The following is a 56,876-nucleotide window of genomic DNA, read 5'->3' as shown; positions in this document are numbered from 1 at the left end:
CCACGGTGGTCACGGCCCATGGCACCTCCTCCCGCTTGACCGAGCACATGCTCTCGATGGATTCCACCATGATGGTGCCAGGCTCCGCCGCGCTGTACTTGGAAAAGGCTCTGGCGGATAAGCACCGCACGGTGGCTGGATATACCGTCCACGTGCCGCATTATTTGGCCGCTTCGCCTTATCCGCAGGCCACGTACCAGTTGTTGGATTCGGTGGCTCGGGCGGCGCGCCTCAATATTCCTTTAGGCAGCATTGAGGCCGATATTTCTCGCGTGGAAAACCAGCTGGAGGAGCAAGTTGGTGGCTCGGATGAGATTGAAAGCGTAGTCCAACAACTCGAGCAGCAGTATGACGCTTATATGGAGCGCTACCGCAAGGAGCATCCACAGGCGATCATGCCCGGCGAGGAGCCCATGCCTACCGGTGAGGAAATCAGCGAGGAGTTCCAGGCATTTTTGGCTTCCTTGGATGAAGAAGAAAGCCAGCAGATCATCAATACCGAGATCGATGACCGCGAAGATTCCGCCGAGGAGGAAGGCCCGCAGTCCGATGATGGCAAGGACGGCCCTGATTCTGCTTCGGGCGAGGGCGACTTAGGCGACGATATCTAACTAACCCGCCCCCATCGCCGCTAAGGTGGTGGGGGTGAACTTATCTCAGCTGCTGCCAGATTTAACGGAAGTACCCGAGTCCCTCGTAGACGAGGCAATTTGGGATACCTTTACCTCGTGGACTACCGGCCGGGGTATCAATTTGTACCCGGCGCAGGAAGAAGCCTCGCTCGGTATTTTGGCCGGCGATAATGTTATCCTCGCTACTCCTACGGGCTCGGGAAAGTCCATGGTGGCTAATGCTGCACACTTCATTGCCCTAGCTCGTGGCCATCGCAGTTTCTATACCGCGCCGATTAAGGCCCTTGTGAGCGAGAAGTTCTTTGCCCTGTGCGATATCTTCGGCGCCGAGAATGTGGGCATGATGACTGGCGACGCCACCGTTAATGGCAACGCCCCCATCATCGCCGCCACCGCCGAGATTGTGGCTAATATCGCGCTGCGCGACGGCGCCGAGGCCAATATAGACCAGGTAGTGATGGACGAGTTCCACTACTACTCCGAGCCGGACCGCGGTTGGGCCTGGCAGGTTCCGTTGCTGGAATTGCCCAAGGCGCAGTTCCTGCTCATGTCCGCCACTCTGGGCGATACTCAGTGGCTAGAAGAGGATCTCACCCGCCGCACCGGCCGCGCCACCAACCTCGTCGCCGGCACCACGCGGCCTGTACCGCTGGACTTTTCCTATGTCTTTAGCGCGGTGCACGAGACCATCGAGGAGCTCTTGGCCGATAAGAAAGCACCCATCTACGTGGTGCACTTCTCGCAGCGTGAAGCGGCCGAGCGCGCCCAGGCGCTTACCTCTCTTTCGGGGATCATAACCAAGGAAGAAAAGGAAGCGATTGCTCAAGAAATAGGTGGGTTCCGCTTCACCACTGCCTTTGGCAAGGATCTGTCCAAGCTCTTGCGCAAGGGCATCGGCATCCACCACGCGGGTATGCTGCCCAAATACCGCCGATTGGTAGAGCGCCTGGCACAAAAGGGCTTGCTCAAGGTCATTTGCGGCACCGATACCTTGGGTGTGGGTATTAACGTGCCCATCCGCACCGTGCTGATGACTGGGCTTGCCAAGTTCGACGGCCAGCGCCAACGCATCCTCAAATCGCGCGAATTCCACCAGATTGCCGGCCGCGCCGGCCGCGCCGGCTATGACACCGAGGGCACTGTGGTGGTCGAGGCCCCCGAGCACGAGATTGAAAATGCCAAGGAACGCCGCCGCATCGGCGATGACCCCAAACGCTTGAAGAAGCTCAAGAAGAAATCCGCCCGAGAAGGTGAGGTGTCCTGGTCCGAGAAGACCTTCGCGCGCCTTACTGAGGCTGAACCGGAGCAACTGACCTCTCAGTTCCGCGTATCTAATTCCATGCTGCTCAACGTCTTGGCACGCCATGGCAATGGCTATGACCACATGCGCCACCTGCTGCGGGACAATCACGATAACCGCAGCAAGCAGAATAAAGACATCCTCACCGCACTCGATCTCTTCCGCGGGCTAGTAGATTCCGGCGTGGTGCAAAAATCGACCAAGGGATTAGATATCTACGGTCGCCCCTACCATTTGGTGCGAGAGCTGCCGCGAGACTTTGCGCTCAATCAGCCGCTGGGCCCATTCGCGCTGGCGGCGCTCTCGCTGCTGGATCCGGAGGCAGAAACCTATAACCTGGACGTCATTTCCGTGTTCGAGGCCATCCTGGATGACCCGCGCCAGGTGCTCATTGCCCAGCAGAAGCAGCGCCGCGGCGAAGAGATCGCCGCGCTGAAGGCGGACGGGGTGGACTACACCGACCGCATGAATATCGTAGAAGACATCACCTGGCCAAAGCCGCTCGAGGAGCTATTGGAGCAGGCCTACGATACTTTCGCTGAAACCAATGCGTGGGTCAAGGAATTCGATCTGCGGCCTAAGTCCGTGGTGCGCGACATGCTCGAGAACGCCATGACCTTCTCGGATCTGGTCGCCACCTACGGCTTGGCCCGCTCCGAGGGGGTGATTTTGCGCTACCTGACCGACGCCTGGCGCACCCTTAAGCAATCCATTCCGGACGAATACAACACGCCAGAACTCGAAGACATCGTTGTCTGGCTAGGTGAGCTTATCCGCCAGGTGGATTCCTCGCTTGTCGACGAATGGGCGCAAATGGCCGGCGAAGACTCCCCCATCGACCAAGACACGGTGGACCGTGAGCTGGCCTTTGGCGTGGAGGACCCCACCGCGCTCACGGCCAATCGCCGCGCCTTTACCATCATGGTGCGCAATTACATGTTCCGCTTGGTGCAACTCTTTGCTTTGGAAAAGGAAGACCGCTTGGCGGAGCTGCTCGATTACTTGGACGAGGTGCCGGACTTCGGGGCTATCCTGGATGATTACTTCGATGAGTATGATGACATCGATTCCGGCCCCGAGGCCCGCGGCCCAGAGTACTTCCGCCTCGAAAATACTGACTCGCGAGCCTGGTCGGTGCGCCAGATCATCAAGGATCCAGACGGCGACCACGCCTACCAGTTCGTCGCTACAGTAGATCTAGACGCTTCCGATGAGGCCGGCGAAGTTCGCCTATCAGACCTGCGCGTGGAGTACTAGCCAGCGAAAACGACAAAGCCGCCCTGGCAGCCGCGCCCGGGGTAAGGGGGGCGTCGGCAAGCGCGAGGGCGGCTTTAGGCCGGCTACTTTAGCGTGCGGCCTCGATCTGGACAGCCTGTGCCACAGCCTGGACAACGGCCGCTACCTTGACGGCCTCCCAGACCTGATCCTTGCTCAGGCCGGCCTCATTGAGCTCGTGCGCGTGGGCACCCAGGCAGTGCTCGCAGCCATTGATAGCGGAGACTGCGGTATTCCACAGCTCGAAGTTGGCCTTGTCCACGCCCGGCTTGGAGATGATGTTCATGCGCAGGCCGAACTTAACCTGTGCATAGTCATCGCCCAACCAGCCCTTGGCGCGGTAGGCAACATTGTTCATAGCCATAACGGTGGCTGCGCCGTAGGCTGCCTCGATAGCTTCCTCAGACAGGTGCTCTTTTGCTTCCTCCGCAATCTCAGACAGCACGGTCTCATTGCGGGTTGCGGCGGCCGATGCCAGCAGGCAGCCCCAGAGCTGCTCCTCGTCCAAGTCCTTGGAACGGGTCAGGGCGCCCAGGTTGAGCTTCTGGTCCTTGGCGTACTCCGGCAGGGAAGACTTCAGATTATCAATAGACATAGCTTTTCTCCTTTGGGATTTTGATAGGAATTTGCTGTGCTGGATTTAAAAGGAAACCCCGCCACGAAAGCGGGGTAAACCTGCATCTCAGTGAGATTTAGAGCGCGGACTGAACGACGTCCATCTTGTTGATGTTCTTGGTTGGGTCGTTCTTCTCCCAGTTGCAAGCGCAGACCTCTTCGGACTGCAGGGCGTCGAGCACGCGCAGAACCTCGTCTACGTTGCGGCCGACAGCATCCGGGGTAACGGAGACGAACTGGATAACACCATCCGGGTCGATGATGAAGGTAGCGCGGTCAGCAACGCCATCAGCGTTTTCTACACCCAGTGCGCGGATGAGGTCGTGGCGCACGTCAGAGAACATCGGGAAAGGAACTTCCTTCAGCTCTGGGTGGGTTGCGCGCCAGTTGAAGTGAGCGAACTCGTTATCGGTGGAGCCACCGAGGATCTGGGTATCGCGGTCCTGGAACTCCTCGTCCAGCTTGCCGAAGGCAGCGATCTCGGTCGGGCAGACGAAAGTGAAGTCCTTCGGGTAGAAGAAGACGACCTTCCACTTGCCCTCGTACTTGTCCAGGGATACCTGCTCGAAGTAGTCCTCCGGCTGGTTAGCGTTAACGTCGTGTAGGTCGCCACCGGTCAGGGCGGTGAGGTTGAACTCTGGGAACTTCTCGCCGACGGTCAAAATAGGCATAGTCTTCAACTCCTTTAGCAAAGGCTTTTCCTCTAAGTGTCCTGCCGCTTGACGTACAAGCAGCAGGGCCGGACCGTGTCCGGCCCAACACGATCAGTTATACCATCTTTTCCGCTCGCGTCAATAGCAAATCCTATAGGTAAGTGTTAGAGTAATAGGCATGCATAATAAAGAGTATCGCCCTACACTTGCTCAGCTGCGTACCTTCGTCACCGTTGCGGAAAACAAGCACTTTGGTACCGCAGCCGCCAAACTCGAAATTTCCCAGCCCTCCCTCTCCCAGGGCCTCGTTGCTCTCGAGCAGGGCTTGGGCTTGCAGCTTATTGAGCGCTCGACCCGCAAGGTCATCGTCACCTCGGCTGGCGAGACCCTCCTCCCCTACGCCAAGGCAACGCTTGAAGCAGCCGATACCTTCCTCGCCCACGCTCGCGGCGCCAACGGCACCCTTGCCGGCCCACTGACGATCGGCGTTATCCCCACCATCGCCCCCTACATCCTCCCCGATCTGCTCTCCATGCTTGCCGAGGCCTACCCGGATCTCCAGCCGCGCTTCGTCGAAGAGCAAACTCAGCACCTCATTACCCGCCTGCGCAATGGCAACTTGGATCTTGCCATCATGGCCCTCCCGTCCGAGGCCACCGGCATGGTCGATAGCCCGCTGTACACGGAGAAATTCTCCATTGTCTGCCCGCCGGATCACCCCATCGCCGGCCGTGAGGATGTCGAGCTTGCGGAGCTCAAGGACCTGGATTTGCTGCTGCTTGACGACGGCCACTGCTTGCGCGACCAAGTAGTCGACCTCTGCCGCCATGCCAATATCAACCCGGCCGAGGCCACCAATTCCGTCACCCGCGCCTCTTCCCTGACCACCATCATGCAGCTGGTCATGGGCGGACTGGGCTGCACCCTCGTCCCCGAATCCGCCCTGGCCACGGAATGCCACGGCAAGGACGTCGCCATCGCCCACTTTGCCTCCGATGTCACCGCCGAACGCGAGGTGGGCCTCGTGTTCCGTTCCTCCGCCGCCCGCGCCGAGGAATTCCGCGAATTCGGCACGCTCATCACCTCCGCCTATAACAAGGCGATTGAGCGCTCCCGGCAGTAGTCTCACCCGGCGGCCCCACACGGGGCGTCGCCAAGCACGCCAAAGGCCACCGCCCCCAATTGGAACGGTGGCCTTTAACTATGGTGCGCTAGACCTGCGGGAGAGTATTGCGCCCCGCGCACTGGCGGTACATATGCGCCTGTGCCAAGAGGGTAACCGGATACGCCACGATGAGGCCGATACCCAATAGCAGGAAGCCACCGATGGCGATAAAAAAGTTCAAAATTGCCAGTAGCAACATTTGACCGTAGTTGTTCTTACCTGCCTGAAAGCCCTTCTTCACGGCGTCACCAACGCTATCGCCGTCGGCCGCGAACCATTGCATCAGCGAGAAGAATGGTTGGATAAAGAAGCTAATCAGCGAAATCACGGCCAAGACACCGAGCATGCCCATGACGGCGGTGAACGCTTCTTCATCGGAAAGCTGCTCGGTATTGCCGGCTAGCTCCTCCGCCGCACCACGCAGAGCGATGAACGAGAAAAGGCCCGCTACAACACCGATGACAATACCGATGACAATCATAATGACTAGTGGCTGCTGCCAGCGCACATTCTTAAACAGGTAGCCCCACCCGGTGCGAGAATCATCAATCTGGAAAAGCGCCAGGCGCATAAGCGCTAGAGTTAACACGATGCCAATCACCCACGAAATGGGCTGCATGATCGTGTAACTAGCGGAGAGATCACCATCGGCACTCGCCGTCGCAGCGCCCACTCCGCCAGAAATGGCGAAAAAGACTACGCCGAGGAAGCCTGCAAGCAACGTTCCCAAAATCCATAGCTTCCAGTTGCTAAAGACAGTCCGAAAAGCCCAAGAAACGGCATCTATGGCCGAAACCTTTCCGGTGTGCTGTGGCTGACCCGCGTGGTAGCCGGCGTAGCCTTGGGCATTGTCCTCGTGGCTCCCACCATACGATGGAAGCTGGCCGTAGTCCGGCCGATCCTCAGGATGGTTGGTCGGCTCATAGCGAGGAAAATCGTCATTTCCACCCGAATACGGGTTCGTCATAGGCGGTGCTCCTCCTTCAGGAATGCACATAGAAAAATGGATAAGTATTTTCACTTTAACAACTTTTCCTCATTTCAGGTGGGCGGGTAAACTCGTTGCCTAGTCATGACTAAGAACGAATCCCCTTCTCGCGACGAGCTCTTCGCCGCACTCGAAAATGTCACTTTGGCCGAGGCCCGCTCCTTCCGCCGCCGCCTCAAGAAGGCTCGCGCCCCTAAGGCGCTGCAAGAAATCGGCGCTGAAATCCATGCCGCGGCCGATCGCGTCGCACTTACCGACGCCGCCGTTCCCACCATCTCTTACCCCGACGCCCTCCCCGTCACCGCCCGCAAGGACGATATCGCCGAGGCAATTCGGGACAACCAGGTCGTCATCATCGCTGGTGAGACCGGTTCTGGTAAGACCACCCAGATCCCGAAGATCTGTCTCGAGCTGGGCCGCGGCCGGCGCGGGTTCATCGGCCATACCCAGCCGCGCCGTATTGCAGCGCGCACCGTGGCTGAACGCATTGCTTCGGAATTGGACCAGAAGATCGGCGAGTCCGTTGGTTACGCCATCCGCTTCGATGACCGCGTCTCTGAGACCACGGCCGTCAAGCTCATGACCGACGGCATCCTGCTCGCCGAGATGCAGCGCGATCGTTTCCTCAATAAGTACGACACCATCATTATCGACGAGGCCCACGAACGCTCGCTCAATATCGACTTCCTCTTGGGCTACTTAAAGCGCCTATTGCCCAAGCGCCCAGACCTCAAGGTGATCATCACCTCCGCTACCATCGACCCAGAAAGCTTTGCCGCCCACTTTGCCGACGCCGACGGCAACCCCGCCCCCATCATCGAGGTCTCCGGGCGCACCTACCCCGTAGAAATCCGCTACCGGCCACTCGAGTTCGAGGCCGGCGGAAAAGTCGTGGACCAAGACCCGCTCGACGGCTTGACCGAGGCCATCGAAGAGCTCATGCGCGAAGGCGACGGCGATATCCTGTGCTTCTTCCCTGGCGAGCGCGATATCCGCGATGCCATGGAAGCCATCGAAGGCAAGAAATGGAAAAACGTCGAGGTCACTCCTCTCTTTGGCCGCCTATCTAACCAAGAGCAGCACCGCGTGTTTAGCGAGCACCGCGGCCGCCGCATCGTCTTGGCCACCAATATCGCCGAAACCTCGCTTACCGTGCCCGGCATCCGCTATGTCGTCGATACCGGCACCGCCCGCATCTCGCGGTACTCCACACGCACCAAGGTCCAGCGGCTGCCCATCGAGCCTATCTCGCAGGCCTCCGCCAACCAGCGCTCCGGCCGCTGCGGCCGTGTTGCCGACGGCATCGCCATCCGCCTCTATAGCGAACAGGACTTTGAAAGCCGTCCCGAATTCACCGACCCAGAGATTCTGCGCACCAACCTCGCCAGCGTCATCTTGCAGATGGTCTCGCTCAAGCTAGGCGACATCGAACAATTCCCCTTCATCCAGCCGCCCGAGCACAAGGCCATCCGCGATGGTCTCACGCTTCTCCACGAGCTCGGCGCCCTCCACGACAAGCAGGACAAGCCCTCGCTGACCACCATCGGCCGCGATCTTGCGCGCATCCCACTGGATCCGCGCATGGCCCGCATGCTCATTGAGGCCAATACCAACGGCTGCCTCGATGATGTCATGGTCATCGTTGCCGCTATGACCATCCAAGATGTGCGCGAGCGCCCCCTCGACTTCCAAGCCCAGGCCGACCAAGCCCACGCCCGCTTCAAGGACAAGACCTCGGATTTCTTGTCCATGCTCAAGCTATGGGATTACATCAAGCAAACCCGCAATGAGCAATCCGGCAATAAGTTCCGCAAGCGCATGAAGCAGGAATTCCTCCACTACATGCGCATCCGCGAGTGGTTTGACTTGGTGCGCCAGCTCAAGGACGTCGCCAAGCAGCTGGGCTGGACCTACCAGGAAGGCACAGAGCGCCGCTCCGATGACATCCACATGTCCCTCCTTTCGGGCCTGCTCTCCAATATCGGCGCCCGCGATGGCAATTCCAAGGAGTTCCAGGGCGCGCGCAACACCCGCTTCCTGGTATTCCCCGGCTCCGCCCTGGCTAAAAAGCCTCCCGAGTTCCTCATGGCTGCCGAGCTGGTGGAAACTTCCCGCCTCTGGGCGCGCGATGTCGCCGCCATCGATCCCGCCTGGGTAGAAAAGCTCGGCGCGGACCTGCTCAAGCACAACTACTCCGAGCCCACCTGGTCCCGCAAGCGCGCCGCCGCCATCGCGCACCAAAAATCCACGCTCTACGGCGTGCCCATCGTGGCCGACCGCACCGTGCCCTACCACCGCGTCGATCCCGCCGCTGCCCGCGATATGTTCATCCGCAACGCCCTTATCGCCGGAGACTGGAACACCCACCACGCCTTCTTCAAGGCCAACGCCCAAGCGCTTGACGACGCCGCCGCATACGAAGAAAAGGCCCGCCGACGCGGCCTCATCGTGGATGAAGACACGCTCTTCGATTTCTATGACCAGCGCATTCCGGCAAAGGTAACCACCGGCCGCCACTTTGACTCGTGGTGGAAAAAGCAGCGCCGCCGCACCCCGGACCTGCTGGATTTCGATCCCGCTAAGCTCATCGATGACTCCCATGATGTCACCGAGGAATCCTTCCCCGACCACTGGCGCAAGGGCTCTATCGATTACGAACTGACCTATAAGTTCGAGCCCGGCGAGCCTCTCGACGGCGTCACCGTAATGGTTCCCATTCCTATGCTCGCCGGCTTGGATTCCGAAGGCTTCGATTGGCTCGTTCCGGGTCTGCGCCTCGAGCTCGTCACCGAGCTCATCCGCAGCCTGCCCAAGGCCCTGCGCCGCACTGTCGTACCCGCGCCCGAATTTGCCGAGCGCGCCATCGACCGCCTCATCCCTTATGAAGGCCCCATCACCCAGCAGCTTGCCGAAATCCTCCGCGAACTCGGCGGCCAAGGAATCAACGCCACCGATTTCCAGCCCAACAAGCTACCCGCCCACCTGCGGATGAACTACGGCGCCATCGATAAGCGCGGCAAAATCGTCGACTCCGACCGCGACCTCGCGGCGCTCGTCCGGAGGCAGGCTGGCCACATCAAGTCCTCCGTATCCCGCGTCTCGCGCACCTCCGAGTCCACCGCCGTCAGCGAATGGACCGACGATACCCTTGGCACGATTGATGACACGGTAACGACCACCGTCGACGGCCACGAAGTCACCGCCTACCCCGCCCTAGTCGCCACAAAGGACGGCGTCGAGCTCAAGGTCCATCCCACCAAGGCCGCCGCAGATGCCGCCATGGTCACGACCACACTCACCCTCCTCATGCGTGAGATATCCGTTAATGCTCCACAAATGGTCAAGGGCTTGCCGTTGCAACAGCGCGTCGCTGTCGATTCCTATCCGCACGGCGGCGCCGACGGCTTGGTTAACGACGCCCGCGTAGCCGCCATCCGCGACTTGATGCTCGAAGCCGGCGGCCCGGTCCGCACCCCCTCGGCGTTCCAGCAGCTCAAGGACACCGTCAAACCCCAGGTCCCAGGACGCGTACGCCAGGCAGTGGTAGCTATTGCCCCCGGACTTGCCGAATACTCCAATCTGCGAGCCGAACTCGCGCATTGGGACGGTCCAGCAATCGATGACATGCGCGCACAATTGGATTTCCTCCTCCCCCGAAATGCCATCACTGTCCATGGAATGTCCCATCTGCGTCATCTCCCGCGATATATCCAAGCCATGCGCATTCGTCTAGAGGACATGAACCTTGACCCGGACCGCGATGCAGACCGCCAAGCCGAGGTAGATAACGCCAAGGCCTACCTATCCAACCGCCTTCGCAACCTCCCGGCCGGCCGCGAAAAGACCCGCGAGGTCAAGGACGTACGCTGGATGATTGAAGAACTTCGAGTATCTCTTTTCGCCCAGCGCCTTGGCACAGCCCACGCCGTTTCACTCCGCCGTATCCAAAAGGCGGTGGACAAACTGCGCTAAAAGTCCTCGCGATCGCGCCTTCGCATCAGCCGAATCTCGGATTCAAAGTCATCTGCGCTTTCAAAGGATTTATACACGGAGGCGAAGCGCAGATAAGCCACTTCATCAAGGTCACGCAGTGGCTCTAGGATGGCCAAACCAATCTCGTTCGCGTTGACCTGCGAGGAGCCATGACTACGCACCGTCTCCTCAACTTCTTGCGCAAGCTTCTTCAGGGCATCGTCGCTTACGTCTCGTCCCTGGCAGGCACGACGGACACCGCGGATCAATTTATCTCTACTGAAGGGCTCGGCCAGACCGTTTCTCTTCACGACAAGCAGCACGGCCTTTTCAACCGTGGTAAAGCGACCCTTGCACGAAGCGCACTCGCGCCGGCGACGAATCGACGCTCCAGCATCGACCACACGCGAGTCAATGACGCGGGATTGCTCATTGTGACAAAAGGGGCAATACACAGTGGTCCTTTCACTGACGTTGATACGCCAGTAGTTTACTCATCTCCAATTCCGTGCGGCCACTGGGCTTCACCCCGCTGTAGCCCCTAGTGCGCTACTGCAGCTTCAACTTGCTGCACACCAGAAGCCGGGGGTTGAGGAGCACTATTTCCTTCAGCGCCCGCAAGTCCCCCTAGCAATGTGCCCACAAAGACCGCGACACCAAACACTGCACCCAATGCGTAGTTACCTGTGTTCGACTCACCCACACTGTTTCGTCCCCTATTCGATCTGTTCCCAGAGCCTCCGGCCGACGTACGGTTCGAACGATAGGTCGTGCGATCTTCCACACGTAGGGTTCGAACATACCGAGAGCTTTCGGTGCCGCGGGCCGCAGAACCGTAGCCGCGCTCCACATCCCACACGGACGCAGAAGGCACCACTACAGGTTCGGAAGCTTTGCGAGTTACCAGGTTATTGCGAGAATTGATCAGCAGAGACATAACTTTCCTTTCGACGACTGAACCCACCGTAGGCGCCTCATGCGACACGTCATGACACCCAGTCGCCATAATGTTCGATTTAGTTGGTACGTTCGATTTATAGCATCGCTTCGAATACTTGTCCACCCCAACACGTAAATCTCGAACATCTGTACTTTTCGTGCTACAAATGACGTGTGGCAACTTTTCAGCGCCGCCAGCTAACAGACCACCGATAAATCCAGCCGATCCCCTCCGAGGAGCCAGCAATGGGCCGCAAGCCAAAGAAGACCACCGAGAAGACCGACTACGCTTCCCTGTCTGACCGCCAGCGACGAATTCTTAACGTCATTAGTGACGCCGTCATGCTGCGTGGTTACCCACCAAGCATCCGCGAAATTGGTGACGCAGCAGGCTTGCAGTCCACCTCCTCTGTTGCCTACCAGCTAAAGCAATTGGAAGAAAAGGGCTTCTTGCGCCGTGACCCAAATAAGCCGCGAGCCGTAGATGTTCGACACCTAAATACCGACGATGGCGCCAAGAAGCCGGGCCGCAAACCGGCTAAGCCCGAACAGCAGGTTCCCGCAGAGGCAGGTGCGGTTTCCTACATTCCTGTGGTTGGCCGAATCGCAGCGGGTGCGCCCATTACCGCGGAAGAAAACGTAGACACTTACTTTCCGATGCCCGATGAGGTAGTCGGTGGCGGCGACCTTTATATGCTGCAAGTGGTCGGCGACTCGATGCAGGATGCCGGCATTCTTGACGGCGACTGGGTAATCATTCGCTCCCAGTCAGTTGCAGAAGAGGGCGAGTTCGTTGCAGCGCTGCTCGATGGTGCTGAAGCTACCGTTAAGGAATTCCACCGCGATTCCTCTGGCGTGTGGTTGCTCCCCCACAACGATGCCTACGCTCCCATCAACGGCGATGATGCGGAGATCATGGGCAAGGTTGTATCCGTATTCCGTAAGCTTTAGTCACCAGCCTGACACAGATTCTATAGCCCCGCGAGGTCCTCGATTGGCCCTTGCGGGGTCTATCTATGTACACCCTTCGTTGAAGCGGCCCGTTTCCTGCCACCCCCATTTGGCTCCATTTCGGACCCGGACACCAAAAGAGACGAAAATCCCACTTTCCCACTTTTCCCTCTGACCAGGTACTTCAGCGCACCGGATATAGAATGCAGCCGTGCAAATTTTTGCTTTAGTCCGTTTATTCCCGATTTTTGAGACAATGGACTAAGCAAAACAACATCGCCGGATTTTCACTTCCGCATAAAGTGGCAACTTTTACCCCCACTACATGACGCGATGTCTCTAGATTCAAGGAGGAATCATGTACGCAGAAGAGCGGCGTCGCCAAATTGCTTCCCTCACCGCCGTTGAAGGCCGCGTCAACGTCACTGAGCTCTCGGAACGCTTCGAAGTTACGGCCGAGACCATCCGCCGCGACCTTGCGGTGCTTGACCGTGAGGGCGTCGTCCATCGCGTGCATGGCGGCGCAGTAGCCTCCCAATCCTTCCAGACCGCGGAGCTTACCCTGGATACCCGCCAGCGGTCCGCCTCCGGCGCAAAAGCGGCTATCGCCCGCGCGGCCCTAGATTTTCTTCCCCAGGGCGGCGGCAGCATTTTCTTGGACGCAGGCACCACCATTAACGCGTTCGCAGAGCTCATTGGACAGCAATACCCACAGGCGCAGTTTAATATTGTCTCCAATAGCCTGCCTATTGCGCTGTCTCTTGCAGGCAATGGCGTGCCTGACGTACAGCTACTTGGCGGTACGGTCCGCGCGATTACCCAAGCCGTCGTTGGCGATACCGCGCTGCGCACCCTGGCTATGATGCGTGCCGACGTCGCCTTTATCGGTACCAATGCCCTTACCCTGGACCATGGCTTGTCGACGGCCGACTCCCAAGAGGCAGCCATCAAATCCGCCTTCGTCACCAATGCCCACAAAGTAGTGGTCATGTGTGACTCCAGCAAGCTGGGCAATGATTACTTGGTAAGTTTCGCCTCTGCCGCCGATATCGACGTCGTCATTACTGACGCTGCTGCCCCCGATTCCTTCGTGGAGGCGCTGCGCGAGCGCGAAATTGAGGTCGTGCTCGCCAGCGAATAATCCCCCGATCCTTCGCCTACTTTAGGCGAAGGACTCCATGCGTTCTACCACTGCGGTACGGGCAGCGTCAGGGCTTTCCGCATCCAGCGCCACCTCGGAAAGCTGCTGGCACTGTTCCAGGGTAACCTCTGCCAGCTGCGCACCGACGCCCGCAACTGCGGTCGACGCTGCGGATAGCGAATTCACACCCAAGCCGGTAAGTACGCAGGCCAGCATCGGGTCGGCTGCCGCCTCACCGCACACGCCTACCGCAACGTTATTGGCCTGGCCCACGATGCAGGTGTGCTGAATGAGCCGCAGCACAGCCGGCTGCCACGGGTCGGTCAGGTAGGCCAGCTGAGGCGACAGGCGGTCCGCGGCCATAGTGTACTGAGTCAGGTCATTAGTGCCGATGGACACGAAATCAAGGTGCGGCATGATTTTATCCGCCATGAGCGCTGCGGCCGGAACCTCAATCATGGCGCCGGCAGTCAGGCCGCGCTCGCGGCACAGGCTAGCAAACCACTGGGCCTCGGTAGAGGTGGCAACCATAGGAGCCATCACCCAAGTAGAGGCTTTGTCATCGCGAGCCTCAGCCGCCTGCGCAATCGCATCCAGCTGGCGGGTCAGCAAAGCCTCATTATCGCGTGCAATACGCAGGCCACGAACACCCAATGCTGGGTTTTCCTCGGAACTTAGCGTGGCATAAGAGATAGGCTTATCGGATCCGGCATCTAGCGTACGCACGACAACCTTTGATTCAGGAAAGGCATTAAAGACCTTGCCGTAAATCTTTGCCTGCTCGTCAACGCTGGGCTCTTCACTGGCCGAGAGGAACGACAGCTCCGTGCGGTACAGACCAATGCCCTCTGCCTGAGAATCCGAAGCAATGCGGGCGGCGTTGCCATCAGCGACGTTGGCAAGCAGCTGCACGCGGTGGCCATCTTTGGTTTCCGCCGGGCCGCGCCACTGAGCAACGCGTGCCGCCCGCTCGCGATACTCGGCCACAGCCTTTCTGGAAGCCTCTTCGTCGGCCCCAAGGGTGACGGCGCCCACTGCGCCATCGACAAATACCAGCGTGCCGCTTTCAATATCGCTCAGCGCGGCACCTACAGCAACGATGCACGGAATATCCAACTGACGGGCGATGATGGCCGTATGGCTGGTAGGTCCACCAAGTTCGGTAACAAGGGCCTTGATGTGCTTGGTATCCAGCGTCGCGGTATCGGCCGGGGCCAAATCGTCCGCGAACAGCACGGCCTCGCCGTCTACGAGCGGCAGGCCCGGCTCGTCCTCGCCGCGCAGCTCTGCGATTACGCGGTCGCGCACGTCCTTCAAGTCAGTGGTGCGCTCGGCCATCACGCCGCCGGCGGCCTCGAACATGGTGACAAACTTATCGGTGGCACCGACAGTAGCGAATTCCGCGTCCCGGCCAGTGCGGATATTCTTGCGCACCGCCTTATGCCAACCACGGTCCTTAACCATGCCGGCCGTTGCCGTCAGAACTTCAGCTGCCTGGCCTTCCGCGGCAGCAGCCCGCTGCTCCAAGCGGCCAGCGACAGTATCTACGGCCGCAAGGAAGCGGTCATATTCAGAATCGCTCGCTTGCTCTGGGTCAATGCTTCCCTCGGTAGGCAGGGCCGGGCGAGGGCGGACCCACACGGCTTCGGCGTAGGCGACTCCGGCAACGACACCGGTTCCTTTGATCGTGGACTCAGACGCGTTTTCCATGAGCGTACTTCCTTCGAAGATAGCGGTTTATTAACTTCCAGAACACCACAAATCGGATAGAAAAGCAATGTATACCACAGAAATTCTGTTGACTTTCGGACACAATCGGACAAGAATCAACATTAAGGGCGGGCCATGCCCGCGAGGTTCTCTCCAACGGCGTTCGGCCCCCAATATACAACCTGCGAAAGGGACAACTTGATTCTCACGCTGACCCCCAATCCCAGTATTGACGCCACCCTTGTGCTCAGCGAGCCATTGACCTCCGGTGATGTCCACCGGGCCAGCGAGGTCACACAGGTTGCTGGCGGCAAGGGTGTAAACGTCACCCATGCCGTGCACTTGGCCGGCGAGCAATCCTTGGCTCTTTTCCCGGCCCACGACTCCGATTCTTTCCTAAATCTCATCCACTCGGCCGGGCTGCCTTCCTCTGCAATCCCCATGGACGGCACGGTTCGCGTCAATACCACCATCACAGAGCCTGATGGCACTACCACCAAGGTCAACGGTCCAGGCCCTGCGCTTTCCGACGCCGATTCCCAAGCCATTACCTCCGAGCTCACCGCCCGCGCCCTTGCCTCCGACTGGGTAGTTCTAGCCGGCTCCCTGCCGCGTGGCGTGGATACCGATTGGTACTGCGACCTCATCTCCGCGGTCCGCGCGGCCGCACCACAGGCTCGCATTGCCGTCGATACGTCAGATGCCCCAATGCAGGCCATTGGCGAGAACCTCAATTCTGCTGCGCCGGATCTCATTAAGCCGAATGGTCTAGAGCTCGGCCAGCTCACCGGAACCGACGGCCGCGAACTGGAAGACCAGGCCGCACGCGGCGAGTACTCGGGGGTTGTTCGGGCGGCCCGGGACGTCGTCAAGCAGGGCATCGCAGAAGTACTCGTCACTCTTGGCGGTGCCGGCGCGGTGCTGGTTACCGCGGATGGCGCTTGGGCTGCAACTCCACCGCCAGCAACGCTGAAATCCACCGTAGGCGCCGGTGACGCCGCGCTCGCCGGATACCTCCTCGGCCGCACCGCCGGCAAGTCGCCGGCCGATAGTCTCGCGCAGTCGGTGGCCTACGGAACTGCGGCTGCATCCAAACAAGGCACCCAATTCCCTCGCCCAGAAGAACTCGATATCGCACATACCCCCGTAAACTCGCTAGCCTAAGGAGTGCCTAATCATGGCTTCCGACCTCATCACTACCGACCTAGTCGCGCTCGACGCCGACTTCGGCGACAGCGTTGACTCCGTCATCACTAACCTGGCCACGCTAGTCCATGACACCGGCCGAGCCACCGACATCGCCGGTTTGGCACAGCCCGCCATCGACCGCGAGGCCAAGGCCGGTACCGGCGTCCCTGGCGGAGTCGCCATTCCGCACTGCCGCTCCGAGGCCGTGACCGAACCTACCCTCGCATTCGCCCGCCTGAGCCGCGGCGTGGATTTTTCCGGCCCCGACGGCGACGCTCAGCTCGTCTTCCTCATCGCGGCCCCGGCCGGCGGCGGCAAAGCCCACTTGAAGATTTTGTCCAAGTTGGCCCGCGCTCTAGTACGCAAGGACTTCCTCGAGTCCCTGCGCAACGCCCCCACCAAGGAGGAAATCGTTCGGCTTGTGCTGGACGTTGTCAATGCCGAAAAGCCGAAGAAGAAGCCAGTCGAAGACCCAGCCGCCCAGGGCGCTGCTGCCGGCACTGCCGCAACCGGTGCCGGTGCCGCCGGCTCCTCCGCCGCCGCGCCCTCGGCCGCAACCCCTGCCAGCGCAGAGCCTTTGGCCGATGTCACCCGCATCGTGGCCATCACCGCCTGCCCCACCGGCATCGCCCACACCTACATGGCGGCCGACGCCCTCACCCAAACCGCGGCCGAGCGTGACGACGTATCTCTGACCGTTGAGACGCAGGGCTCGTCTAATAATGAGTCTGTCTCCCAATCCACAATCGACGCGGCCGATGCAGTCATCTTCGCCACGGACGTCGGCGTGCGCGACCGCGAACGCTTCGCCGGCAAGCCGGTAATCGAATCCGGCGTCAAACGCGCCATCAATGAGCCCGGCACCATGCTCGACGAGGCCATCGCTGCTGCTCGCAACCCGCACGCCCACAAGGTCTCTGGCACCGCTACCCGCGCCGACGCGGAAGAAGAAGGTCAGTCGCTCGGTTGGGGCAAGCGCATCCAACAGGCCATTATGACCGGCGTGTCCTATATGGTCCCGTTCGTTGCGGCCGGCGGCCTGCTGCTCGCCCTCGGCTTCCTTTTCGGTGGTGCCGATATGGCAAATGGGTGGCAGGCACTATCGACGGACTATTCGTTGGGCAATCTCCCCGGCCATGACGTGACTGTTGACGGCGAACTCATGCACTTCGAGCGCTCCGGGTTCTTGCTCTATCTCGGCGCTGTTCTCTTCGCCGTCGGCCAAGCGGCTATGGGCTTTATTGTAGCCGCGCTGTCGGGCTATATCGCCTACGCGCTCGCCGGCCGTCCGGGCATCGCCCCGGGCTTCGCGGGCGGCGCGATCGCGGTCACCTTGGGCGCTGGCTTCATCGGTGGTCTGGTTACCGGTCTGCTGGCAGGCTTCATCGCGATGTGGATTGGCAACTGGAAGGTACCGCGTTGGCTAGGCTCGCTCATGCCGGTTGTTATTATCCCGCTGCTGACCTCTCTAATCGTCGGCCTCGCAATGTACCTGCTGCTGGGTGCACCGTTGGCAGCCATCATGGAGGGCCTGCAAAATTGGCTATCGTCCATGTCCGGTTCTTCGGCTGTATTGCTGGGCATCATTCTCGGCCTGATGATGTGCTTCGACTTGGGCGGCCCAGTCAATAAGGCGGCCTACCTCTTCGCCACGGCCGGGCTGTCTACCGGTGACGAGTCCTCCATGCAGATCATGGCCGCCGTCATGGCGTCCGGCATGGTCGCACCAATTGCGCTGTCGCTGGCTACGTTTATCCGCAAGTCGCTGTTTACCCCGGCCGAGCAGGAGAACGGCAAGTCTGCCTGGCTGCTGGGTCTGTCCTTCGTCTCGGAGGGCGCCATCCCGTTTGCGGCGGCCGATCCGTTCCGCGTCATTCCTTCGATGATGGCCGGCGGCGCGGTGACGGGCGCGATTTCGATGGCTTTGTCGGTCGGTTCCCGTGCCCCGCACGGCGGCGTGTTCGTCTTCTTCGCCATCGACCCGTTCTGGGGCTACCTCGTGGCCATTGCGGCCGGCGTGGTTGTCTCCACTGCGGCGGTGCTGGCGATGAAGCAGTTCTGGCCTAACAAGGCCGCCGAAGAAGCCGCCCAGAACGTGGCAGCATAAACCAAACACTCGTACACTGGATTCTAAAAATCCCCGTAAGAAAGGATATTTTCGATGGCTTCCAAGACTGTAAAGGTTGGCTCCTCTGTAGGCCTGCACGCACGTCCTGCATCTATTATCGCGGACGCTGCCGGCGAGTTCGATGAGGATATCTTCCTCAACCTGGTCGGCGACGATGATGAGGACGAGACCGATGCGGCCTCTTCCCTGATGATCATGGCTCTTGGCGCAGAACAGGGCGATGAGGTTACCGTTACTTCTGAAAACGAAGAAGCAGTGGAAAAGATTGCTGCTCTCATCGAGAAGGACCTGGACGCTTCCTAAGCCCTAAAACGGTTCCACTTTAGGCTCCCCACCCTTGCGGTGGGGAGCTTTTCGCTTTCCGACGCCACCTATCCCCACGGTGGCACCCACCTCACCTGCCCGCGCACCCGGGCTAGCCGGCCTCGGCGCGGCGGGGCGTTGGGGTCATCGTCATTTACGCCGTTGTGATAGGGACAGCAGGTCGCAAGGTTCGCAGCGTTGGTCTCGCCGCCGTGCTTCCAGGCTTTGAGGTGGTGAATCTGACACTTGTCGGCGGGATAATTGCAGCTCTCCCACGGGCATACCGGGTTGACAGCAGCCGCCATCAGCCGCTGCTTGTCGTTGGCCACGCGCGAGGTCCGGTAGAGGTTCACCGGCCCCTCGTGGGGATGGACGAGCGTGACATAGCCGTGATCGCTCAGTGTCCGCGTGACAAGCTCCGCTCCGGTGATTCGAGCGCCATTGGTGAGTTGGAGGGTGATTTCCTCGCCGCCGCCGTCGACTATTCGGTCGAGCTCGTCAAGGGTGAGAACCACCTGCGTCGTCACCGTCGCACGCGTCGCATCCGCCTTGCCAAAGAAGAGGTCTTTGGCAGATTCCAGGGGCTTATTGGCATCCAATGCAGCGTGCATATCCGCCACATCGGCCGAATCCCCGGTAATGGTCAGTGACCATGGGCCGCCGGAGCGGCGGGTAATGCGCACTCCCTTTTCGGGCGCGCGGCGCGGTCGCAGCTCGCGTACCAAAGCGCGGGCACGCTTTTCCAAGGCGGTGGCGCTGCCGCGAAAGGAACACAGTTGGGTGCGTAGGGTCCAGGCATCGCGCTGCGTCGGCAAGCGCAAGGCGTATTTTTCAATCAGCAGTAGCACGTCGAGGGAATGCCTAGTCTGCCGCGCCGCTCGCTGTTTGGCAGCAAAGCCGCACCGGCCGAAATAGGTATCGCATAGACGCAGCAGGTCGCGCGCGGCGATGTCGGAGGCGCCCCGCGCGATGAGCTCGCGATCGCTAAGCCCTTGAACGGCGGCGACAATGTCCATGCCGGCGTTCACTGCGTTTAAGTATGCGTCCAATGCGGTCATGCCGCTAAGTTAAATAGCCCCCACACGCCCACGCGAGCCGCATATCGGCCCGCTGTGGATAACCCGCGTTGGCCCGTCAACAACACTGCCCGCCGCGGGCGCGCGACGGGCAGTTATCCACAGGTGGAAATTTAGTACTTGGCGCCGTGACCCTCGCCGACGGAATCGTAAAGCTTCTTCATAATCGGATAGGCCACGATGATGCCTACCGAGCCCCACGCAATGCCCTCGAGGGAGACCCCGCCCACGGTGAGGGTCAGGTTGCCGATGCCCGCGATAAGCGCCACTGCGGCCGCAGTCAGGTTGACCGGGTTATTGAAATTAACCTTATTATCCATCCAGATGCGCACACCCAGCATGCCGATGAGTCCATACAGCACGATGCAGGCACCGCCCAGGACGCCGGTCGGGATGGTGAAAATCAGCGCACCAAACTTCGGCACGAAGGCCAAAAGGATGGCGGTAAAGGCTGCTACCCAGTAGGCGGCGGTGGAATACACGCGCGTTGCGGCCATCACGCCGATATTTTCGGCGTAGGTCGTGGTGCCGGAGCCGCCAAAGCCGCCGGCAAGGGTAGACGCGAGGCCATCGGCAATGAGGGCGTCACCGGCTAGGTCATCGAGATCGCGCTTTGTCATCTCGGAGACGGCCTTGACGTGGCCGACGTTTTCCGCGATGAGAACTACCAGTACGGGAAGTGCCACGGCAATGGCGGAGACGTTGAAGGAAGGCGCGTGGAATTCCGGCAGGCCCACCCACGGGGCAGCATCGATGGCCGCGACGGCGTCATCGCCAAGGTTGCCGGTCAGCGCAGCGAAAACCCAGCCGACGACCACGCCGAGCAGGATGGACAGACGCGAGACCATACCGCGGCCGGCGACGGTGGCCAGCAGGATGACGAGCAGTGTCACGGCGGCCACGAGCGGCTGGGAGGCGAAGTTCTCGGCCGCATTCGGCGCCAGGTTCAGCCCGATGAGGGCCACGATTGCACCAGTGACGGCCGGCGGCATGACGGCGTCGAGCACGCGGCGGCCGGCGATTTTGACTGCCACACCCACCGCGGCCAAGACGAGGCCGGTGACCAAAATGGAGCCGGCTTGCGCGGCGATGCCGTACTGCTGCGACGCCGAAAGAGGCGCAATGAACGCGAACGAAGAGCCTAGGTAGGACGGCAACCGGTTGCGCGTGATAAGCAGGAACAAAATGGTTCCGAGGCCGGAAAAGAGCAGCGTCGTATTGACGGGGAATCCGGTCAAGGTGGGAACCAATAGCGTGGCGCCGAACATGGCCACCACGTGCTGCATTCCGATGCCGATGGTTCGGCCCCAGCTGAGTCGTTCTTCCGGCGCCACGACCGCGCCCGGTGCAATCCTTTTACCGTCTCCGTGGACGGTCCAACCTTTTAAGCTCACGAGCCTTAATTATGGATCACCCGGGGTGGTTTTAGGAAACTTCCTCCACGATGAATTCGGCGAGTTCGCGGGCGGTGGGTGCGGGAAGGCGGACGTCGACAAGCGTGCCTTCGGCCGTGTACTCCTCGTGGCGCACCGTGCCCTCGGCGTGAACGCGGGCGACCACATCGCCGCGGGTAAAGGGAACCTGCAGCTTAACGTGGCTATCGCGGGGGTTGAGGAAAAGCTCCACGCGCGCGGTAAGTTCGTCGATTCCCTCGCCCGTGCGCGCGGATACGTAGACGACGTCTTCGTGGTCGAGTACGTGACGCAGCTCGGCGAGCACTAGCGGGTCGGCCTGGTCGATCTTATTGATCACGATGATCTCGGGCGGGGCCTGTTCCCCGGTTTCCGCGACAATGTCATAAATGACCTGGTTGACGGCCTCAATCTGCTTGAGCGGGAATGGGTCAGAGCCATCGACCACGTGCAACATAATATCAGCGGCCAGCACCTCTTCCAGGGTGGATTTGAACGCCTCGACCAGCTGCGTGGGCAGGTGGCGGACAAAGCCGACGGTGTCGGTGAAGACGACTTGGCGGCCGTCGGCAAGCGTGGCACGGCGAGTCGTGGGGTCCAACGTGGCAAAGAGTGCGTCCTCCACCAGCACGCCGGCGCCGGTCATGGCGTTAATGAGCGAGGACTTTCCAGCATTGGTGTAGCCGGCAATGGCTATCTGCGCGATGGTTGAGCGCTGGCGCTTGGAACGCTTGACCTCACGGGCGGTCTTCATAGCGCGCAGCTCCTTGCGCAGCCGGGCCATCTCCGTGCGAATGCGGCGGCGGTCCGTCTCAATCTTGGTCTCACCGGGACCACGCAGTCCGACGCCGCCGTTGGAGCCGGCGCGGCCGCCCGCCTGGCGCGAAAGATTGCCGCCCCAACCACGGGTATGGGTGTAGAGGTATTCCAGCTGCGCCAAGGAGACCTGTGCCTTGCCCTCTTTGGACTTGGCGTGCTGGGCAAAGATGTCAAGGATGAGCATCGTGCGGTCAATGACCTTGGTGTTAAGCGCACGCTCGAGTGCGGTGAGCTGGCCGGGGTTAAGCTCACCATCGCAGACCACGGTATCGGCGCCGGTGGCCTCGACGATGTCGCGCAATTCCTTGACTTTGCCGGAGCCGATGTAGGTGCCGGAGTCCGGCTTATCGCGTTTTTGGTAAATCATCTCTACTACTTCGGCGCCGGCGGTCTCGGTCAGCGCCGCGAGCTCATCCATGGTGGCTTCGACTTCGGCCACGGTGCCTTCGGTCCACACGCCAACCAGGATGACGCGCTCGAGGCGCAGCTTACGGTACTCCACCTCATAGCCATCGGTGGTGTCCTCAGCGCGGATGGTGGTCTCACGGGTAACGCGACGGAAAGCGTTACGCTCTGCCAGGTCAAGGTCACCGGTAGTGGGCGTCGCCTCTGGTGCGGCCGGGGCGTCGTTATCGCGGAACGCGCGAGCGAGGAGATCGTCGTTATTGTGCTGGGAAAATTCGGTCATACTACCTTTCATTTTGGCACGTTGCGGCCGAAAGCGGGAATTGCGGATTCTTAGCTGGCTGCACAAGGCGATACAATGGCGGGCATGAACGTTAAGGACACTGGGGTGAAGCAGAATACCGAGATGCAGGCCATTGGCCTCAATTTCGAACGCTGGCAGGATGCCGTCGAGGCCGCTATTGCTAGCGATCGCTTGACCGTTACCGGTGAGGTACGCGGTGGTCAGCTGATCCAGTTCACCGATCCATCGGGCGCGCAGCTCAATATTCTCGCGGTGGAACCTTTTGCTACCTACATTGGCTTCAATGCGGTTACGCAAGGGTTCGCCCACGTAGAGATGGTCAACGATGTTCTCGCGCTGCTGGAGATTATCGATCCTTTCGGTACCACCATCGCCCAGGCCACCGCGAACTTGGCGCAGGGGCCTTTGCTTGCCGACGAACCCTTGCAGCAATGGCAGCAAATCTCCCTCACCGCCATGGGCCTTGATGTCCGCACCTACGAGTCGGCCGATGCCTATGAGGCGGCCGAGGGCGAATTCCCGGCGCTCTTTGAGTCCGCGGGCGCGAAGGTTATTTCCTCCGGTTCTGGCGCGGAGGTTCCTACCCCGGCCGCTACCTTTGCGGCCCGCGTCATGGAATCCGAGTGGCGTACCAATGAGCTAACCGGTGAGAAATTCGCCCACCTCGTCATGGATGGTCTCTTCCCCTTCGATCTCTGCCTGCCTGCGGGTAGCGACGAGTTGCCTGCCAAGGACACCATCGTGGCCGGCACCGCCCTGCTGACGGCTTCTATTGAAATGCCTAGCGGTGGCTGCGGCGACGGCGCTGGCTGCGGTTGTGGCTCTGGTGGCTGCGGCTGCGGCGGCCACTAAGAGCTGACGCAAAGGTCTGGTGAAATAGCTGTGTGGATGCCCTTCCCGGAAAATGCGAGAAACCGGCGTGTGCTGGTTCTCGCGCTGATCCTGGTGGGATCAGTGGCGGTTGTGGCAACCCTAAAACTTCCCGGGGTTTTCATCGCGGCACTACTTATCGCGGCGGCGCTGCTTATGCTCCACACCCGGCCGGACGCCTCGGAGCAGGCGGCGCTGCGCAGCTCTATTCGGCTCTCGGCCGAAGATATTGAGGACGTCTTGGCGGAGTACGAAGACTTCCGGTCCTCCGAGGCAGCCGAGAAGATAGCGGACCGCACGCTCTACCGGCCGGCGCTTTTAGATCTGGATTGCTCCGACCCCACCATCGAAGCCTTCCACTATGAGATTTCCGGCGCTCGGCGATTCCTGCGCCGGTTGCACCTGCGCGTCAACGCAGAAGAGGTCAGCACCAACGAGCTGGAATCCTTGCTCAAGGTGACCGATGAACGAGCCCGCGAGCTCAAGGAAACCTGGCTATCGGCCCGCCGCGCCGCCTTTGCGCTCGGGCCGAAGTACGAAAAGAACGAAGTAAAAAATCGCGCCCTGCGCCGCCAAGCCCTCGAAGAGCAAGCGTTCGAGGAAGAGGAAAACGAAGGGCGCAGCGCCTAAGCACTCACTGCGCGCGCCGCGCGCTACGCGATCTAAAGGGAGGTCTCGCCGGTGGCGACGATGGCGGACGGGCCGGTCAAGCGGGAGCCGCCCTCATAGATTTCCACGGTGACTTCCCCGCCGGGGACGTGTACGTGCACGGTGCCGTGAGGGGTGGTGGTGTGGTCAACGGCGGCGTCGGCAAGCGCGGCGGTCGCGGCCGCCACGGTGCCGGTGCCGCAAGAGCGGGTCTCTCCTACCCCGCGCTCAAAGACGCGCATGTGCACGTGGCCATCGCGCAGCGGGGTCACAACCTCAACATTCACGCCGGCCGGGAAGAAGGCTTCATCGATGACGGGCTGCCCGAAAGTCTTGGCCGCAAGTCCCTCGGCGTCCAGCCCCGGCACCACGGCCGCGAGGTGCGGGTTGCCCATGTCGACGCCTAGACCGGCATAACTCTCCCCGGCCATAGACGCGGTGGATACACCCGTTACTTCGGCCGGTCCCATATCCACGGTGACCTCAGCCGCATGCTCATCATACGAGTGCACCGTCACGCGCTTGGCGCCGGCGCGGGTGCCGATGGTGAACTCGTCTTCTTCCACGAGGCCGCGCGAGCGCAGCCAGTGGGCGAAAACGCGGGTGCCGTTGCCGCACATTTCGGCCACGGAGCCGTCGGCGTTGCGATAGTCCATGAACCAGTCAGTGGGCGCGATGCCCTCGGCCAGCGCCTCGACTTCCCCGGCCGCGAGCAACGCCTCAGCGCGCACGACGCGCAGCAATCCGTCGCCGCCAATACCGGCGCGGCGACCGCACAGCGCCGCTACGCGCTCGGGGGCAAGCGGCGTGGCGGCCGCGTGGTCTTCGACGATGACAAAGTCGTTCTCAGTTCCATGACCCTTGGCAAATTTCATGCTCCCTACCCTAGCGCGCGCAGCGCTTGGGCGGTCGTATCGCCCGCGGCATCCAGCCACATGATGCGCTTGTCGCGATTGAACCAGGAACGTTGGCGGCGCACGTAGCGCCGTGTCCCGGTAATTGTGCGTTCAACGGCCTCATCCCACGTAAGTTCGCCGCGCTGGGCCTGGAATACCTGCGCATAGCCTATGGCACGCCCGGCCGTGGAATCGGCCACCAAGCCCTGGGCTTGGAGGCGCTCGACTTCCTCGATGAGCCCGCGCTCAAACATCTGGCGGGTACGCAGCTCGATGCGCGGATTAAGCCAGTCTGCGGTGGTGCGCAGGCCGAGCAAACGGGTGCCCCACCGCGGCGGTGCGTCCTTCGGCGGTTGGCTAGCCTTATAAGGTTTACCGGTCAGTTCGATGACCTCCAAGGCACGCACGGTACGCCGTGGGTCCTTATCTTCAATGATGGCGGCCGCGGCCGGATCTACCTGCGCCAGCTCCTCGTGCAGGGCGTCGGTGCCGATTTCTACGCGCCGGGCCTCATACTTGGCGCGGACGGCGGGGTCGGTGGGTGGGAACTGCCAGTCGTCGACAAGCGCTTGGGCATAAAGCATCGAGCCTCCGACCAGGATTGGCGTCTTGCCGCGGGCCATGATGCCTTCCACGTCCGCGATGGCATCGCGCTGATAGCGCGCCACAGAAGCGGTTTCGGTCACGTCCCACACATCGAGCTGGTGGTGCGGGATTCCCTCGCGCTCGGCCGGGGTGAGCTTGGCGGTGCCAATGTCCATACCGCGGTAGAGCTGCATGGAATCGACGTTGACCACCTCGCCGTCCAGCTCCTGCGCCAGCGCCAACCCCAGCGCGGATTTGCCGGAGGCAGTGGGTCCAAACACTGCGATCGGGCGCATTAGACCTCCCATCCTGCAACGTAGCGGCCAACCCCCAGGGTGGCGTCGGTGGCCAGCAACTGCTTCTTCTTAGGGCCTAGGCCCGCCAATTCCTCCCAAAGGGCGGGCTCTACCACACCGCGCTGGGAAAGCCATTCGCCTGCCTTGCTTGCCGACGCCCCCATCAGCACCTCCTCGCACCACTCGTGCGCTTCCTGGGCACCGGGAACGAGCGCCATGGGGGCTCGCTCGGTCAGGCCCGCGCTGCCATCTGCCACGACGATGGTGAGCGCCGCTGGATCCGGCTGGCCGATGCGCTCCCGGCTAGCGCGGGCGTTAAGCTGCGGCACGCTGTGCAGCACGTACCGGGCCATAATCTCGGGTAGATAATTGCCGCCGCCTAGGTTCGTGGCCGCACCCCACGCCTTTAAGCTGCCGGTGTGGGCGGTGTACCAGCGCTTGTCCTGGCTGCCGACGATATCTGCCTGCGTTATGCCGGCGGCCGCAGCCTCCACCGCTAGGGTGCGGGCAGCGGCAAGCAGTGCGCGAGAAGCGGCGTCATTGGAGGAAAGCTCCACGGCCAGCGCGGGTGAGGCTGGCATTACCATGAGATTGAACATTATTCCTCCATACTATCTACCCAAGTGGAGGTAATTAAATAGAATCTGGGCACGCGCGGGATATTCGCGGTAATGTATCCAGTGATTTTATTCGGCAGCCGTGACGCGCGGCGATCTATGCATAGGAGGGCTTGTCATGTCTCCCATCCCTACCCCAGGTTCCATGCCCAAGAAGGGCCCTCGTCCCACCGCAAAGCCTGTTCCCGTCCAGGCACCCAGCAAGAATGACCCGGCCAAGTGGGGCCGCGTCGACGCGGATGGTTCCGTCTTCGTTTCCGCTCCGGAGGGCGAACGCAAGATTGGCGAATGGCAGGCCGGCACCCCCGAGGAGGGCCTACAGCACTACGGCGCGCGCTACGACGACCTCTCCACCGAAATTGAACTGCTCGAGGCGCGCCTGCGCGCCAACCCCAGCGAGGCCGCTGGCATCAAAAAGACCGCAGCGCAATTGCGCGACACCCTGCCTACCGCTGCGGTCATCGGTGATATCGCAGCACTTGACCGCCGCCTTGTTGCCGTCATTGAGCACTCGGTAGAAGCCGGCGAGCAGGCGCAGGCCGATAAGGAACGCCGCCGCGAGGAAGCTATTGCTGCCAAGGAAAAGCTGGCAGCTGAGGCAGAAGAGATTGCCGAAAACTCCACCGAGTGGAAGGCCGCAGGCGACCGCATTCGCGCCATCCTGGAAGAGTGGAAGCAAATCAAGGGCATTGACCGCAAGACCGATGATGCCCTGTGGAAGCGCTACTCCCGCGCCCGCGATTCCTTCAACCGCCGTCGCGGCTCCCATTTTGCCGAGCTGGACCGCGCCCGTGCGGTTGCCCGCAAGAAGAAGGAAGAACTCGTCGAGCGTGCCGAGGCCATCCAGGATTCCACCGAGTGGGGCCCCACCGCCCGCGCCTACCGCGATTTGATGACCGAGTGGAAGGCCGCCGGCCGCGCCCCGCGCGACGTAGACGATAAGCTGTGGGCCCGCTTCCGCGCCGCCCAGGACAAGTTCTTCAATGCCCGCAATGCCGTCAACGACGAGCGCGACCGCGAATTTGCAGAAAATGCCAAGGCCAAGGACTCCTTGATTGCGGAGTACGACGGCCAGATCGACCCGTCCAAGGGCATTGAGGGTGCGAAGGCTAAGCTGCGCGAGCTGCAGGAAAAGTGGGAAGAGATTGGCTTCGTTCCCCGCAAGCAAGTGCGCGAGTACGAGTCCAAGATTGAGGCGCTGGAGCAGCGCGTCACCGAGGCAGAAAAGTCTGAGTGGCGCCGCACCGACCCGGAGGCGCAAGCACGCGTGGCGCAGTTCCAAGCTAAGGTCGATGAGTTTAACTCTCAGGCCGAGGCAGCTGAGGCCAAGGGCAATGCGAAAAAGGCCGCTGATCTGCGCGCGCAGGCCGAGCAGTGGCAGGCTTTTGCCGACGCCGCCGCTAACGCCGTCAACGATAAGTAGTGCACCTCGTCCACATTGCGCGGCCACCGCGGCCGCCGCACTCGCCTACCGCTCACGCCCAGCCCAGCGAACCTGCGGACTGCATTCGCAGCTTCGTCTTTTGGGCCAACTTGGCGGCCCAAGAAGCAAGCGGCGATGCCGCGGCATCGACGTCGCCGGGCCGCGTGGTTCAACGTCTGCAAGGTTCTAGCGAATCACAGACCCATCTCTTTGCCGTAGTGGACGGCGACTCCACCCTTGGTGAGGTTTCTGAGCTGGGGCTGCCGCTCATCCCCTCGGTGGAGCCGAGCCCGGAGCTGGATTACCTCGGGTTCATCCACATTAGCCTGCCGCTGTTGGAAGAGCGCGAGGCCACAGAGATTGAATGTGTGCTGTGCGACCTGCCTCTGCCCGGCGAGCAGCTCGATGAGGAAGGGCGCAAGGTTGCCGAGTGGATGGGTGCAAAGGCGCTGGAGCTGGCCCGTAAACTCGGCCGCACCGTAGCGCACGTGGGACTATTGCACCCGCCGGGCGCGGATCCAGACTACGACGCTATGGGTAGCATCTACCGCGAGTTGGGATTTACGCAAAGGCATGCGGAGCACCAGCTGGTGATGGACATCCCTGAAAGCCCTGTGGCAGCGCTACTCCCGGCGGGAATCACCGCCCGAGTCTGGCCGGATTACGACATCCCTGAGGGCTACCTCGACGAGGTCATGCGGCTGCTTAGCCTAGCGTCCAAAGACGCGGAGACCGGGGATCTGACGGTGGAGCCCATCGTGTGGACGCGTGCTCGATTGCGCGAAGCGCACAGCCGCCTGCGCTCTCGTCGCGGGCACACGCTTCTTATCGCACTTACCGCCGAGGACGGGAGCATTCTCGCACTGACCGAAATGGCTAGGCACGAGGACGCGAATCCTGAAGTATGCGAGTGGACTCTGACTGTGACCGATCGCCCGCACCGCCGCCGCGGACTTGCGCAGCTAGCCAAGCTCACAGCGCTGCATGAGGTGGCAGGCTATTGGCCGCGAGTGCGGCGCTGCTATTGTTCCGTTGCCGCCAAGGACGCGGCCATGAATGCCATTTACCGCAGCCTGGGGGCCCGGGAACTTTCCCGTTCTTCTGCGTGGGAGTTGCGGCTGCGGGATTAGTGGCCGTAGGCCTACTGCTCGCCGCGCTGGGCGCGATGACGTTCGGCAGCTTGCTTGCGGCGATTGTCCACCAGTGGCTCCCGCTGCGGTGCCGCGTCTATCCTGGATTGAAATTCGCCCACCTCATCGAGTTGTCCGGCGGTGGCGCGCACGCGGGCTTCGGCAGCCTTCTGCTCTGGGCTGCGGCGCAGCGCCACCGTGCTATAGGCCAGAAATGCTAGGAAGGTAGCTAGCATTCCTACCCACATTCCCAGCGACGCCCCGTCGGCGGTAGAGCCACGGAACCAGAAGCCCCATAGGTTGGCGAAGAAGGACACCGTCACCAGCATCCATGCAATCAGTCCAGGCGTGGCGCGTCGGGTGAACAGCGTCACCGGAGTAAGAATGCCCAGCCCAATGAGCGCGAGCCACGCAGAGACGGTTTCCATGATGGAAATCCTGACGCCGCTTGACGTGGTGCCAAAGGTCAATGCCTCCCAACCGTGGGCTGGACCGGCGTAGGGCAAAATCAGGTAGAGGATATACGCCACCACCGCAATGCACAGCGTGACCTTGTGACCGCCGAGGTCCATTGTTTGTGCTGCTCTCCGCTCAGCGTTAGCTGCATTGTGGGCTGCGGTGGTCGTATGTTCCTCAGTCATGGCTCCCTAGCTTACTCCCCTGCTAGCAACCGCAGGAATCGCCGGGTTCGGCTGCCGCGGGCTTGCCAATCGACGGCAATCCCAGACCGACGCCGATGGGTGCGGTGGTAGGCGTTTCGCCGGCAGCGGACATGTCGCCGGCCTTGGTGCGGGTGTGGGAGGTCACGGCGGCGTCGGCAAGCAAGAAGAAGGAGCCCGCACCAGTGACCTGGGTATGCACCACATCGCCCGGGCGAATCTCCGCCGAAATATCCGTGCCTTCCGAATCAACCGGGGTGAAGTGCACTAGGCGGCCATCGCGCGCACGGCCGGTCATGCGGTGGGTTTCATCGTTCTTGCGGCCGCCTTCGGCCTGCACCAAAAGCTCCACATCGGTGCCGATGAGCTTCTTGTTTTCCTCGGCCTGGATGCTATCTTGCAGGGCAACGAGACGCTCGAAACGATCCTGGACGACCTCCTTGGGAATCTGGTCCTCCATTTCCGCAGCCGGGGTTCCCGGACGCGGCGAATACTGGAAGGTAAAGGCCGAGGCGAAACGAGCGCGGCGCACAAGCTCCATGGTGTCTTGGAAGTCTTCCTCGGTCTCGCCTGGGAAGCCCACGATTATATCGGTCGTGATTGCGGCGTGCGGAATCTTGTCCCGTACCTCATCCAAAATCCGCAGGAACTTCTTAGTACGGTAGGAACGGCGCATATCCTTAAGGACCTTGTCGGAGCCAGACTGCAACGGCATATGCAACTGCGGGCACACGGCCGGGGTCTCGGCCATGGCATCGATGACGTCGGAAGTAAACTCCGCTGGGTGCGGGGAGGTAAAACGCAGGCGCTCAAGACCATCGATCTTGCCCACCTCGCGCAGCAGCTTAGAAAAGGCGAAACGGTCGCGTGGCATCTCGGGATCGGCAAAATTAACGCCATAAGCATTGACGTTTTGCCCCAACAGGGTGACCTCAGATACGCCCTGGTCCACCAAGGCTTTAACCTCGGCCAAGATATCGCCGGGGCGGCGATCCTCTTCCTTGCCGCGCAAGGAAGGAACAATGCAGAAGGTGCAGGTGTTATTGCAGCCTACAGAAACAGAAACCCAGCCGGCATAGGCAGACTCACGCTTGGCTGGCAAGACAGACGGAAAAGCCTCGAGGGAATCAACGATTTCCACCTGTGCTTCATCGTTGTGTCGGGCGCGCTCCAGCAGCGTCGGCAGGGCCGCCATATTGTGAGTGCCAAAGACAGCATCAACCCACGGGGCATTATCTAGGACGGTGTCCTTGTCCTTCTGCGCCAAGCAACCGCCCACGGCAATTTGCATGCCGGGATGGTTTTCCTTTGTCTTCTTCAAGGCACCCAACGTGCCGTAGAGCCGCTTATCGGCATTTTCGCGCACGGCGCAGGTATTAAAGACGATGAGATCTGGCTCCACGCCTTCGCCGGCGGCCGCGTAGCCGGCCTCCTCCAAGAGACCAGAGATGCGCTCTGAATCGTGCACATTCATCTGGCAGCCGAAAGTTCGGACTTCATAAGTACGGTTATCTGCGATTGTCTGCTCCACGTCGGCATAGTTTAGCCATGAAGCTAGGCATCTCATAACTGCCGGACTTGGCCATTCCGGCGCTACCCTTCCTTGGCCGTATCAGTCCTCTGCGCGCAGCTCCGCGCACCGCGCGTCAAGCGCTGCGATTGCGATCTGTAGCGACATCCCTTCATTGAAGCCGCGGCGTGCCAGCACACCCACGATGCGGCGTAGGGCCTTGTCGCGCTCCTTGCGATCCGGGGGAACGGTCTTAATGGAGCGAGCCTTCCTTTCCGCAAGGGCCTGTGCCATGGCCTGTTCATCGGCAGGGTCAATTTGCTCGAGGGCCTCAGCACGGTCAGCCTCGCTCACGCCCTTTTCCCGCAATTCCCTGTTGAGAACCGAGCTGGACTTGCCGCGCCGCTTATGGCGCTGGCGCACCCACTCGTGTGCAAAAGCGGCGTCGTTCACCAGGCCCGCGTGGGCTAAATCATCTAGCACGTCCTCAACGACATCTGGCTCAAACTCGGCCTTTACTAGACGGTCATAAAGCTCTTTCCGGGACCTAGAACGCTGATCCAAAAGACCCAGCGCCCGAGAGCGGACCTTGGCCTTAGCTTCTTCTGCCTCTCGATCAAAAAGCCCGCCCCCAGCTGCTCCATTCTCATAGGCTTCGAGGGCCTGTCGGAGTTGAGCGAGCTTTTCGGGGGCGGGCTGATTCATGATGCAGGTTCTAAAGGTACGCGGACTGTATGGGGACGGGTTAGACGATTTTAGTCGTCATCAAAATCGACGTTTGGAACGAGATCCACGGACTCATCGGTCAATGGGTCATCGGCACCAGGAACGTCCATCGCAGCGCCCTCCTCGCCTTCGGCCGCAGCCTCGCCGATACCGAGCTTCTGGAAAATCTTCTGCTCGATTTCATTAGCCAGATCCGGGTTATCCTTCAGGAAATTACGCGCCTTCTCCTTACCCTGGCCCAGCTGGTCGCCTTCGTAGGTAAACCAAGAGCCGGACTTGCGGATGAAACCGTTTTCGACGCCAAGGTCAATGATGGAGGACTCGCGAGAGATGCCTTCGCCATACATGATGTCGAACTCAGCAATCTTAAATGGTGGAGAGACCTTGTTCTTTACTACCTTGAGCTTGGTGCGGTTACCGATGGCATCTTGGCCGTCTTTCAAGGTCTGAATGCGGCGGATATCGCAGCGCACGGAAGAGTAGAACTTGAGCGCCTTACCACCGGTGGTGGTCTCTGGCGAGCCGAACATCACGCCAATCTTTTCGCGCAGCTGGTTAATGAAGATAGCGGTGGTACCGGAGTTGTACAGGGCACCGGTCATCTTGCGCAGCGCCTGGGACATCAGGCGGGCCTGGAGGCCGACGTGACTATCGCCCATCTCACCTTCAATTTCCGCCTTCGGGGTAAGGGCAGCTACGGAGTCAACGACGATGATGTCAATTGCGCCGGAGCGTACCAGCATATCGGCAATCTCCAAGGCCTGCTCACCGGTATCTGGCTGGGAAACCAGGAGGTTATCGGTATCCACGCCAAGCAGGCGAGCATACTGCGGGTCGAGCGCGTGCTCGGCGTCAATAAACGCGGCAATGCCGCCGTCCTTTTGCGCGGATGCAATAGCGTGCAGCGCAACAGTGGTCTTACCAGAAGACTCCGGGCCATAAATCTCTACGATGCGCCCGCGCGGGAAACCGCCAATGCCCAGAGCGACATCGATTGCGGTATTACCGGAAGAAATGGCCTTAATCGGTGGGCGGTTGTCATCGCCCAGGCGCATCACAGCGCCTTTGCCGTAGTCCTTCTCAATCATGGCCATTGCGGCATCGAGGGCCTTTTGGCGGTCATCTCCCTTAGAGGCGGCAGAAGAAGACTTCTTTTTGGTTGCCATTAACTTTCATCCTTATCTTTAACGACGATGTACTAACGCATTATTAGACTGCCGTGGAACTCAAACGGTTCCCTCCGTCAACGCCATCCCACTGTAGACGACTGCATCGACACTTCCGCCATCTTACATACATCTGTTCGAATTTTGAAAGTGAACACGCCAGTCCGTCAAATTCGACGCCGCTATAAAGTGGGGTAATCGACCCCCAACCTGCGCTCCTTCGGTACATCAAAGTCATCGCACAGGCTCAGCCAGACGCGACGCGGATCGACGCCGCGTTCGATAAGCTCATCGGGTGTCGCCCCGAGGTCAGGCAGGACATGGGAGTGGCTAATCCACTTTCCCTTAGACTCGCCAAATTCATCCACAATGAGCTGGTGATACTCGGTCAATCGCATGCGCGCCATCCTACTCAGCACTAAAGCACGGACGCCAGCAGGCCGGAGAACGTCAATTGGGGGCCCGCCGCTATCTCTCTGGCTTAGCATTGTCAGCCTCAAATGAACACCGTTCAAAACCCTCAATTGTCTGCAGTTTTCATGCAGTGCTAACCTCTTGAGCATGAAAAAGAACTCTCTGGCAACCACCATTGCCTATGTTGCCGTGTTTACCGCTCTCGTCATCGTCCTTGCCTTCGTATCCATCCCCGTCGGTTCGGCCGGCGTGCCCATCGTGCTGCAAAACGCAGCACTGATCCTCGCCGGCCTAATTTTGGGCAGCAAGCGCGGCGGATACGTGGGACTCCTCTTTTTGTTCCTGGGCCTTGCCCTCCCAGTTCTGGCAGGTGGCGGAACCACGCTGCGCGCGCTGGCAGGCCCAACCGCGGGCTACATCATCGGCTATGTTCTCTCGCCAGCGGTGGCAGGCGCAATTGCCTACCGCTCCCCTAAGAACAAGGGCGGCATGGCGGTCATGCTTGCCATCGCTGCCGTTGCCGGCCTTGCCGTCCAATACATCTGCGGCGCCTTTGGTCTCATGATCCGCTCCGGCTTGGACATTGGTCCAGCCTTCGCCGCCCAATTGCCCTTCATCCCTGTCGATGCCGGAAAGCTTGTAGTTGCCGTCATCATCGCTCTCGGTGTTCACTCAGCCTTCCCCGATCTGATGGGACGAAAGGCCGCCTAGTGCCCACGATCGAATTTTCCTCAGTCTCGGTGGCTTTTGATGACACCGTGGTGCTCGAGGACATCAACCTCACCCTCACCGAACAGCGAATTGGCATTATCGGCCAAAACGGTGGCGGAAAATCCACCTTGACCAGGCTCATTAATGGGTTGGGCGAGCCTAGTGAAGGTACGGTGACGGTGGACCAGATGGACGTCGCCAAGCAGGGCAAAAAGGTGCGCGAAAAGGTGGGGTTTGTCTTTTCGGATGCCGAAAACCAGATTGTCATGCCCAATGTGCGCGATGACGTCGCCTTTTCGCTCCGCCGCTTTAAGCTGCCCAAACACGAGCGCCTCGCCCGCGTGGATGCTACCCTCGAGCGCTTCGGTCTCGCCGAATTTGCTGAACGCTCACCGCATACGCTCTCCGGCGGACAAAAGCAACTACTCGCGCTGGCAGCGGTCATGGTCATCGACCCGATTCTCATCATCGCTGATGAGCCCACTACCCTGCTGGATCTGCGCAACCGAGATCGAATCAAAAGAGAATTCGCGCGTTTGGAACAGCAACTACTTGTGGTGACGCACGATCTGGAATTTCTGCGCGATTTTGATCGGGTCATTTGCATCGATGACCACCACATCGCCGCGGATGGCCGGCCGGCGGAGGTCATAGATTTTTACCAAGACCTCATGGCCCAGCGGCCGCTGTAGGGAGAATTGTCATGCAACGACGCACGAATCTCCCACTTTCCGTCTATGTTGATGGCACCAGCTTTGTTCATCGCATCAAGCCTAGTTGGAAGATCGCATTCCTCTTAGTCTTTATCCTGGTCACCAGCATCTTTTTCAAGTCCATTCCGTGGGCAGCAGGCGGCGTCATTTTTGTCGTCTTTCTCTATGCTTGCGCCCGGGTTCCACTGGGCATTGCGTGGAGTCAGATCTGGCCGCCTCTCTTTTTCCTAGTCCCCCTGGCAGGCTTTCAATGGTGGGCCAAGGACTTCGACTATGCGGCAGTGATGTTCCTCAATGTCTTCGCCGCTATGATGGCTGCCTTCTTGCTCACGCTGACCTCTACGGTCGATGAGATCATGGAGTCGCTGGAAGAGTCGCTGCAGCCCCTAAAGCGACTCGGAATACCGGTAGAAAACATCAGCTTGGCTATGTCACTGACTATTCGTCTCATCCCGTTGATGTTTGAAACCGTCTATGAAGTCCTAGATGCCCGCAAAGCGCGCGGTGCCGGGATGTCCCCGCTCGCATTTGGCACCCCGGTTATCATTCGCTCCATCCGGCGAGCGCGCGCCATGGGTGAGGCTTTGCAGGCCCGCGGCGTCGGCGACTAGCAGCAATAGTTATCGCCTCCCTTGCACCACCACATGATGGCCGAGGGAGGCGATAATTATTTAACAGACTGTCGGGGGTTTACTCCCCACGCAGCTCACGCAGCCGGGCCTGCACAGCATCGTTGTTGGCACTGCCTGGCTGAGCAGCGTTGTCGGCAGCAGAGCCGGACGCTTTATTGCCCTCAATGGCCTGAGCCTTATTCCCTTCCACGGACTTAGAAGAGTTCATTTCGCTGCGAATCTGCTCCAAACGGGAATGACCGGCCATCTGAATACCAGCTTGTTGTACCTCGGCCATGCGGTTTTCCACGGAGTTCTCAGCCAGCTCAGCCTGGCCGAGTGCCTTGGAGTAACGGCGCTCAATCTTATCGCGCACAGCATCCAGAGACGGCGTATTGCCATTGGCGCTCAACTCGTTCATGGAGTTCAAAGACTCGGAAACCTTTTCCTGCATCTTTGCCTGCTCGAGCTGGGAAAGCAGCTTGGAGCGCTCATTGACCTTTTCACGCAGCGCGGCATTGTTGCGCTGAACCGCATTCTTGGCCTTTTCTGCCTGCTGCAGTGCTTGGTCGTGCAGCTTCTTGGTATCTTCCACGGACTCCTCAGCCGTAACCAGCTGGGCAGCGAAGGCCTCTGCCGCGTTCTCGTACTCCACGGCCTTATTTTCATCGCCCTTGGCACGGGCCTGATCAGCCAATTCCAGAGCCTGGCGAGCATTGCCCTGCAGCTTTTCTACTTCTGCCAAACGGCGGTTAAGCTGCATTTCCAACTGGCGCTGGTTACCAATCACGGCGGCCGCCTGCTGAGACAGCTCCTGGTGCTGGCGCTGAGCATCTTCAATAGCCTGCTCGATCTGCACCTTCGGATCGGCGTTTTCCTCGATCTTATTATCGAAGAGAGCCATCAGGTACTTCCAGCCCTTAACAAATGGGTTCGCCATGGTGTGCTTCAACCTTTCTAGGTTAAAAATGTGCGTAATGTTCTGCTGCTTATACTAGCGAAGCGCTGTTTCCACCGCTTGCACTCCCCGCGGTCGCGGGCGCTTGCCGACGCCCCCATAACCACCACAGCCGACCTTCCTCGCAAGAGAATAGGCCGGCTGTTGACATAGACCGCTGTGGGCTAAAGCTCTGATGCGGCAGGTGCCGTATGGGCAAGCTCCTCATCCATGGAGGGCAGAGCCATGTAACCGGCGGCTTCAATCAGTACATCAGAGACCGAGCAATCCAGCGCGTGGCACACAGACGCAAGAAGCTCAGAGGAGACCTCCTTGCGGCCGCGTTCGAGCTCTGAAAGGTAACCCGGCGATACGCGGGCCACCCCGGCCAATTCGCGCAGGGTCACTCCTTTGTCCGCGCGGAAGGCGCGCAGCGTCAACCCAAGAGCCTCACGCAAAAGCGGCTCAGGGGTACGAGCAGTGGCGGGCGCCGCTGGTGCAACAGCGCCGTTTACCGGGTGTTCGAGGACTGCAGTAGAAGTGTTCATCACTATGGTCAACGCTCCTTGTCTCGTTATTGTTCCCGCAGTGCCGGATTTTCTTCCAAAGTTGAGCACAGGAGACGCAAGGCGGCTGCGACCGTGGCCTCTCTGACCTCGTTTCGCTCTTTCCCCAACCCGGACAGCTGCTGCGAAAAACTGACTCCGCTAGGAGAAAAAATCCCGATATAAACCGTGCCCGCCGGCTTGCCTTCCTGTAGGTCTGGTCCCGCCACCCCGGTAAGGCCTATCCCCCAGTCCGCGGCGGTTTCTGCCACCGCCGCGCGCGCCATTGCAAGGGCGATCTCCCCAGAAACCACACCGACCGCTTCGATATCGGCTACCGGCTGGTGCAAAAAGTGGGATTTCACCTCGGTGGCATATGTTATAAGCCCTCCGCGCAACACAGCCGAAGCTCCAGGGACAGAAGCCACCGTGGCACTGGCCAACCCAGCAGTAAGTGACTCACAAAAGGACAAAGTTTCGCCGCGCTCGGTGAGTTCAGATACGAGGCGGGCCGCCATGGAGCTCATGAACTACCTAGCTATTCTGCTTCTTGCCGTCGATGAGGTACTGAACGCCGGTAACCACGGTCACCACTGCGGCCAAGAGCATCACCAGGAAGGTAGGAACGTTCATCCACTCCGGCAGCGGCCACAGGTACAACCCTACGGCCAAGGATTGCAATACAGTCTTCAGCTTGCCGCCCTTCGAAGCAGGAACGACCTTGCCGCGGCGCAACAAAACCATACGCCAGATGGTGATACCGAACTCACGGATGAGAATGACCACGGTAATCCACACCGGCAGCACCCCAATGATATTGAGGCATACCAGTGCGGTAGTCATAAGCGCTTTATCCGCGATGGGATCAGCAATCTTGCCAAAATTAGTGATAAGGCCACGGGCACGTGCGATGTCCCCGTCGAGCTTATCTGTCAGCATTAGGACCGCAAATAGGCCAAAAGCCCACCAGTCATGGCCGGCAACAACTAGCCATGCGAAAACCGGAATGAAAAGAATGCGCAGGCTGGTGAGAACATTTGGCAGGTTCCAATTGGATACCTGTGGATTCACATCCGAGGATTGCGCTGACTGTGTTCCGGGTTGATTCACGTTATACATACTACCTGTTAGCACCAAGGGCCTGCGCTTGGATGCCCCTGCATTTTAAAATGCGAAGCATGAAGTATTTTGCTGTTAGCTACGACTACAACCCCAATAATCCGGAGATTGCTAAGGCTCGCCCCGCGCACCGCGAGTTTACCGCGCAGCTTTTTGAGGAGGGCACCATCATTGCCACCGGCCCATTGACGGATTCCAAGGGCGGCGCGCTCATCATTGTGGGGCTTGCCGACGACGCCGTGGTCGCCGACGCCATCGCCCTCATGGACAAAGACCCCTTCTACCAGGCCGGCTGCATCACCGGCCGCAGCTTCCGCGAATGGAATCCCGTCAACGCCCGCTTCTAGTGCGGTAGCTCTTCCTTGGGCAGGTCTTCGGCCTTGCCCAAGAATTCGCCCTTCTTGTTGCGGACGATCTTATTGCCTTCCTCGTCCCAGTCGAAGTGATTGTGCGATACCGGCACTCCGCCTTGGTTCTCATCGCGTTTACTTTTAATAATCGAGGCGATAACCGTAATAACCAAGACACCCACGATCACGATAAGTGAGGTGATGGTGGAAAATTCTGGGATCGACTCCACGTTCTCGCCGCCGTTTACAAACGGCAAGTTATTCTCATGCAGCGCATGGAACATGAGCTTTACACCGATGAAGCCCAAGATGATGCCCAAACCATAGGGCAGGTACACCAAGCGATCCAGTAGGCCATCCAGCAGGAAGTACATCTGGCGCAATCCCATGAGGGAGAAAGCATTCGTGGTAAAGACCAAGAACGCTTCCGAGGTAATGCCGTAGATGGCTGGGATGGAGTCGAAGGCAAACATCACGTCGATAAGGCCGATGGACACCAACGCAATAAATAGCGGGGTGAACGCGAATTTACGCTTGCCCGAAGAATCTTCCACGCGGTGCGTGAGCTTATCGCCGTGGTAGCGCGGGGTGACGTGGACTACCTTGCGGATCAGCTTGATGATGCCCATATCATTGGGATCGGTTTCGGGGGCGTCCCGAATCTCGTCGACGATGAGCTTGATCGCTGTGTAGATGAGAAATATCGCGAATAGGTAGAAGATATCGGACCATGCCGCGATGACCGCAGCACCCAAAAGGATAAACACCAAGCGGCATGCCAAGGCAATAACGATACCGATGAGCAATACCTTTTGCTGGTACTTACGCGGGATCTTGAAAGCGCCCATGATAAGCGCGAAAACAAAGAGGTTATCTACGGATAGCGCCTTCTCTGTCACGTAACCCGTGAGGTATTGGATGCCGTGCTCGTGGTCCCATACGGCCCACACACCGGCACCAAAAAGTAAAGCGATACCGACATAGAATAGGGTCCAGAACCCGGATTCCTTCAGCGTCGGCTCGTGCGGGGTGCGCACGTGGGAGTAGAAATCGAAAACAAAGAATCCAAGAATGACGACGATGGAAATCGCCCAGATCCACAATGGCACATGCATTGGTACATCCCTCCGGTCGAAGATACAACAAATTGACCGGAGGTCTCCCCCGCCCGGCTAGATAGCTGCAGCCGGGCCGGCACGACCGGGAGCATAACGCTTCCGTGCTGACGATCGGTGCCGAAGGATGGGGTACTCCCCTCCAAGACTCGTCCAACCTTACACGATCTTAGAAGGCACCTGTCGAAGGGTTATACGTTGCCTGGACGGTACGGGTGTCGCCAGCATCGCCCTGCGGGGAGGAATCGGAGCCTGCGGAAGAGTCGGGATCGGAAGTAGCGGCAGCTTCGTCCTCCTCTTGCTGCTGCATCTCCTCCTGAATTTCCTTTGGCGCCTCGGCAGGGTCGGCGCCCTTGATCATCCAGATGATGGTATCGAGCTCTTCCGGCTTCACTAGGACCTCGCGAGCCTTGGAGCCCTCGGATGGTCCGACGACGCCACGAGATTCCATCAGGTCCATGAGACGACCGGCCTTGGCAAAACCGATGCGCAGCTTGCGCTGCAGCATCGAGGTCGAGCCCAATTGGGCGGTGACCACCAGCTCGACGGCTTCGAGGAGGTCGTCCATGTCCTTGCCAATTTCCTCATCGATTTCCTGCTTGGCCTCGGATTGCTTCTCCTCAGTCACGCCCTCGGTGTAGTTCGGCGCGGCCTGCGACTTGGCGGCATCGACAACCGCCATGACTTCATCATCCGAGACGAATGCGCCCTGCATACGCACAGGACGCTTGCCCTGCGGAATGAAGAGGCCATCGCCCATACCAATGAGCTTTTCCGCGCCACCCTGGTCCAAGATAACGCGAGAGTCCGTCAGTGAGGACGTCGCGAAGGCCAAGCGTGAAGGCACGTTTGTCTTAATCAGACCGGTCACCACGTCAACGGACGGGCGCTGGGTCGCCAGAACGAGGTGAATACCAGCCGCACGCGCCTTCTGGGTGATACGGACGATGGAGTCCTCAATCTCCTTTGGCGCAGTCATCATCAGGTCCGCCAGCTCGTCGACTACACAGACGATGTACGGGTACGGACGTACCTCGCGCTCGGAGCCTGCCGGTGCCTGGTATTCGCCAGAGACCACCTTGCGGTTATAGTCCTCAATCTTGCGCACGCGAGCAGCCTTCATATCCATGTAGCGCTGCTCCATCTCCTCCACCAGCCACTGCAGGGCTGCTGCGGCCTTCTTCGGCTGGGTGATGATGGGAGTGATCAAGTGCGGAATGCCCTCGTACGGGGTAAGTTCCACCATCTTCGGGTCCACCAAGATGAGGCGAACCTGCTCAGGGGTGGCTCGGGTAAGCAGCGAGACCAACATGGAGTTGACGAAAGCGGACTTACCGGAACCGGTAGCGCCGGCAACCAGCAAGTGCGGCATCTTTTGCACCGAGAACGAGGTGTATTCGCCTTCAATGTCCTTGCCCAAACCGATGAGCATGGGATCCGGTGAGCTGGTCATGCTTGGCGCATCAAGCACCTCGCGCAGGTGCACCATCTCGCGGTCTGGGTTGGGAACCTCAATACCGACGGCCGACTTGCCAGGGATGGGAGTGAGCAAGCGTAGATTATCAGTGGCCACGGCGTAGGCCAGATTGGACTGCAGGTTCGTAATCTTCGATACCTTGACGCCTGGTCCCAGCTCGATTTCATAACGGGTCACCGTTGGGCCACGGCTAAAGCCGGTTACCTGGGCATCGACCTTGAACTCTTCGAAGACATCCGTAATCGCTTCGATGATGCGGTCATTAATCTCCGTGCGCTCCTTGGCTGGAGTGCCCGGGGTCAGCAGGTCCGTGGTGGGAACCGCGTAATTCTCGTTGCCAAACTGCGCGGCCGGCGCAGGTGCAGCAGAGGTACCCGTTTCCCTTGCGGCCTCGGCCGCAGGCTCGGTGGAGTCCACCTGTGCGCCGGTCGTAGCGTCGCGTCCGGAGCGCTCGCGGAAGAGTTGGCGGGCCTTCTCGTGCGCGGACGAGACCACATCAGCGCCTCCTTCCACCGCAGATCCAGCAGCGCCTGCAGCTGCACCGGCTGCTGCAGCGCCAGCGGCACCTGCTGCTCCGGCCGCAGCGGTCTTTGCTGCGCCAGTTGCTGCTCCCGCAGCACCCGCGGCGCCCGCAGCCGCACCAGCGGCCGAGCCAATGGCGGTACCGGCGGCGGTGCCAGCATCAGCACCCGCTGCCGTAGCCGAGCGAGTAGAAGGGGAAGTGGGACGTTGACGAGTAGTGCCCAGCACTCTGGTCGGTTCCGGATCCCCGGAGTCCGGTTGTGCCGGCGACGACGCTGCAGCGTCGTCTACCACCGGGATCTCATCGGTATCGCCAATGTCACGAGAGACCGGCTTCTCAGCCGCGTTAGACACCGACTGGAAGCCGCCACGCGTCGGTGCGCTAAAGGCGCGGGTGGCATGCTCTTCCTCTGCTGTAGCAGGCGAATCTACCGGATAAGAAGAACCACGCGGTGCGGGGTCTTCAGTGGGGCGTCGGAAAGCGCGCAGGCTTCCACCACGCTCAGAGGAACGGCGCTTAGCTGCAGGTCGTGCCGGGCGCTCGCTGCGCTCGCGTCCTTCCGCGATGTCATCAATATCGCCAGTCACGTGGCCGTAGAGGTCATCGCCCTCTTCGTCGTAAAAGTCTTCGTCCGCGCCGCCAAAGCGGGAGAACGCCGCAGCAATGGCATCAGCCACCAACTCATAGGCCTCGCGGATAGTAATGCCGGTGACCAACAAGGCTCCGTAAATAATGACGAGGAACAGCAACGGCACGGCGACGAAGGAGGTGAAGGCCGTCTCCAGAAGGCCGCCGATGGCGTAGCCGATTACACCACCGGCACCACCGGCGCTGTCCGGGGTAAAGCCAAGCTCAGGGGTGCCAGCAAAGATGTAGATCAAGCTGAGCATGGCGAGGACGATGATGCTGATACCGCCCACAATGCGCGGCTTAAAGTGCCCCGCTGGGCCGGAGATATCCATCATCAAGGCAATGGCCAAGGCCACCAGTGCCACCGGCAGTACCCAGGCGCCTGCACCAATGACGTAGCGGACGATATTGCCCACCCAGGCGCCTACCTGGCCGGCAACTCCAAACCAGACGGTAGCCGCAAGCACGATGGCAATACCAATAAGAACGAGCGCCACCGCATCAGGATTTTTCACCTGAATACCGCGTGATTCTTCCTCGCTTACTTCCCTGGTAGAAAGCTCTTCTTCCGCAGCTACATCGCGCGCCCGCGTAACCTTGCTCTTCTTCTTTTTCTCCCCGCGTGCAGAAATTTCTTCCGGCTCCCTCGTCGTCTCGTACTCCTCGGTGTCATATATGTCTTCGCTGGGCTTGAGCCCGGCCACGCCATGGCTTACACCCCGCGCCATATTTCCCATGCCGCGGGCCGTGGCACCAAAGGCAACACCCAAGCCCTTGCCGACGGCACGGAACGCACTGCCCGTACGCTCCTGCGAGGTCGCCGCCGCGCGCCGATGCGAAGACGTCATAGCCAGGTTTTCCGGCATGCCAGCACCGGACCGGCTGCGGCCCGACGGCCGTGAACGATTCGACTTTCGGCGCGTTCCGCGCGAAGAGGCATTTTTGACAGACATGCCTCTACCTTAACCGCGCCACCCCATAAATCACATTAGCCACACGCGTTTCCCTAACACCTGGATCCACAATCTCACGGCGAACGCTTCCCACGCACCCCAAAGCTAAGAAACTGCGATTAAATCAAGATTAGAGAATTGACTTTACGATGGCTTCGGAGTCACCTTCAATCTTGACTTCAGCAGCATCACGCCCGAAGGACCAGAGGATGAGCTCGCCTACCTCGCCTGAAACGCGAACCACGGCATCGCCCTTCTCCACCACGCCATGCGTATCTGCGGCAACGATTCGCGGCAATCCTTCCGGCTGCAGAATGACCGGACGTTCAGATTTGCGCAAGGCCACCTTAGCCAAGGGCTTTAGGTAGCTATGCATCTGTTGCTTGATGCGTGCCGAAAAGTCGCGTGGGCCCATGCCATTAGCCCGGCGAATATCCTCGTGGTGAACAAAGTGCTCCACAAAGTTTTGCTGTGCATCCACGAACCGAACCGGGTTATAGGCAGCAGGTCCCCTCCCCCAGTCATCAACCAGTTCATCAAAATCGCGCTCGGCCACCTTGCGTGATTCCTTTTCCAGCCGGCCGGACAGTGCGTTGACGAAGATGCCGGCGGCGGCATCGGGGCGGTTTTCCCGCACCCATAAATGCACGGCTAGGTCGCGGGTTGTCCAGCCCTCGCACAAGGTAGGTGCATCGGGACCAAGCTTATGAAATAGCGCTACCATCTTGGCGCGCTCAGCAGAAGAAAACGACATAAGCCCCAGCATACCGAGCTAGCTGGCATGCTGGGGCTGTGTCTTACTTAGCGCGAGGCACCCGTATTACTTACAGGGACTCACGTGAAGCGTCGACGTCTTCTTCATCGGTAACCAAAGGGCCGGAGTTGGTCGGCACGATGGTCGGAAGGATAACCGGCTCGCGCTTGTACTTGGAATCCATGAGCTTGGATACCTTACGGCGCAGCTTCTGCACCATGCGGTAGGTATCGTTCTCGCCTTCAGCGGCGAGATCGTTCATGGTGTTTTCCACCATCTCCGCAACCTCCGGCACGATGCCGCGGTCATCATCGGAGAAGCCTGTGGTAGATACCGTTGGGTGCTCCAGCAGGCGCGAGGTGCGGTTATCAATCACACAGGTGATAGAAACCACGCCGCCGGTACCCAGGTTGGTGCGATCAGCCAAGGTATCGGCATCCACATCGCCCATGGACACGCCGTCGACGTACAGGTTACCCACCTGCATCTGGCCTACGACCTCGGCGCGACCCTTGCGCAGGTCCACGACGACGCCGTTTTGTGCCAGCACCGTACGGTCCCGGTCCACACCGGTGGAGATAGCCAGTTCCTTATTGGCGCGCAGGTGGCGCCACTCGCCGTGCACCGGCATAGCGTTGCGCGGGCGCGCTGCGTTGTACAGGAAGAGGAGCTCGCCAGCGTAACCGTGACCGGAAGCGTGCACCTTTACGTCCTGGTTAGTAATGACGTTGGCACCGATCTGGGACAGCATGTTGATGACGCCGTAGACGGCCTCCTCGTTGCCCGGAATGAGCGAGGAAGAGAAGATGATGGTATCGCCATCGCGGACGGTAATCTGACGGTGCTCGCGTCGGGCCATACGCGACAGTGCGGCCATAGGCTCACCCTGCGTACCGGTGGTAATCAGCATGGTCTTATGCGGAGCCATCTTGGCAGCCTCATCGATGGGGATGATGGTGCCGCGTGGGACCTTCAAGAAGCCCATCTTCTCCGCGATTTCCATGTTGCGCATCATCGAACGGCCATTGAAGGCCACCTTGCGGCCGTTTGCCACGGCAGCGTCGATAGCGGCCTGGACGCGGTAGACGTTGGAGGCGAAGGAGGCCAAGATAACGCGCTGCTTAGCGCCGGCAACGAGGCGCTTGAAGTTGGCAGGAATATCGCCCTCAGATGCCGATACACCTGGGACCGTCGCGTTGGTGGAGTCACACAGCATGAGGTCAACACCCTCATCGCCATAGCGGGACAGGGCTGGGAGGTCCGTTGGACGGTTATCCAGCGGGGTTTGGTCCAGCTTGATGTCACCAGTGTGGATGATATTGCCGGCTGGGGTGCCCAGCATGATGCCCAAGGCATCCGGTACGGAGTGGTTGACTGCCCAGAAGCGTACGCGGAACGGACCGTAGGTTACGTCGGACTTTTCATTAACCTCGACGAACTTCGGCTTCTGGCGGTGCTCCTTACACTTTGCAGCAATAAGCGCGATGGTGAAGCGGGAAGCAACGATGGGGATATCCGGACGCAGCTTAAGCAGCCACGGGATAGCGCCGATGTGGTCCTCGTGCGCGTGAGTAACGACGAGGGCCTTGACCTTGTGGATCTTCTTCTCAATCGGGCCAAAGTCAGGCAGGATGAGGTCCACGCCTGGCTCACCAGAGGATGGGAAGAGCACGCCACAGTCGATGATGATGAGGTCATCACCGTACTCGAAGACGGTCATATTGCGGCCGATCTCCGAAATACCGCCCAGAGCGTAAATACGCAGGGCATCCTTCGGCTGCTTCGGTGGTTCCGGCAGGCGCTTGGTCAGATCCGCGCCCTGCATAGACTTGGGCACGTTGCGGCGGCCACGGTTATTGCGGCCGCGGCCCTTACCGTTGCCGTTCTTTCCGTTGCCGTTGCCGTTCTTGCCGCCGTGGTTATTGTTTCCACCGTGGTTATTGCCATTGCCATTGCCGTTGCCACCACGGCCACGGCCGCGGCTGCCACGGGAACGGGAGCGACGGTTGTTGCCGCCATCAGTGTTGTTGTCGGAGGAATTCTTCTTGCCAGAATTATCTTTGTCGCCCTTCGCGGAATTTTCCTGCGCGGAATTGCCCGCATCAGTTGCTGGGGCTTGGAAAACTGGCGAAGCCGCCTCGTTGGAGGCGGTTTCGTTTTCCGCCGGTGGGCCCGCCTTGCGGGTCACCTTGCGGGAACGGTTACGGGGTTCATTCATTCTTAGAGGACTCCAGATTGTTCCAGATCACGGCGAAGTACCTCGCGTTCCTCCTCGCTCGCAGCGGTGACAGGAAGACGGGTATCGCCAACTTCGATGCCCTGCAGGCGCAGGGCTTCCTTTGCAAACGTCGCTCCGCCCAACCGAGCTTGTGCATGGGTAAGCGGAAGGAGCGTAGTGACATTGATTTCTCGGGCGCGGGCCATATCGCCCGCGTCGAAAGCTTCATAAAGTTCTACCAAGGCACGCGGTGCAACATGGCCGATAACGGAGATGAAACCAGATGCGCCGAGGGAAAGCCACGGCAGGTTAATCGGATCATCACCGGAATACCAGGCCAAACCGGTTTCTTGGATGAGTTCTGCGGCCGCAGGAAGGTCGCCCTTGGCGTCCTTTACGGCTTGGATGGTCGGCAAATCCGCAAGGCGGCGGAGGGTATCCGGCGCCACTGGGATGCCCGAGCGGCCAGGGATGTCATAGACACAGATCGGTAGATCCGTGGCTTGCGCGACTGCGGCAAAGTGCTCGTAAACGCCCTTTTGTGAAGGCTTGGAGTAGTAGGGAGTTACCACTAGCAAGCTATCTGCCCCCGCTTCAGCGGTGGCCTGAGCCAGCTTAATGGAGGTTGCGGTGTCATTCGTTCCGGCACCGGCGCAAAGCTTTGCGCGGTCTCCTACTTCTTCCTTTACGGCTTTGAGCAGCTCCAGCTTCTCTTCGACCGAAGTGGTCGGCGATTCACCCGTGGTTCCACCTAGGATGAGCGAATCAACGCCATTGTCAACGAGATGAGCTGCTAGGCGACGACCTGCTGCAACGTCCAGCGAACCGTCACGGTCAAATGGGGTGACCATGGCGACGCCGATGCGTCCAAAGGTGTCGACGCCAGTCTTTGCTGTCATACCTGTGCTCATAGCCGTCAAGATTACCCTTTTGGCTTGCAATTAGCCGCATCGGGGTCCCGCGCGTGTTAGGCGTAGGGGCTCGCTGCCATCTGGGTTCCATCAGCCAGAGTGGTGATATTGAAATCATCAAAGAGCACTGGCGCCTTGCTTTGCAGCAGTTTCAGGCACTCCACCGCAACGTGGCGGAGTTCCTCGTCGGCCTGTTCGGCGGCTCGCGCACCAATAAAGTGCCGCCACGCGCGATAGTTGCCAGTAACAACGATGCGCGTTTCTGTGGCGTTGGGCAGCACGGCACGCGCTGCCTGACGGGCCTGCTTCTTGCGCAGGAGAGCGTTGGGCTCATCCAGCTTCTCTTCCAGTGCGCTAAGCAGTTCATCGTAAACAAAGCGAGTCTCATCTACCGCTTGCATTACCAATCGGCTTAGTTGCTCGTCTTCGGCCACCAATTTAGGCAGGACCACCTCGGTCTCCTCCGGGTGGACAAAGCGCTGGGAGAGCTGCGAGAAGGAAAAGTGCCGGTGCCGCACGAGCTCATGGCTCGCCGACCGCGACAGCCCCGTGATGTACATGGTGGCCGTGGCATGCTCGAGCAACGCAGTATGGCCTACCTCCATGATGTGGTGCAGGTAGGCTTCATTGGTTGCTGTCCGGGGGTTTGGCTTATCAAAAGACTCGTAGCAGGCCCGTCCAGCGAACTCGACAAGTGCTTCCCCATCAGAGGCCGAGTCATCCGCGTGCCACTCCACGCCCCGCGGGGCGTGGAACTGTGTTGCGGCAATGAGCTGAATGTCTAGCTCACTTGCTTTAGCCATGGCTTAAAGCCCCAGGTACTTATCGAGGCCCACGACTAGGCCTGGGTGATCCGCAATTTGGCGCACACCCACCAGTACGCCCGGCGTGAAGGACGCGCGGTCATAAGAATCCTGGCGGATGGTCAGCGACTGACCTTGAGCACCAAAGATGACCTCCTCGTGTGCCACCATGCCACGGGTGCGTACTGCGTGAACCGGAATGCCGTCGACGGTAGCGCCGCGGGCACCATCGAGTTGCTTTTCCGTGGCATCCGGCATGTCTCCCAGACCAGCCTCCTTGCGGGCGGCGGCAATTCCCTCAGCGGTATGGATCGCAGTACCGGACGGCGCATCCAACTTGGTTGGGTGGTGGAATTCGATAACCTCTGCAGTCTCAAAGAACTTGGCAGCCTGCTTAGCTAGCACCATGGTGAGAACTGCAGAAATGGCAAAGCTCGGCGCAATGAGGACATTGCCGGCACCGTCCTGCTTGGTCCATTCCTCCACCTGAGCCAAGCGCTCCTTATCAAAGCCGGTGGTTCCCACCACGCAGTGGATTCCGTGGGCAATGCAGAACTCCAGGTTGCCCATTACCGAATCTGGCTGGGTAAAGTCCACGATGACCTCTGCGTGGGCGTCGATAAGCTGCTGCAGATCATCATCGCGGCCAATTTCTGCCACCAGCTCTAGGTCATCTTCCGCGTTGACGCCTTCAACGATTGCCTGGCCTACGCGTCCGTGCGCGCCTAGTACGCCAACCTTGATAGCCATGGTGTGTTCTCCTTCTTCAGCCACATCGGTAGTACTTTTCTCCCCATCCTAACGCGCATGGGGGTTGCACATTACCTCGCCTTCCTGGAAGGGGTTTGCGCTCTTCGACGACGCCCCTCATTCTCCCTAGGATGGCGGGCATGCAGATCTATATCGCTTCCGTTCCTGTAGACGACGTTGCCCGCGCTCACGATTTTTACGTCAATACCCTTGGCTTCCGAGTCAAGGATGACGTAACTCACGGCGATTTCCGTTGGCTCACCGTCACCAATGCTGAAGGTGAGGGAGATACCGAGCTGCTTCTGGAACCGACGGGCCACCCCGCCGCCAAAGACTACGCCGCAGCACTCAAGGCTGACGGTATTCCGGTCACGCAGTTCCTGTCCGCCGATGTTGAAAAGGAATACAAGGAGCTCAGTGACAAGGGCGTGAAGTTCACCATGGAGCCCACCGATGTTGGGCCGTCCATCATCGCTGTTTTTGATGACACCGTGGGCAACCTTATCCAGCTCGTGGAACTGAAGAAGTAGTCGCACCCCTCCCCCATCACACGGGTTAACAATTGCATCACTTCCTAATGCTTGTCCCACCTGCCCCAGTAGAATGGGTGTAACAACACGGTACGCACCAAGGAAGTGATGAATATGTCTCCCTCAAATTTCTCTCGCACTATCGCCGTGGCCATCAGCGCAGGATGCGCGTTAGCAGTTGCCGCTTGTTCCGATGAAGACACTACGCAGGCAGGCACACCGGCATTTAGTGAGGTTCAGTCAACTACCGACACGGCTGATGCTCCGACCAGCTCCGCTACCCCTGCCACCACTTCTGCACCGCGCAGTAACTCAGCGGCGGATGAAGAAATGCAGAAGCTCTCCCATGACTCAGCCCCAATGGCGTTCGCCGGTATGGGCACGGCCTCTCTCGAGGACCAACAGCACATGCCGGAGGGGCTCGGAAACCTCATTCCCACGGGTGTGCGAGTGGGAGCACACGATGGCTTCACCCGCGTCGTCATCGACCTGGAGGGCGAAGGTGAACCGGGCTGGTTTACGTCCTATACCGATAGCCCTGCCCAGCAGGCATCCGGCAAGCCGGTCGAGGTCCAAGGGAATACTTTCCTCAACTTAGGCATCGAGGGGACGCCGTGGCCTTCTACCCCAGAGCTGAAAGCAAAGTACATGCAGCCAGGCACTACCCCTGGTGCCGGGGTGGTCAGCGCAGTCAACTACACCACCACCTTTGAGGCGCAAACACAGCTCATTATCGGTCTAGAGAAGAAGACTGCCTACTCCGTGACGTATCTGAAAGACCCGTCGCGCGTGGTCATTGACTTCCAGAACTAAGGTTTAGCGGCGCCTCTAAACGGTGCACACCTACGAAGAAAGGCTCTGTCTTCCAGCGAATAAACTGGAAGGCAGAGCCTTCTTTGGGTTTAGGGATTAGTCCTCAACCGGAACCAGGGAAATCTTGCCACGGTTATCGATATCCGCGATTTCTACCTGAACCTTATCGCCAACGTTGATGACGTCTTCTACCTTCTCGATGCGCTCGTCGCCACCCAGGTTGGAAATGTGGATCAAGCCATCGCGACCAGGCGTCAAGGAAACGAATGCGCCGAACGGAACGGTCTTTACCACGGTACCCAGGAAGCGCTCTCCTACCTTCGGCAGCTGCGGGTTAGCAATGGAGTTGACCTTATCGATGGCAGCATCCGCAGCCTCACCGGTGGCAGCGGAAACGTAGACGGTTCCGTCATCCTCGATGGAGACATCGGCGCCGGTTTCCTCGGTGATCTGGTTGATGGTCTTGCCCTTTGGTCCGATAAGCTCACCGATCTTACTAACCGGGATCTTCACGGAAGTGATCTTCGGAGCAAGGCCAGACATCTCGTCCGGGGTATCGATGACCTCAGCCATGGTTTCCAGGATGGTAGAGCGGGCATCGCGAGCCTGCTCCAGTGCTTGGGCCAGGACCTTGGACGGGATGCCATCCAACTTGGTGTCCAGCTGCAGGGCGGTGATGTACTCAGAGGTACCGGCGACCTTGAAGTCCATATCGCCAAAGGCATCCTCGGCGCCGAGAATATCGGTCAGGGCGACGAACTTCTCCTTGCCGTTTACTTCGCCAGAGACCAAGCCCATAGCGATGCCAGCTACCGGAGCCTTCAGCGGAACGCCGGCATTGTAGAGGGACAAGGTGGAGGCACACACAGAGCCCATGGAGGTAGAGCCATTGGAGCCCAAGGCCTCAGAGACCTGGCGGATGGCGTATGGGAAGTCCTCACGAGATGGGATGACCGGAAGCAGAGCACGCTCGGCCAAAGCACCGTGGCCGATCTCGCGGCGCTTCGGGGAGCCCACGCGGCCGGTCTCGCCAGTGGAGAATGGCGGGAAGTTGTAGTGGTGCATGTAGCGCTTGGATTCCACCGGGGTCAGGGAATCAATCTGCTGCTCCATCTTGAGCATGTCCAGGGTGGTAACACCCAGAATCTGGGTCTCACCGCGCTCGAACAAGGAGGAACCGTGAGCACGCGGAACCAGGTCCACCTCAACGGAGAGGTCACGGATATCGGTAACGCCGCGGCCATCGATACGGAAGCCCTCGGAGAGGATCTTCTGGCGCACGATCTGCTTCATCAAAGCGTTATAAGCGCCGCGGATCTGCTTAGACGCATCGGCTTCTTCCAAGTCCTCGAACTGGTCCAAGAGCTTTTCTTCGACCTGCTCCATGTATTCATTGGTGGCATCGTCGCGCTCCTGCTTGCCCGGGATGGTCAGCAGCTTTTCTAGCTTCTTGGTAGCAGCCTTTTCCACTGCAGCGAAGACATCATCGCCGTATGCCGGGAAAAGCGGGAACTCCTGGGTTTCCTTGGCGGCACGCTCCGCCAGACCGTTCTGGGCCTCGCACAAGGTCTTAATGAAAGGCTTTGCTGCCTCCAAGCCTTCAGCGACGGCTGCTTCCTGCGGTGCAGGAGCGCCGTCAGCAATGCGCTCAGCCACGTTGGTGCCAGCACCGGCCTCAACCATCATGATGGCTACGTCGTCCTTGCGGCCCTTCTTGACGATGCGGCCGGCAACGACCATCTCAAAGAGAGCGCGCTCGTGCTGCTCGTGGTTCGGGAACGCTACCCACTGGCCCTCGGGGTGCTTATCGTCAGCAATCAGTGCCATGCGGACGCCACCAACTGCACCGGAGACGGGCAAGCCGGACAGCTGGGTGGCGGCGGAAGCACCGTTGATGGCAACGACGTCGTAGTACTCTTCCGGATCCTGGGACATCACGGTGACAACGACCTGTACCTCATTGCGCAGGCCCTTGACAAAGGTTGGGCGCAGCGGGCGGTCGATGAGGCGACATGCCAGGATGGCCTCAGAAGAAGGGCGACCCTCACGGCGGAAGAAGGAGCCCGGAATCTTGCCGGCGGCGTACATACGCTCTTCTACGTCCACAGTCAGGGGGAAGAAGTCGAATCCCTCGCGCGGCTGGTTGGACGCAGTGGTCGTGGCCAGCAACATGGTGTCATCGTCCAAGTAGGTGGTCACGGAGCCGTCTGCCTGGCGAGCCAACTGGCCGGTTTCGAAGCGCAGGGTGCGGGTGCCAAAGTCACCATTGTCTAGCGTGGCAATGGCCTCGGTAATGCCAAAGTCCTCGTCAATATTGAACTCGACGGAGTTCTGAACGCTCATTAAAAAATGTCTCCTTGAGTGGTTTAGGCGATCGTCGATGCCGCCTGGTCGATTTTTGTCTATGACAACGGTGTCAAATTCTAACAGAAAAACCACAAAAGCCCCGCCAAAGGGCGGGGCGAGGTGGCCGAAGCTGGGCCGAAATTAACGGCGCAGACCCAGGCGAGAGATCAGATCACGGTAGCGATCGACGTTGTTCTCAGCCAGGTACTTCAGCAGGCCACGACGGCGACCAACCATCAGCAGCAGACCACGACGGGAGTGGTGATCGTGCTTGTGGAACTTCAGGTGCTCGGTCAAAGTATTGATGCGGGAGGTCAGCAGGGCAACCTGTGCCTCAGGGGAACCGGTATCGGTTTCGTGCAGGCCGTACTCCTTGAGGATTTCGGCCTTCTTCTCAGTGGTCAATGCCATGAGTATTTCTCCTTTATTTCAGTCCACATTATCGTGACGCATAAGCCAGCGCGATGCGCATTGCTTGTGCGTGCCGCAACTGCTGTGAACCGCAGTCGCTAAGCCAAACAAACACCTTACAGCGCCCAGGCAGAAAAAATCAAAACCACATGGCTTCTAGGCTGTGCTTTTAGAGCTGGCTGAAGAGCGTCTCAAGGCGTTCGACAAACTCTCGCACAAAACGCTCACTATCCACACCCACAGCCACCCGTGCGGTGGGCGGCGCATCCAATCGCTTTTCATCCGCGATTGTCCGTCCACGGGTAGGGCCGGTGGTGTCAGTCTTGAGGTTTATCGAAAGGACGTCGACAAGCGTGGCATCTGCTGCCACCGCAGCGGCCAATGGATCGTGCAAGCCGCACCCGCCCAAGTGCGGCGATGTGGTGGCGTAGGCGCGGATGTAATAGTCCACCATGTCCGCAAAGATGCGGCCGGCGTGGGTGCCGGTAGCGCGCCAACGAGCGGACTCCGCCGTGGTCAATAGGGTGCGCAAGGTGACATCCAAGCCCACCATGGTGGTATCGCTCGTGTGGCGGAAGAGGTAATCGGTAGCTTCCGGATCCTGGGAGATATTGGCCTCAGACCATGGCGTGACGTTGCCAGGAACGGTAAGAGCCCCACCCATCATCACTAGGTGTGCGGATGTGGCAAAGGAAGGGTCTTGCTGCATGGCGTCAGCAATCGTGGTGGACGGGCCGGTGGGAATGATTACTAGATCATCTCCGTGTTCGTGCACGGCCTCGATGAGGAACTCGGCCGCTGGTTGGGACTGCGCCTGGGTGGTTGCCGGCGGAAGCAGGACCTCCCCCACGCCGTTGTGACCGTGGATAAAAGAAGAAATCTCACTTGGCCGAAACCCATCCGGGCTAGGTCCGACAAAGACTGGAATATCGTCTTGGCCCAGCAGCTCTAGAAGGGCCAGGGTGTTGCGCACGGCCAAGGGCACGGTCACGTTGCCGTACGTGCAGGTCACGCCGATTAAATCCAGGTCCGGATGGGCGATGGCATACGCCAGCGCTAGGGCATCATCAATGCCGGTATCAAGATCGAGAATCGCCTTCATTTATTTCTCCCGCAGGAAGTAGTCTTTCGCGGTCCAGCCCTGCGCCTTCGCGTCGGCAGCGAGCACCTGGCGGGCCTTGGCTACGTCATTGGCCATGGCCTCAAGCAGCTCGTCTACGGAATTGAACTTCACCATATCGCGAAGGTGGCCCACAAAGTGCACCGTAGCCTCGTAGCCGTACAGGTCAGCGTCGCGGTCGAGCACGAAGGACTCAATGGATCGCTCCTCATCGCCAAAGGTGGGGTTGGTGCCTACGGAAATGGCGGCCGCATAGGCCACGCCAGGCCGCATATCCCCCTCGATAGAGGAATCAGAGTGGACGATGAACCAGCCCGCGTACACACCATCGGCCGGGATGGCCACCGTATCCGGGAAATACTGATTGGCCGTGGGAAATCCGAGCTCCTTGCCTCCACGTCCTGCGCCGCGCACTACGGGCCCGGTCACGGTGAAATGGCGACCGAGAGCCCAGTTTGCGGATTCGATGTCCCCCTGCGCAAGGCACTCACGGATGTGGGTGGAACAAATGCGCACGCCCTTATCATCCAGCAGTGGAACGATGTCCACGCTAAAGCCAAACTCGGCACCAAAGTCCTGCATAGCCTGGGCGGTTCCGGTCGCGCCGGCGCCAAAAGTGAAGTTCTCTCCTACCACGATGTGCTGGGCTGCGAGCTTTCCTACCAATAAATCTTCTACGTAGGGCCGTGGCTCCACCCCAGCAAGGTCGCGGGTGAAGTCAATAACGAGCACGGCAGCAATGCCCATCTCTTCGGCCAATTCCAGTCGGCGTTCAAAACTCAACACCGACAGGGGCGCACGCTCTGGGAGGAATACCGACACCGGGTGCGGGTCAAAGGTCACCATGACAGGGCGCTCACCATGAGCGCGTGCATGCTCCACACAGGCGGAGATGAGCTGTTGATGGCCACGGTGCAGGCCGTCAAAGACGCCGATGGTTACTGACGTTGGGCCCACTTCCGCGGGGATGTCATCGATTCCGTACCAAATATCCACGCAGACCATCGTAGAGCATAGACTTAGAGGCTATGACTGATGCGCTCGCAAACTCCGGACTCGTCATCGTAGACAAACCCGCCGGCATGACCTCCCACGATGTTGTCGGCCGCCTACGCAGGTACTTTCATACCAAGAAGGTAGGCCACGCCGGTACCCTCGACCCCATGGCCACCGGCGTGCTGGTCCTTGGCGTGGAGCGTGGCACCAAGTTCTTGGCCCACATGGTTGCCTCCACTAAGTCCTATGACGCCACCATTCGCCTGGGCGCCGCCACCACAACCGATGACGCCGAGGGAGAATACTCTTGGGGCGCTAGCGCTGCAGCCATTGACCGCGCCGCAATCGAGGCAGAGATTGCCAAGCTCACCGGCGACATCATGCAGAAGCCCGCGGCCGTTTCCGCTATTAAAATTAACGGCCGCCGCGCCCATGAGCTGGTGCGGGAGGGCCAGGAGGTAGACATTCCCGCCCGCCCAGTAACGGTAGATAAGTTTGACGTTCTGGCAGAGCGCCGTGAGGGCGACTACATCGATCTAGACGTCACGGTGGATTGTTCTTCCGGTACCTATATTCGCTCCCTAGCCCGCGATCTGGGCGAGGCCCTGCAGGTGGGCGGGCACCTGACCGCCTTGCGCCGCACTGAGGTGGGGCCTTTTGCGCTTGCCGACGCCCTCTCGCTCGACGCCCTGGCCGATTCCCCGCGCCTTTCCCTCAGCTTGGATGAGGCCTTGGCTCGCTGCTTCCCCGTCCTTTCCGTCACAGAGGAGGAGGCAGCCGCCCTCGCCATGGGCAAGTGGCTAGAGCCCCGCGGACTCAAGGGCGTCCACGCTGCTGTGGCCCCTAATGGCCAAGCGGTGGCGCTCATTAAAGAAAAAGGCAAGCGCCTGGCCACCGTGTTTGTGGCACGGCCCTCTACCCTTTAATTGCTAAAGTCTAAAGCCGGAACCGAGGTGGAGACGATAACGTAGCCATCTCTGATTACCCAACGCCCGGTGATAAAAGGCACCGGTGTGGGCCTAGCCAAAATATAGGAAATAAGCGTGCCATCCTCGCGCAGGTCAATTTCTGCTTGGTCAAAGTCCAGCCAGCGAAAGGTCATGGGAAACCACGACTTATATGTGGCCTCCTTGGCACAAAAAAGCAATCGGTCCGGGCAGGTAATCCCCGCCTCACGAAGCCGCAAAAGCTGCGGCATCTCCCCCGCTCGGGCGATCATGGTGAGCACATGATCCGGCAGCGGTTCGGCGGGTTCTGCATCCAAGCCCACGGATTTTAAGGCTGAGGTAGGGGCAACCACCGCAGCCCGCATCCCCTCGGTATGCGTCATCGAGCCGACAAAACCTTCTGGCCACAGCGGCATGCCGCGCTCGCCGCGCAAAATCGGCGTTGCCGGATTGGCACCTAATTCCTGCAAGGCTCGGTGCGCACACCACCGAGCATCACCGAACTCGGCCTTGCGCACATCAACTGCCTGGGAAACGAGAGACTTTTCTTCAGCCGCGAGGCCTTCAAAATTAGCCAAATCCGCATAGCCCGAATCCGTGCGCACATAGCAATAGCGCGCACTTTCAGGAAATAGCTCTGGATACATCATCGTGCCTCCTCCCCTTCAAAAGAACGC

The 56,876-nt window shown here is 59.9% G+C and carries 53 protein-coding genes (2 of these 53 only partly in view); 20 read left to right on the top strand and 33 right to left on the bottom strand.

Going from position 1 to position 56,876, the window contains the following annotated elements:
• Both MHK00_RS01075 and MHK00_RS01070 read left to right on the top strand, forming a co-directional pair.
• Positions 1-611: the 3' portion of a PAC2 family protein gene (locus MHK00_RS01075; protein WP_250410087.1), read on the top strand. The gene continues 454 nt to the left of window position 1, outside the view; the window shows 611 of its 1,065 coding nt (coding positions 455-1,065); the start codon falls outside the window, past its left edge; its stop codon occupies positions 609-611.
• Between the two features lie 34 nt (positions 612-645).
• Entirely contained in the window at positions 646-3,189 is a 2,544-nt protein-coding gene (locus tag MHK00_RS01070; RefSeq protein ID WP_250410086.1) for a DEAD/DEAH box helicase, read from the top strand.
• 88 nt (positions 3,190-3,277) lie between these two features.
• Here the strand turns inward: MHK00_RS01070 and ahpD are convergent, their stop codons facing one another.
• Positions 3,278-3,802, bottom strand: a complete 525-nt coding sequence (ahpD, locus tag MHK00_RS01065) for an alkylhydroperoxidase, AhpD family (protein ID WP_250410085.1) — start codon at positions 3,800-3,802, stop codon at positions 3,278-3,280.
• 97 nt (positions 3,803-3,899) lie between these two features.
• The gene (locus tag MHK00_RS01060) at positions 3,900-4,493 is read right to left on the bottom strand and encodes a peroxiredoxin (protein ID WP_023021385.1); all 594 of its coding nucleotides are present in this window, start codon (positions 4,491-4,493) and stop codon (positions 3,900-3,902) included.
• Positions 4,494-4,653: 160 nt separating this feature from the next.
• Between MHK00_RS01060 and MHK00_RS01055 the strand changes: the two genes are divergently transcribed.
• On the top strand, positions 4,654-5,598 hold the full coding sequence (locus MHK00_RS01055; RefSeq protein ID WP_250410084.1) for a hydrogen peroxide-inducible genes activator: 945 nt from the start codon (positions 4,654-4,656) through the stop codon (positions 5,596-5,598).
• A gap of 88 nt (positions 5,599-5,686) precedes the next feature.
• Here the strand turns inward: MHK00_RS01055 and MHK00_RS01050 are convergent, their stop codons facing one another.
• A complete protein-coding gene (locus tag MHK00_RS01050) occupies positions 5,687-6,607 on the bottom strand; it encodes a hypothetical protein (RefSeq protein WP_250410083.1) in 921 nt (306 codons plus the stop codon).
• A 105-nt stretch (positions 6,608-6,712) separates the two neighbouring features.
• Between MHK00_RS01050 and hrpA the strand changes: the two genes are divergently transcribed.
• On the top strand, positions 6,713-10,600 hold the full coding sequence (gene hrpA, locus MHK00_RS01045) for an ATP-dependent RNA helicase HrpA (protein WP_250410082.1): 3,888 nt from the start codon (positions 6,713-6,715) through the stop codon (positions 10,598-10,600).
• Here the strand turns inward: hrpA and nrdR are convergent.
• On the bottom strand, positions 10,597-11,055 hold the full coding sequence (gene nrdR, locus MHK00_RS01040; protein WP_005328590.1) for a transcriptional regulator NrdR: 459 nt from the start codon (positions 11,053-11,055) through the stop codon (positions 10,597-10,599). The two genes, hrpA and nrdR, sit on opposite strands and share 4 nt — an antisense overlap.
• A gap of 730 nt (positions 11,056-11,785) precedes the next feature.
• Here nrdR and lexA point away from each other — a divergent pair.
• Positions 11,786-12,490: a transcriptional repressor LexA gene (gene lexA, locus MHK00_RS01035; protein WP_005328592.1), complete on the top strand. Its 705-nt coding sequence runs from the start codon at positions 11,786-11,788 to the stop codon at positions 12,488-12,490.
• Between the two features lie 358 nt (positions 12,491-12,848).
• Entirely contained in the window at positions 12,849-13,631 is a 783-nt protein-coding gene (sugR, locus tag MHK00_RS01030) for a transcriptional regulator SugR (protein ID WP_005325096.1), read from the top strand.
• A 21-nt stretch (positions 13,632-13,652) separates the two neighbouring features.
• On the opposite strand, the gene ptsP is transcribed toward sugR, so the two are convergent.
• Positions 13,653-15,341 carry a phosphoenolpyruvate--protein phosphotransferase gene (ptsP, locus tag MHK00_RS01025; protein WP_250410081.1) on the bottom strand — a complete coding sequence of 563 codons (1,689 nt, stop codon included), beginning with the start codon at positions 15,339-15,341 and terminating at the stop codon, positions 13,653-13,655.
• 198 nt (positions 15,342-15,539) lie between these two features.
• On the opposite strand from ptsP, the gene MHK00_RS01020 reads away from it, so the two are divergent.
• From MHK00_RS01020 to MHK00_RS01010, 3 genes are read left to right on the top strand one after another with little or no spacing between them, the layout of a single operon-like run.
• Complete coding sequence (locus MHK00_RS01020; protein WP_250410080.1) at positions 15,540-16,505, top strand: 1-phosphofructokinase family hexose kinase; 966 nt, start codon at positions 15,540-15,542, stop codon at positions 16,503-16,505.
• Between the two features lie 13 nt (positions 16,506-16,518).
• Positions 16,519-18,636: a PTS fructose transporter subunit IIABC gene (locus MHK00_RS01015; protein WP_250408389.1), complete on the top strand. Its 2,118-nt coding sequence runs from the start codon at positions 16,519-16,521 to the stop codon at positions 18,634-18,636.
• 54 nt (positions 18,637-18,690) lie between these two features.
• Complete coding sequence (locus tag MHK00_RS01010) at positions 18,691-18,960, top strand: HPr family phosphocarrier protein (protein ID WP_005325102.1); 270 nt, start codon at positions 18,691-18,693, stop codon at positions 18,958-18,960.
• A gap of 68 nt (positions 18,961-19,028) precedes the next feature.
• Here the strand turns inward: MHK00_RS01010 and MHK00_RS01005 are convergent, their stop codons facing one another.
• The 3 genes from MHK00_RS01005 to hflX all read right to left on the bottom strand — a co-directional run bounded on the left by MHK00_RS01005 (position 19,029) and on the right by hflX (position 22,955).
• Positions 19,029-20,018, bottom strand: coding sequence for an HNH endonuclease signature motif containing protein (locus tag MHK00_RS01005; RefSeq protein ID WP_250410079.1), 990 nt, complete (start codon positions 20,016-20,018; stop codon positions 19,029-19,031).
• A gap of 131 nt (positions 20,019-20,149) precedes the next feature.
• Positions 20,150-21,430, bottom strand: coding sequence for a uracil-xanthine permease family protein (locus MHK00_RS01000; RefSeq protein WP_040425259.1), 1,281 nt, complete (start codon positions 21,428-21,430; stop codon positions 20,150-20,152).
• Between the two features lie 31 nt (positions 21,431-21,461).
• A complete protein-coding gene (gene hflX, locus MHK00_RS00995; RefSeq protein WP_250410078.1) occupies positions 21,462-22,955 on the bottom strand; it encodes a GTPase HflX in 1,494 nt (497 codons plus the stop codon).
• Between the two features lie 75 nt (positions 22,956-23,030).
• Here hflX and MHK00_RS00990 point away from each other — a divergent pair, with 75 nt between their 5' ends.
• Together MHK00_RS00990 and MHK00_RS00985 are read left to right on the top strand one after the other, a co-directional pair.
• Positions 23,031-23,828, top strand: a complete 798-nt coding sequence (locus tag MHK00_RS00990; RefSeq protein ID WP_250410077.1) for a hypothetical protein — start codon at positions 23,031-23,033, stop codon at positions 23,826-23,828.
• 36 nt (positions 23,829-23,864) lie between these two features.
• Positions 23,865-24,476 (top strand): hypothetical protein, encoded by a 612-nt coding sequence (locus MHK00_RS00985; RefSeq protein WP_251068384.1) that lies wholly within the window; start codon positions 23,865-23,867, stop codon positions 24,474-24,476.
• Between the two features lie 32 nt (positions 24,477-24,508).
• On the opposite strand, the gene dapF is transcribed toward MHK00_RS00985, so the two are convergent.
• From dapF to MHK00_RS00970, 3 genes are read right to left on the bottom strand one after another with little or no spacing between them, the layout of a single operon-like run.
• On the bottom strand, positions 24,509-25,369 hold the full coding sequence (gene dapF / locus MHK00_RS00980; protein ID WP_250410075.1) for a diaminopimelate epimerase: 861 nt from the start codon (positions 25,367-25,369) through the stop codon (positions 24,509-24,511).
• Between the two features lie 5 nt (positions 25,370-25,374).
• Positions 25,375-26,283, bottom strand: a complete 909-nt coding sequence (gene miaA / locus MHK00_RS00975) for a tRNA (adenosine(37)-N6)-dimethylallyltransferase MiaA (RefSeq protein ID WP_250410074.1) — start codon at positions 26,281-26,283, stop codon at positions 25,375-25,377.
• On the bottom strand, positions 26,271-26,870 hold the full coding sequence (locus MHK00_RS00970; protein WP_005325110.1) for a hypothetical protein: 600 nt from the start codon (positions 26,868-26,870) through the stop codon (positions 26,271-26,273). Before MHK00_RS00970 ends, miaA begins: the two co-directional genes overlap by 13 nt.
• A 136-nt stretch (positions 26,871-27,006) precedes the next feature.
• Between MHK00_RS00970 and MHK00_RS00965 the strand changes: the two genes are divergently transcribed.
• Both MHK00_RS00965 and MHK00_RS00960 read left to right on the top strand, forming a co-directional pair.
• Complete coding sequence (locus tag MHK00_RS00965) at positions 27,007-28,311, top strand: DUF349 domain-containing protein (protein WP_005325111.1); 1,305 nt, start codon at positions 27,007-27,009, stop codon at positions 28,309-28,311.
• Entirely contained in the window at positions 28,311-29,441 is a 1,131-nt protein-coding gene (locus tag MHK00_RS00960) for a GNAT family N-acetyltransferase (RefSeq protein WP_250410073.1), read from the top strand. Before MHK00_RS00965 ends, MHK00_RS00960 begins: the two co-directional genes overlap by 1 nt.
• An 11-nt stretch (positions 29,442-29,452) precedes the next feature.
• Here the strand turns inward: MHK00_RS00960 and MHK00_RS00955 are convergent, their stop codons facing one another.
• The 5 genes from MHK00_RS00955 to MHK00_RS00935 form a co-directional block, all read right to left on the bottom strand.
• Complete coding sequence (locus tag MHK00_RS00955; RefSeq protein WP_250410072.1) at positions 29,453-30,082, bottom strand: Rv2732c family membrane protein; 630 nt, start codon at positions 30,080-30,082, stop codon at positions 29,453-29,455.
• Between the two features lie 22 nt (positions 30,083-30,104).
• Positions 30,105-31,667: a tRNA (N6-isopentenyl adenosine(37)-C2)-methylthiotransferase MiaB gene (gene miaB, locus MHK00_RS00950; RefSeq protein ID WP_250410071.1), complete on the bottom strand. Its 1,563-nt coding sequence runs from the start codon at positions 31,665-31,667 to the stop codon at positions 30,105-30,107.
• Positions 31,668-31,712: 45 nt separating this feature from the next.
• Complete coding sequence (gene recX, locus MHK00_RS00945) at positions 31,713-32,315, bottom strand: recombination regulator RecX (RefSeq protein ID WP_250410070.1); 603 nt, start codon at positions 32,313-32,315, stop codon at positions 31,713-31,715.
• Positions 32,316-32,365: 50 nt separating this feature from the next.
• Positions 32,366-33,502, bottom strand: a complete 1,137-nt coding sequence (recA, locus tag MHK00_RS00940; protein ID WP_005328639.1) for a recombinase RecA — start codon at positions 33,500-33,502, stop codon at positions 32,366-32,368.
• A gap of 182 nt (positions 33,503-33,684) precedes the next feature.
• Positions 33,685-33,900 (bottom strand): DUF3046 domain-containing protein, encoded by a 216-nt coding sequence (locus tag MHK00_RS00935; RefSeq protein WP_005325117.1) that lies wholly within the window; start codon positions 33,898-33,900, stop codon positions 33,685-33,687.
• A gap of 163 nt (positions 33,901-34,063) precedes the next feature.
• Between MHK00_RS00935 and MHK00_RS00930 the strand changes: the two genes are divergently transcribed.
• The 3 genes from MHK00_RS00930 to MHK00_RS00920 are packed head-to-tail and all read left to right on the top strand — an operon-like array spanning position 34,064 to position 35,951.
• The gene (locus MHK00_RS00930; RefSeq protein WP_250410069.1) at positions 34,064-34,627 is read left to right on the top strand and encodes a biotin transporter BioY; all 564 of its coding nucleotides are present in this window, start codon (positions 34,064-34,066) and stop codon (positions 34,625-34,627) included.
• A complete protein-coding gene (locus tag MHK00_RS00925; RefSeq protein WP_250410068.1) occupies positions 34,627-35,319 on the top strand; it encodes an energy-coupling factor ABC transporter ATP-binding protein in 693 nt (230 codons plus the stop codon). Before MHK00_RS00930 ends, MHK00_RS00925 begins: the two co-directional genes overlap by 1 nt.
• 11 nt (positions 35,320-35,330) lie before the next feature.
• Positions 35,331-35,951, top strand: coding sequence for an energy-coupling factor transporter transmembrane component T family protein (locus MHK00_RS00920; protein ID WP_250410067.1), 621 nt, complete (start codon positions 35,331-35,333; stop codon positions 35,949-35,951).
• A 79-nt stretch (positions 35,952-36,030) separates the two neighbouring features.
• Here the strand turns inward: MHK00_RS00920 and MHK00_RS00915 are convergent, their stop codons facing one another.
• From MHK00_RS00915 to pgsA, 4 genes are all read right to left on the bottom strand, one after another.
• Complete coding sequence (locus MHK00_RS00915) at positions 36,031-36,891, bottom strand: PspA/IM30 family protein (protein ID WP_250408363.1); 861 nt, start codon at positions 36,889-36,891, stop codon at positions 36,031-36,033.
• A 182-nt stretch (positions 36,892-37,073) separates the two neighbouring features.
• The gene (locus tag MHK00_RS00910; RefSeq protein WP_005325127.1) at positions 37,074-37,436 is read right to left on the bottom strand and encodes a helix-turn-helix domain-containing protein; all 363 of its coding nucleotides are present in this window, start codon (positions 37,434-37,436) and stop codon (positions 37,074-37,076) included.
• A 26-nt stretch (positions 37,437-37,462) separates the two neighbouring features.
• Positions 37,463-37,960, bottom strand: a complete 498-nt coding sequence (locus tag MHK00_RS00905; protein WP_250410066.1) for a CinA family protein — start codon at positions 37,958-37,960, stop codon at positions 37,463-37,465.
• 7 nt (positions 37,961-37,967) lie between these two features.
• The gene (gene pgsA / locus MHK00_RS00900; RefSeq protein ID WP_250410065.1) at positions 37,968-38,552 is read right to left on the bottom strand and encodes a CDP-diacylglycerol--glycerol-3-phosphate 3-phosphatidyltransferase; all 585 of its coding nucleotides are present in this window, start codon (positions 38,550-38,552) and stop codon (positions 37,968-37,970) included.
• Positions 38,553-38,611: 59 nt separating this feature from the next.
• On the opposite strand from pgsA, the gene MHK00_RS00895 reads away from it, so the two are divergent.
• The gene (locus MHK00_RS00895; protein WP_204608652.1) at positions 38,612-38,899 is read left to right on the top strand and encodes a YciI family protein; all 288 of its coding nucleotides are present in this window, start codon (positions 38,612-38,614) and stop codon (positions 38,897-38,899) included.
• Here the strand turns inward: MHK00_RS00895 and MHK00_RS00890 are convergent.
• The 7 genes from MHK00_RS00890 to dapB all read right to left on the bottom strand — a co-directional run bounded on the left by MHK00_RS00890 (position 38,896) and on the right by dapB (position 49,036).
• Positions 38,896-40,017: a TerC family protein gene (locus MHK00_RS00890; protein ID WP_250410064.1), complete on the bottom strand. Its 1,122-nt coding sequence runs from the start codon at positions 40,015-40,017 to the stop codon at positions 38,896-38,898. The genes MHK00_RS00895 and MHK00_RS00890 overlap by 4 nt on opposite strands.
• A gap of 169 nt (positions 40,018-40,186) precedes the next feature.
• Positions 40,187-43,513: an FtsK/SpoIIIE family DNA translocase gene (locus tag MHK00_RS00885; RefSeq protein ID WP_436232059.1), complete on the bottom strand. Its 3,327-nt coding sequence runs from the start codon at positions 43,511-43,513 to the stop codon at positions 40,187-40,189.
• Positions 43,514-43,730: 217 nt separating this feature from the next.
• Complete coding sequence (locus MHK00_RS00880) at positions 43,731-44,366, bottom strand: TIGR03085 family metal-binding protein (protein WP_150851657.1); 636 nt, start codon at positions 44,364-44,366, stop codon at positions 43,731-43,733.
• A 58-nt stretch (positions 44,367-44,424) separates the two neighbouring features.
• Positions 44,425-46,572, bottom strand: coding sequence for a ribonuclease J (locus tag MHK00_RS00875; RefSeq protein WP_250410062.1), 2,148 nt, complete (start codon positions 46,570-46,572; stop codon positions 44,425-44,427).
• A 2-nt stretch (positions 46,573-46,574) separates the two neighbouring features.
• The gene (gene dapA, locus MHK00_RS00870; protein ID WP_250410061.1) at positions 46,575-47,483 is read right to left on the bottom strand and encodes a 4-hydroxy-tetrahydrodipicolinate synthase; all 909 of its coding nucleotides are present in this window, start codon (positions 47,481-47,483) and stop codon (positions 46,575-46,577) included.
• A 56-nt stretch (positions 47,484-47,539) separates the two neighbouring features.
• Complete coding sequence (thyX, locus tag MHK00_RS00865) at positions 47,540-48,286, bottom strand: FAD-dependent thymidylate synthase (RefSeq protein ID WP_005325145.1); 747 nt, start codon at positions 48,284-48,286, stop codon at positions 47,540-47,542.
• Between the two features lie 3 nt (positions 48,287-48,289).
• Positions 48,290-49,036, bottom strand: a complete 747-nt coding sequence (gene dapB, locus MHK00_RS00860; protein WP_250410060.1) for a 4-hydroxy-tetrahydrodipicolinate reductase — start codon at positions 49,034-49,036, stop codon at positions 48,290-48,292.
• 140 nt (positions 49,037-49,176) lie between these two features.
• Between dapB and MHK00_RS00855 the strand changes: the two genes are divergently transcribed.
• A complete protein-coding gene (locus tag MHK00_RS00855) occupies positions 49,177-49,566 on the top strand; it encodes a VOC family protein (RefSeq protein WP_250410059.1) in 390 nt (129 codons plus the stop codon).
• A 114-nt stretch (positions 49,567-49,680) separates the two neighbouring features.
• Positions 49,681-50,379: an AMIN domain-containing protein gene (locus MHK00_RS00850; RefSeq protein ID WP_250410058.1), complete on the top strand. Its 699-nt coding sequence runs from the start codon at positions 49,681-49,683 to the stop codon at positions 50,377-50,379.
• A 96-nt stretch (positions 50,380-50,475) separates the two neighbouring features.
• On the opposite strand, the gene MHK00_RS00845 is transcribed toward MHK00_RS00850, so the two are convergent.
• From MHK00_RS00845 to MHK00_RS00830, 4 genes are all read right to left on the bottom strand, one after another.
• Entirely contained in the window at positions 50,476-52,722 is a 2,247-nt protein-coding gene (locus tag MHK00_RS00845) for a polyribonucleotide nucleotidyltransferase (protein ID WP_250410057.1), read from the bottom strand.
• Positions 52,723-52,866: 144 nt separating this feature from the next.
• Positions 52,867-53,136: a 30S ribosomal protein S15 gene (gene rpsO / locus MHK00_RS00840; protein WP_005278802.1), complete on the bottom strand. Its 270-nt coding sequence runs from the start codon at positions 53,134-53,136 to the stop codon at positions 52,867-52,869.
• A gap of 169 nt (positions 53,137-53,305) precedes the next feature.
• Positions 53,306-54,238, bottom strand: a complete 933-nt coding sequence (locus MHK00_RS00835; RefSeq protein ID WP_250410056.1) for a nucleoside hydrolase — start codon at positions 54,236-54,238, stop codon at positions 53,306-53,308.
• Complete coding sequence (locus MHK00_RS00830; protein ID WP_250410055.1) at positions 54,239-55,261, bottom strand: bifunctional riboflavin kinase/FAD synthetase; 1,023 nt, start codon at positions 55,259-55,261, stop codon at positions 54,239-54,241.
• A gap of 23 nt (positions 55,262-55,284) precedes the next feature.
• On the opposite strand from MHK00_RS00830, the gene truB reads away from it, so the two are divergent.
• Entirely contained in the window at positions 55,285-56,178 is an 894-nt protein-coding gene (gene truB, locus MHK00_RS00825) for a tRNA pseudouridine(55) synthase TruB (protein ID WP_250410054.1), read from the top strand.
• Here truB and MHK00_RS00820 read toward each other — a convergent pair.
• On the bottom strand, positions 56,175-56,849 hold the full coding sequence (locus MHK00_RS00820) for a 4'-phosphopantetheinyl transferase family protein (RefSeq protein ID WP_250410053.1): 675 nt from the start codon (positions 56,847-56,849) through the stop codon (positions 56,175-56,177). The two genes, truB and MHK00_RS00820, sit on opposite strands and share 4 nt — an antisense overlap.
• Positions 56,846-56,876, bottom strand: the end of a protein-coding gene (locus MHK00_RS00815) for a metallophosphoesterase family protein (protein WP_005325166.1). 782 nt of this gene lie beyond the right edge of the window; 31 of the gene's 813 nt are visible here — the last part of the coding sequence; its start codon lies off the right edge, out of view; the stop codon is at positions 56,846-56,848. Before MHK00_RS00815 ends, MHK00_RS00820 begins: the two co-directional genes overlap by 4 nt.

Origin of the sequence: Corynebacterium tuberculostearicum, from assembly GCF_022347385.1 — a bacterium.
Lineage (GTDB): Bacteria > Actinomycetota > Actinomycetes > Mycobacteriales > Mycobacteriaceae > Corynebacterium > Corynebacterium tuberculostearicum_M.
Note: the sequence above shows the minus strand (reverse complement) of the source record. Positions and strands in the feature narration are given on the sequence as shown.

Coding starts and splice junctions, on each gene's coding strand:
- MHK00_RS00895 (WP_204608652.1), top strand. CDS start 38,612: ATGAAGTATTTTGCTGTTAGCTACGACTACAACCCCAATAATCCGGAG.
- MHK00_RS00935 (WP_005325117.1), bottom strand. CDS start 33,900: ATGCGATTGACCGAGTATCACCAGCTCATTGTGGATGAATTTGGCGAG.
- MHK00_RS00885 (WP_436232059.1), bottom strand. CDS start 43,513: ATGCCGGAAAACCTGGCTATGACGTCTTCGCATCGGCGCGCGGCGGCG.
- truB (WP_250410054.1), top strand. CDS start 55,285: ATGACTGATGCGCTCGCAAACTCCGGACTCGTCATCGTAGACAAACCC.
- sugR (WP_005325096.1), top strand. CDS start 12,849: ATGTACGCAGAAGAGCGGCGTCGCCAAATTGCTTCCCTCACCGCCGTT.
- dapA (WP_250410061.1), bottom strand. CDS start 47,483: ATGAGCACAGGTATGACAGCAAAGACTGGCGTCGACACCTTTGGACGC.
- MHK00_RS00985 (WP_251068384.1), top strand. CDS start 23,865: ATGCCCTTCCCGGAAAATGCGAGAAACCGGCGTGTGCTGGTTCTCGCG.
- ahpD (WP_250410085.1), bottom strand. CDS start 3,802: ATGTCTATTGATAATCTGAAGTCTTCCCTGCCGGAGTACGCCAAGGAC.
- MHK00_RS00850 (WP_250410058.1), top strand. CDS start 49,681: ATGTCTCCCTCAAATTTCTCTCGCACTATCGCCGTGGCCATCAGCGCA.
- MHK00_RS00955 (WP_250410072.1), bottom strand. CDS start 30,082: ATGACTGAGGAACATACGACCACCGCAGCCCACAATGCAGCTAACGCT.
- MHK00_RS00965 (WP_005325111.1), top strand. CDS start 27,007: ATGTCTCCCATCCCTACCCCAGGTTCCATGCCCAAGAAGGGCCCTCGT.
- MHK00_RS00820 (WP_250410053.1), bottom strand. CDS start 56,849: ATGATGTATCCAGAGCTATTTCCTGAAAGTGCGCGCTATTGCTATGTG.
- MHK00_RS00920 (WP_250410067.1), top strand. CDS start 35,331: ATGCAACGACGCACGAATCTCCCACTTTCCGTCTATGTTGATGGCACC.
- miaA (WP_250410074.1), bottom strand. CDS start 26,283: ATGGGAGGTCTAATGCGCCCGATCGCAGTGTTTGGACCCACTGCCTCC.
- MHK00_RS00970 (WP_005325110.1), bottom strand. CDS start 26,870: ATGTTCAATCTCATGGTAATGCCAGCCTCACCCGCGCTGGCCGTGGAG.
- MHK00_RS01055 (WP_250410084.1), top strand. CDS start 4,654: ATGCATAATAAAGAGTATCGCCCTACACTTGCTCAGCTGCGTACCTTC.
- miaB (WP_250410071.1), bottom strand. CDS start 31,667: ATGAGATGCCTAGCTTCATGGCTAAACTATGCCGACGTGGAGCAGACA.
- MHK00_RS00915 (WP_250408363.1), bottom strand. CDS start 36,891: ATGGCGAACCCATTTGTTAAGGGCTGGAAGTACCTGATGGCTCTCTTC.
- MHK00_RS01005 (WP_250410079.1), bottom strand. CDS start 20,018: ATGACCGCATTGGACGCATACTTAAACGCAGTGAACGCCGGCATGGAC.
- MHK00_RS00910 (WP_005325127.1), bottom strand. CDS start 37,436: ATGAACACTTCTACTGCAGTCCTCGAACACCCGGTAAACGGCGCTGTT.
- MHK00_RS01010 (WP_005325102.1), top strand. CDS start 18,691: ATGGCTTCCAAGACTGTAAAGGTTGGCTCCTCTGTAGGCCTGCACGCA.
- MHK00_RS00875 (WP_250410062.1), bottom strand. CDS start 46,572: ATGAATGAACCCCGTAACCGTTCCCGCAAGGTGACCCGCAAGGCGGGC.
- MHK00_RS00930 (WP_250410069.1), top strand. CDS start 34,064: ATGAAAAAGAACTCTCTGGCAACCACCATTGCCTATGTTGCCGTGTTT.
- MHK00_RS01050 (WP_250410083.1), bottom strand. CDS start 6,607: ATGACGAACCCGTATTCGGGTGGAAATGACGATTTTCCTCGCTATGAG.
- ptsP (WP_250410081.1), bottom strand. CDS start 15,341: ATGGAAAACGCGTCTGAGTCCACGATCAAAGGAACCGGTGTCGTTGCC.
- MHK00_RS00905 (WP_250410066.1), bottom strand. CDS start 37,960: ATGAGCTCCATGGCGGCCCGCCTCGTATCTGAACTCACCGAGCGCGGC.
- MHK00_RS01060 (WP_023021385.1), bottom strand. CDS start 4,493: ATGCCTATTTTGACCGTCGGCGAGAAGTTCCCAGAGTTCAACCTCACC.
- hrpA (WP_250410082.1), top strand. CDS start 6,713: ATGACTAAGAACGAATCCCCTTCTCGCGACGAGCTCTTCGCCGCACTC.
- dapF (WP_250410075.1), bottom strand. CDS start 25,369: ATGAAATTTGCCAAGGGTCATGGAACTGAGAACGACTTTGTCATCGTC.
- MHK00_RS00990 (WP_250410077.1), top strand. CDS start 23,031: ATGGCGGGCATGAACGTTAAGGACACTGGGGTGAAGCAGAATACCGAG.
- MHK00_RS00830 (WP_250410055.1), bottom strand. CDS start 55,261: ATGGTCTGCGTGGATATTTGGTACGGAATCGATGACATCCCCGCGGAA.
- thyX (WP_005325145.1), bottom strand. CDS start 48,286: ATGGCTAAAGCAAGTGAGCTAGACATTCAGCTCATTGCCGCAACACAG.
- rpsO (WP_005278802.1), bottom strand. CDS start 53,136: ATGGCATTGACCACTGAGAAGAAGGCCGAAATCCTCAAGGAGTACGGC.
- MHK00_RS00845 (WP_250410057.1), bottom strand. CDS start 52,722: ATGAGCGTTCAGAACTCCGTCGAGTTCAATATTGACGAGGACTTTGGC.
- MHK00_RS00880 (WP_150851657.1), bottom strand. CDS start 44,366: ATGCTGGGGCTTATGTCGTTTTCTTCTGCTGAGCGCGCCAAGATGGTA.
- MHK00_RS01015 (WP_250408389.1), top strand. CDS start 16,519: ATGGCTTCCGACCTCATCACTACCGACCTAGTCGCGCTCGACGCCGAC.
- MHK00_RS00890 (WP_250410064.1), bottom strand. CDS start 40,017: ATGCATGTGCCATTGTGGATCTGGGCGATTTCCATCGTCGTCATTCTT.
- dapB (WP_250410060.1), bottom strand. CDS start 49,036: ATGGCTATCAAGGTTGGCGTACTAGGCGCGCACGGACGCGTAGGCCAG.
- MHK00_RS00855 (WP_250410059.1), top strand. CDS start 49,177: ATGCAGATCTATATCGCTTCCGTTCCTGTAGACGACGTTGCCCGCGCT.
- lexA (WP_005328592.1), top strand. CDS start 11,786: ATGGGCCGCAAGCCAAAGAAGACCACCGAGAAGACCGACTACGCTTCC.
- hflX (WP_250410078.1), bottom strand. CDS start 22,955: ATGACCGAATTTTCCCAGCACAATAACGACGATCTCCTCGCTCGCGCG.
- MHK00_RS00835 (WP_250410056.1), bottom strand. CDS start 54,238: ATGAAGGCGATTCTCGATCTTGATACCGGCATTGATGATGCCCTAGCG.
- recA (WP_005328639.1), bottom strand. CDS start 33,502: ATGGCAACCAAAAAGAAGTCTTCTTCTGCCGCCTCTAAGGGAGATGAC.
- recX (WP_250410070.1), bottom strand. CDS start 32,315: ATGAATCAGCCCGCCCCCGAAAAGCTCGCTCAACTCCGACAGGCCCTC.
- pgsA (WP_250410065.1), bottom strand. CDS start 38,552: ATGTATAACGTGAATCAACCCGGAACACAGTCAGCGCAATCCTCGGAT.